Annotated in this window: 56 protein-coding genes and 4 tRNA genes (2 of these 60 only partly in view); 17 read left to right on the forward strand and 43 right to left on the reverse strand. The window is 40.9% G+C overall.

Annotated elements, in window-relative coordinates; translation table 11 throughout:
* The 11 genes in view from PGH07_RS04800 to PGH07_RS04850 are tightly spaced (at most 13 nt apart) and all read right to left on the reverse strand, a layout consistent with a single transcriptional unit that may run on beyond the window.
* Window positions 1–81: the beginning of an NADH-quinone oxidoreductase subunit J gene (locus tag PGH07_RS04800; protein ID WP_289412956.1), read on the reverse strand. It extends 519 nt beyond the left edge of the window; only the first 81 of its 600 coding nucleotides appear in the window; the start codon lies at window positions 79–81; the stop codon falls past the left edge of the window.
* 13 nt (window positions 82–94) lie between these two features.
* Entirely contained in the window at window positions 95–718 is a 624-nt protein-coding gene (nuoI, locus tag PGH07_RS04805) for an NADH-quinone oxidoreductase subunit NuoI (protein ID WP_289412957.1), read from the reverse strand.
* Between the two features lie 10 nt (window positions 719–728).
* Entirely contained in the window at window positions 729–1,766 is a 1,038-nt protein-coding gene (nuoH, locus tag PGH07_RS04810; protein WP_289412961.1) for an NADH-quinone oxidoreductase subunit NuoH, read from the reverse strand.
* A 3-nt stretch (window positions 1,767–1,769) separates the two neighbouring features.
* Window positions 1,770–4,250: an NADH-quinone oxidoreductase subunit G gene (locus PGH07_RS04815; RefSeq protein ID WP_289412963.1), complete on the reverse strand. Its 2,481-nt coding sequence runs from the start codon at window positions 4,248–4,250 to the stop codon at window positions 1,770–1,772.
* A gap of 1 nt (window position 4,251) precedes the next feature.
* On the reverse strand, window positions 4,252–6,525 hold the full coding sequence (locus PGH07_RS04820; RefSeq protein ID WP_289412966.1) for a 2Fe-2S iron-sulfur cluster-binding protein: 2,274 nt from the start codon (window positions 6,523–6,525) through the stop codon (window positions 4,252–4,254).
* A 1-nt stretch (window position 6,526) separates the two neighbouring features.
* A complete protein-coding gene (locus PGH07_RS04825; RefSeq protein ID WP_289412968.1) occupies window positions 6,527–8,536 on the reverse strand; it encodes an FAD-dependent oxidoreductase in 2,010 nt (669 codons plus the stop codon).
* 2 nt (window positions 8,537–8,538) lie between these two features.
* Window positions 8,539–8,928 (reverse strand): NADH-ubiquinone oxidoreductase subunit E family protein, encoded by a 390-nt coding sequence (locus PGH07_RS04830; RefSeq protein ID WP_289412969.1) that lies wholly within the window; start codon window positions 8,926–8,928, stop codon window positions 8,539–8,541.
* A 12-nt stretch (window positions 8,929–8,940) separates the two neighbouring features.
* On the reverse strand, window positions 8,941–10,173 hold the full coding sequence (gene nuoD / locus PGH07_RS04835) for an NADH dehydrogenase (quinone) subunit D (RefSeq protein ID WP_289412970.1): 1,233 nt from the start codon (window positions 10,171–10,173) through the stop codon (window positions 8,941–8,943).
* An 8-nt stretch (window positions 10,174–10,181) separates the two neighbouring features.
* Entirely contained in the window at window positions 10,182–10,964 is a 783-nt protein-coding gene (locus PGH07_RS04840) for an NADH-quinone oxidoreductase subunit C (RefSeq protein WP_289412973.1), read from the reverse strand.
* The gene (locus tag PGH07_RS04845; protein ID WP_289412974.1) at window positions 10,964–11,482 is read right to left on the reverse strand and encodes a NuoB/complex I 20 kDa subunit family protein; all 519 of its coding nucleotides are present in this window, start codon (window positions 11,480–11,482) and stop codon (window positions 10,964–10,966) included. Before PGH07_RS04845 ends, PGH07_RS04840 begins: the two co-directional genes overlap by 1 nt.
* Window positions 11,464–11,853, reverse strand: coding sequence for an NAD(P)H-quinone oxidoreductase subunit 3 (locus PGH07_RS04850; protein ID WP_229936973.1), 390 nt, complete (start codon window positions 11,851–11,853; stop codon window positions 11,464–11,466). The genes PGH07_RS04845 and PGH07_RS04850 overlap by 19 nt, the downstream gene beginning before the upstream one ends.
* A gap of 239 nt (window positions 11,854–12,092) precedes the next feature.
* Between PGH07_RS04850 and PGH07_RS04855 the strand changes: the two genes are divergently transcribed.
* Window positions 12,093–12,509 (forward strand): rhodanese-like domain-containing protein, encoded by a 417-nt coding sequence (locus tag PGH07_RS04855; protein ID WP_289412976.1) that lies wholly within the window; start codon window positions 12,093–12,095, stop codon window positions 12,507–12,509.
* A 13-nt stretch (window positions 12,510–12,522) separates the two neighbouring features.
* On the opposite strand, the gene PGH07_RS04860 is transcribed toward PGH07_RS04855, so the two are convergent.
* Window positions 12,523–14,256: an ATP-binding protein gene (locus PGH07_RS04860; protein WP_289412977.1), complete on the reverse strand. Its 1,734-nt coding sequence runs from the start codon at window positions 14,254–14,256 to the stop codon at window positions 12,523–12,525.
* Between the two features lie 178 nt (window positions 14,257–14,434).
* Between PGH07_RS04860 and PGH07_RS04865 the strand changes: the two genes are divergently transcribed.
* Together PGH07_RS04865 and PGH07_RS04870 are read left to right on the forward strand one after the other, a co-directional pair.
* Window positions 14,435–16,261 carry an HPr family phosphocarrier protein gene (locus PGH07_RS04865; RefSeq protein WP_289412978.1) on the forward strand — a complete coding sequence of 609 codons (1,827 nt, stop codon included), beginning with the start codon at window positions 14,435–14,437 and terminating at the stop codon, window positions 16,259–16,261.
* Complete coding sequence (locus PGH07_RS04870; RefSeq protein WP_289412980.1) at window positions 16,254–17,636, forward strand: PTS transporter subunit EIIC; 1,383 nt, start codon at window positions 16,254–16,256, stop codon at window positions 17,634–17,636. The genes PGH07_RS04865 and PGH07_RS04870 overlap by 8 nt, the downstream gene beginning before the upstream one ends.
* A 33-nt stretch (window positions 17,637–17,669) precedes the next feature.
* Here the strand turns inward: PGH07_RS04870 and PGH07_RS04875 are convergent, their stop codons facing one another.
* Complete coding sequence (locus PGH07_RS04875; protein WP_289412983.1) at window positions 17,670–18,026, reverse strand: cupin domain-containing protein; 357 nt, start codon at window positions 18,024–18,026, stop codon at window positions 17,670–17,672.
* Window positions 18,026–18,439 (reverse strand): bacteriohemerythrin, encoded by a 414-nt coding sequence (locus PGH07_RS04880; protein WP_289412987.1) that lies wholly within the window; start codon window positions 18,437–18,439, stop codon window positions 18,026–18,028. The genes PGH07_RS04875 and PGH07_RS04880 overlap by 1 nt, the downstream gene beginning before the upstream one ends.
* A gap of 78 nt (window positions 18,440–18,517) precedes the next feature.
* Here PGH07_RS04880 and PGH07_RS04885 point away from each other — a divergent pair, with 78 nt between their 5' ends.
* Window positions 18,518–19,153, forward strand: a complete 636-nt coding sequence (locus PGH07_RS04885) for a Crp/Fnr family transcriptional regulator (RefSeq protein WP_289412989.1) — start codon at window positions 18,518–18,520, stop codon at window positions 19,151–19,153.
* A gap of 43 nt (window positions 19,154–19,196) precedes the next feature.
* On the opposite strand, the gene PGH07_RS04890 is transcribed toward PGH07_RS04885, so the two are convergent.
* Window positions 19,197–20,162: an NAD(P)-binding domain-containing protein gene (locus PGH07_RS04890; protein WP_289412992.1), complete on the reverse strand. Its 966-nt coding sequence runs from the start codon at window positions 20,160–20,162 to the stop codon at window positions 19,197–19,199.
* 227 nt (window positions 20,163–20,389) lie between these two features.
* Here PGH07_RS04890 and PGH07_RS04895 point away from each other — a divergent pair, with 227 nt between their 5' ends.
* Window positions 20,390–21,370 carry a DUF2156 domain-containing protein gene (locus PGH07_RS04895; protein ID WP_289412994.1) on the forward strand — a complete coding sequence of 327 codons (981 nt, stop codon included), beginning with the start codon at window positions 20,390–20,392 and terminating at the stop codon, window positions 21,368–21,370.
* A complete protein-coding gene (locus PGH07_RS04900; RefSeq protein WP_289412996.1) occupies window positions 21,370–21,798 on the forward strand; it encodes a GNAT family N-acetyltransferase in 429 nt (142 codons plus the stop codon). The genes PGH07_RS04895 and PGH07_RS04900 overlap by 1 nt, the downstream gene beginning before the upstream one ends.
* Here PGH07_RS04900 and PGH07_RS04905 read toward each other — a convergent pair.
* The 9 genes from PGH07_RS04905 to PGH07_RS04945 all read right to left on the reverse strand — a co-directional run bounded on the left by PGH07_RS04905 (window position 21,795) and on the right by PGH07_RS04945 (window position 28,801).
* Window positions 21,795–22,406, reverse strand: coding sequence for a DsbA family protein (locus PGH07_RS04905; protein ID WP_289412998.1), 612 nt, complete (start codon window positions 22,404–22,406; stop codon window positions 21,795–21,797). The genes PGH07_RS04900 and PGH07_RS04905 overlap by 4 nt on opposite strands.
* Window positions 22,390–22,752 (reverse strand): methionine-R-sulfoxide reductase, encoded by a 363-nt coding sequence (locus PGH07_RS04910; RefSeq protein ID WP_289413001.1) that lies wholly within the window; start codon window positions 22,750–22,752, stop codon window positions 22,390–22,392. Before PGH07_RS04910 ends, PGH07_RS04905 begins: the two co-directional genes overlap by 17 nt.
* On the reverse strand, window positions 22,752–22,934 hold the full coding sequence (locus PGH07_RS04915; protein ID WP_289413003.1) for a hypothetical protein: 183 nt from the start codon (window positions 22,932–22,934) through the stop codon (window positions 22,752–22,754). Before PGH07_RS04915 ends, PGH07_RS04910 begins: the two co-directional genes overlap by 1 nt.
* The gene (locus PGH07_RS04920) at window positions 22,934–23,404 is read right to left on the reverse strand and encodes a PTS sugar transporter subunit IIA (protein WP_289413004.1); all 471 of its coding nucleotides are present in this window, start codon (window positions 23,402–23,404) and stop codon (window positions 22,934–22,936) included. Before PGH07_RS04920 ends, PGH07_RS04915 begins: the two co-directional genes overlap by 1 nt.
* 4 nt (window positions 23,405–23,408) lie before the next feature.
* Window positions 23,409–24,530 (reverse strand): N-acetylglucosamine-6-phosphate deacetylase, encoded by a 1,122-nt coding sequence (gene nagA, locus PGH07_RS04925; RefSeq protein WP_289413005.1) that lies wholly within the window; start codon window positions 24,528–24,530, stop codon window positions 23,409–23,411.
* A gap of 3 nt (window positions 24,531–24,533) precedes the next feature.
* A complete protein-coding gene (locus PGH07_RS04930; protein ID WP_289413007.1) occupies window positions 24,534–26,084 on the reverse strand; it encodes a fatty acid--CoA ligase in 1,551 nt (516 codons plus the stop codon).
* Window position 26,085: 1 nt separating this feature from the next.
* A complete protein-coding gene (locus PGH07_RS04935; protein WP_289413009.1) occupies window positions 26,086–27,339 on the reverse strand; it encodes an OmpP1/FadL family transporter in 1,254 nt (417 codons plus the stop codon).
* An 80-nt stretch (window positions 27,340–27,419) separates the two neighbouring features.
* Window positions 27,420–28,310: a deoxyribonuclease IV gene (nfo, locus tag PGH07_RS04940; RefSeq protein WP_289413012.1), complete on the reverse strand. Its 891-nt coding sequence runs from the start codon at window positions 28,308–28,310 to the stop codon at window positions 27,420–27,422.
* A gap of 2 nt (window positions 28,311–28,312) precedes the next feature.
* Entirely contained in the window at window positions 28,313–28,801 is a 489-nt protein-coding gene (locus PGH07_RS04945; RefSeq protein WP_289413014.1) for a hypothetical protein, read from the reverse strand.
* A gap of 88 nt (window positions 28,802–28,889) precedes the next feature.
* Between PGH07_RS04945 and PGH07_RS04950 the strand changes: the two genes are divergently transcribed.
* The 5 genes from PGH07_RS04950 to PGH07_RS04970 all read left to right on the forward strand — a co-directional run bounded on the left by PGH07_RS04950 (window position 28,890) and on the right by PGH07_RS04970 (window position 29,649).
* Window positions 28,890–28,964: transfer RNA gene (locus tag PGH07_RS04950), tRNA-Glu, on the forward strand.
* A gap of 32 nt (window positions 28,965–28,996) precedes the next feature.
* Window positions 28,997–29,071 (forward strand) — tRNA-Glu (locus tag PGH07_RS04955).
* A 32-nt stretch (window positions 29,072–29,103) separates the two neighbouring features.
* Window positions 29,104–29,178: transfer RNA gene (locus PGH07_RS04960), tRNA-Glu, on the forward strand.
* Between the two features lie 32 nt (window positions 29,179–29,210).
* A tRNA-Glu gene (locus PGH07_RS04965) sits at window positions 29,211–29,285 on the forward strand.
* Between the two features lie 82 nt (window positions 29,286–29,367).
* Window positions 29,368–29,649, forward strand: coding sequence for a hypothetical protein (locus PGH07_RS04970; protein ID WP_289413016.1), 282 nt, complete (start codon window positions 29,368–29,370; stop codon window positions 29,647–29,649).
* A 10-nt stretch (window positions 29,650–29,659) separates the two neighbouring features.
* Here PGH07_RS04970 and dnaG read toward each other — a convergent pair whose 3' ends face one another.
* Window positions 29,660–31,321, reverse strand: coding sequence for a DNA primase (gene dnaG, locus PGH07_RS04975; protein ID WP_289413017.1), 1,662 nt, complete (start codon window positions 31,319–31,321; stop codon window positions 29,660–29,662).
* Window positions 31,322–31,397: 76 nt separating this feature from the next.
* On the opposite strand from dnaG, the gene PGH07_RS04980 reads away from it, so the two are divergent.
* From PGH07_RS04980 to PGH07_RS05000, 5 genes are read left to right on the forward strand one after another with little or no spacing between them, the layout of a single operon-like run.
* Window positions 31,398–32,441 carry a tetratricopeptide repeat protein gene (locus tag PGH07_RS04980; RefSeq protein WP_289413019.1) on the forward strand — a complete coding sequence of 348 codons (1,044 nt, stop codon included), beginning with the start codon at window positions 31,398–31,400 and terminating at the stop codon, window positions 32,439–32,441.
* Complete coding sequence (gene rnhA / locus PGH07_RS04985; protein ID WP_289413020.1) at window positions 32,401–32,847, forward strand: ribonuclease HI; 447 nt, start codon at window positions 32,401–32,403, stop codon at window positions 32,845–32,847. Before PGH07_RS04980 ends, rnhA begins: the two co-directional genes overlap by 41 nt.
* A gap of 8 nt (window positions 32,848–32,855) precedes the next feature.
* Window positions 32,856–33,527 (forward strand): ribonuclease III, encoded by a 672-nt coding sequence (gene rnc / locus PGH07_RS04990; protein ID WP_289413022.1) that lies wholly within the window; start codon window positions 32,856–32,858, stop codon window positions 33,525–33,527.
* The gene (gene aroC, locus PGH07_RS04995) at window positions 33,524–34,600 is read left to right on the forward strand and encodes a chorismate synthase (protein ID WP_289413024.1); all 1,077 of its coding nucleotides are present in this window, start codon (window positions 33,524–33,526) and stop codon (window positions 34,598–34,600) included. The genes rnc and aroC overlap by 4 nt, the downstream gene beginning before the upstream one ends.
* Window positions 34,601–34,605: 5 nt before the next feature.
* Window positions 34,606–35,946, forward strand: a complete 1,341-nt coding sequence (locus PGH07_RS05000) for a YdgA family protein (protein WP_289413026.1) — start codon at window positions 34,606–34,608, stop codon at window positions 35,944–35,946.
* Here the strand turns inward: PGH07_RS05000 and rnhB are convergent, their stop codons facing one another.
* The 7 genes from rnhB to PGH07_RS05035 form a co-directional block, all read right to left on the reverse strand.
* Window positions 35,947–36,516 (reverse strand): ribonuclease HII, encoded by a 570-nt coding sequence (gene rnhB / locus PGH07_RS05005; protein ID WP_289413028.1) that lies wholly within the window; start codon window positions 36,514–36,516, stop codon window positions 35,947–35,949.
* A 36-nt stretch (window positions 36,517–36,552) separates the two neighbouring features.
* On the reverse strand, window positions 36,553–38,334 hold the full coding sequence (gene recQ / locus PGH07_RS05010; protein WP_289413030.1) for a DNA helicase RecQ: 1,782 nt from the start codon (window positions 38,332–38,334) through the stop codon (window positions 36,553–36,555).
* Window positions 38,335–38,404: 70 nt separating this feature from the next.
* On the reverse strand, window positions 38,405–40,117 hold the full coding sequence (gene olsF, locus PGH07_RS05015) for a bifunctional ornithine lipid synthase OlsF (protein ID WP_289413031.1): 1,713 nt from the start codon (window positions 40,115–40,117) through the stop codon (window positions 38,405–38,407).
* On the reverse strand, window positions 40,105–40,344 hold the full coding sequence (locus PGH07_RS05020; RefSeq protein ID WP_289413032.1) for a hypothetical protein: 240 nt from the start codon (window positions 40,342–40,344) through the stop codon (window positions 40,105–40,107). Before PGH07_RS05020 ends, olsF begins: the two co-directional genes overlap by 13 nt.
* Window positions 40,345–40,394: 50 nt before the next feature.
* Entirely contained in the window at window positions 40,395–41,552 is a 1,158-nt protein-coding gene (locus tag PGH07_RS05025; protein WP_289413033.1) for a glycosyltransferase, read from the reverse strand.
* Complete coding sequence (locus PGH07_RS05030; RefSeq protein ID WP_289413035.1) at window positions 41,539–42,285, reverse strand: UDP-2,3-diacylglucosamine diphosphatase; 747 nt, start codon at window positions 42,283–42,285, stop codon at window positions 41,539–41,541. Before PGH07_RS05030 ends, PGH07_RS05025 begins: the two co-directional genes overlap by 14 nt.
* Window positions 42,286–42,540: 255 nt before the next feature.
* Entirely contained in the window at window positions 42,541–44,289 is a 1,749-nt protein-coding gene (locus PGH07_RS05035) for a PhoX family protein (RefSeq protein ID WP_289413036.1), read from the reverse strand.
* 119 nt (window positions 44,290–44,408) lie between these two features.
* Here PGH07_RS05035 and PGH07_RS05040 point away from each other — a divergent pair, with 119 nt between their 5' ends.
* Entirely contained in the window at window positions 44,409–44,642 is a 234-nt protein-coding gene (locus PGH07_RS05040; protein WP_289413037.1) for a hypothetical protein, read from the forward strand.
* A 6-nt stretch (window positions 44,643–44,648) separates the two neighbouring features.
* Here the strand turns inward: PGH07_RS05040 and PGH07_RS05045 are convergent, their stop codons facing one another.
* The 11 genes from PGH07_RS05045 to PGH07_RS05095 form a co-directional block, all read right to left on the reverse strand.
* The gene (locus tag PGH07_RS05045; protein WP_289413038.1) at window positions 44,649–45,332 is read right to left on the reverse strand and encodes a response regulator transcription factor; all 684 of its coding nucleotides are present in this window, start codon (window positions 45,330–45,332) and stop codon (window positions 44,649–44,651) included.
* A 139-nt stretch (window positions 45,333–45,471) separates the two neighbouring features.
* Entirely contained in the window at window positions 45,472–46,155 is a 684-nt protein-coding gene (locus PGH07_RS05050) for a response regulator transcription factor (RefSeq protein WP_289413040.1), read from the reverse strand.
* 149 nt (window positions 46,156–46,304) lie between these two features.
* The gene (locus tag PGH07_RS05055) at window positions 46,305–47,843 is read right to left on the reverse strand and encodes an inorganic phosphate transporter (protein WP_289413041.1); all 1,539 of its coding nucleotides are present in this window, start codon (window positions 47,841–47,843) and stop codon (window positions 46,305–46,307) included.
* 137 nt (window positions 47,844–47,980) lie between these two features.
* Window positions 47,981–49,096, reverse strand: a complete 1,116-nt coding sequence (locus PGH07_RS05060) for a putative porin (RefSeq protein WP_289413042.1) — start codon at window positions 49,094–49,096, stop codon at window positions 47,981–47,983.
* Between the two features lie 453 nt (window positions 49,097–49,549).
* Window positions 49,550–52,804: a carboxypeptidase-like regulatory domain-containing protein gene (locus PGH07_RS05065; RefSeq protein ID WP_289413043.1), complete on the reverse strand. Its 3,255-nt coding sequence runs from the start codon at window positions 52,802–52,804 to the stop codon at window positions 49,550–49,552.
* Window positions 52,805–54,088, reverse strand: a complete 1,284-nt coding sequence (locus tag PGH07_RS05070) for a tetratricopeptide repeat protein (protein ID WP_289413044.1) — start codon at window positions 54,086–54,088, stop codon at window positions 52,805–52,807.
* A 9-nt stretch (window positions 54,089–54,097) separates the two neighbouring features.
* Window positions 54,098–54,736: an energy transducer TonB gene (locus PGH07_RS05075; protein ID WP_289413047.1), complete on the reverse strand. Its 639-nt coding sequence runs from the start codon at window positions 54,734–54,736 to the stop codon at window positions 54,098–54,100.
* Between the two features lie 6 nt (window positions 54,737–54,742).
* Window positions 54,743–55,147, reverse strand: coding sequence for an ExbD/TolR family protein (locus tag PGH07_RS05080; RefSeq protein ID WP_289413049.1), 405 nt, complete (start codon window positions 55,145–55,147; stop codon window positions 54,743–54,745).
* The gene (locus PGH07_RS05085; RefSeq protein ID WP_289413052.1) at window positions 55,144–55,758 is read right to left on the reverse strand and encodes a MotA/TolQ/ExbB proton channel family protein; all 615 of its coding nucleotides are present in this window, start codon (window positions 55,756–55,758) and stop codon (window positions 55,144–55,146) included. Before PGH07_RS05085 ends, PGH07_RS05080 begins: the two co-directional genes overlap by 4 nt.
* 1 nt (window position 55,759) lies before the next feature.
* Entirely contained in the window at window positions 55,760–57,091 is a 1,332-nt protein-coding gene (locus PGH07_RS05090) for a MotA/TolQ/ExbB proton channel family protein (RefSeq protein ID WP_289413054.1), read from the reverse strand.
* Window positions 57,091–57,671, reverse strand: the 3' portion of a protein-coding gene (locus PGH07_RS05095) for a DUF3450 family protein (RefSeq protein WP_289413057.1). 184 nt of this gene lie beyond the right edge of the window; the window shows 581 of its 765 coding nt (coding positions 185–765); its start codon lies off the right edge, out of view; it ends in the stop codon at window positions 57,091–57,093. Before PGH07_RS05095 ends, PGH07_RS05090 begins: the two co-directional genes overlap by 1 nt.

Here is a 57,671-nt window from a genome sequence, read left to right on the forward strand (position 1 = left end):
GAAGAGGATTACCGTCAAAAATGAAAAGAGGTAAAATGCAAACCCCTGAACTGTAAACAGTGATGCCAAAAAGTTTTCCATGACAACCTCCTCCTTAATACGCTAGTGGCGTTTTTTTGATGTTTTCATCAGCATTTGGAGATACAGCACCAAATCCGTCATACTCTTGTTGCAAGCTAAGTCTATCGATCGGTGTAAGCATATCCTCAAAGAGTGAGAAACTTGCTCTTTGCTCTGAAGCTGTCTCATATCTTGGACCATGAACGATCGCAAGTTCAGGACATACTTCTGCACAGTAACCACAGAAGATACAACGACCGAAGTTGATCGTATACTCACTCACCTCTTTACGCTGATTTTCATCATATCTTGTATCCATTGTGATACAGTTAGAGATACAGATCTTCTCACAAAGTCCACAACCGATACATCTGTAATGTCCACTCTCAAGCAACCTAAGCATCTCATGGATCGCTCTGTATCTTGGTGAGATAGGGAGCTTCTCAAATGGATATTTTACTGTATGCATCTGTCCCTTGAACAGTGCATTGATCATTTCTCTTACTGTTACCCAAAGTCCAACAAAAAGTTCACCTTTAACTGTTCTTTTTGCAACCTGAGCGAACTTTGTCATCGGAGTCTTTGGTGACTCCTGCAGGTCAAGTACCTTGTACGCTTGAGTACCTACATTTCTATTTTTAAATTGTTCTAAACCCATATCTACTCCCTTATACGATCACAATACCGGTGATTACAACGTTGATCACTGCAATCGGCATTAAGACTTTCCAACATAACCACATCAATTGATCCGGTCTGACGTGTGGCCACGCTGCTCTTACCCATAGCATCAAGAAGAAGAAGAATGCTACTTTCAAGAGGATCATGATCCAACCTGCAATGAATCCGAAGTCGTTATATCCACCAAGGAAAACAACTGCTGCAAGAATAGAGATTGTGATCATGTTCGCATATTCACCGATGAAGAACATACCCCATCTCATCCCTGAATACTCAGTTGCATATCCGGAAATAACCTCTGCTTCATGCTCAAGAAGGTCAAACGGTGTTCTGTTTGTTTCAGCAAATCCAGCGATCAAGAAAAGGATAAATGCTACCGGTTGCTGCCAGATAAGCCATGATGTGATACCACCAGATTGTGCTTCATTGAAATCAACCAATGAAAGAGAACCTACTATCATGATCGGAGCCAAAATAGACAATCCTGTGATCACCTCGTAAGAGAGGAACTGGATTGCTGTTCTTGCTGCACCGATGATACCCCATTTGTTCGCCTGAGCCATACCTGCAAGCAGTGGCCCGTAAAGACCTGCTGCCATCATACCAAGTACAAAAAGAATCCCGACATTCACATCAGATGCAATTGATGGAACAAATGTACCGCCAAGTACCGGAACAAACTCAGGAATCGTGAAGTCCGGGAATACTGGAACAGCTGCCAATGCGATAAATGCAGTTGCTGCAGTAATAACCGGTGCGATTTTAAAGATAAATGCATTTGCATGCTGCGGCACGATATCCTCTTTTGTAAAAAGCTTGATACCATCTGCTGCAATCTGAAGCAATCCATATGGACCTACGTGCATTGGTCCAAGACGGCGTTGCATAAATGCAAGAACCTTTCTTTCCAAATATGTACCGAAGCCTGCTAATGCAGAGATAATTGCAAGGATAAGGATCGCTTTTATCGCGACACCTACAGCCGTTACCTCCGGTAGTTGTTCTATAAGTGTTGTTGTTTCCATCTTTTACACCTTCTTAATTGTTACATTTTTGTATCTAGACCCGCCGAAGAGATCATATACACCTGCTGCAGCTCTAAAGTCTGAAACTTTGACAATATCACCTTCGATCTTCTCATCAGCGATCACATCCATTACAATGCTTCCATTGTCAAATACGATTTCTACTTTTTCACCTAGTTCTGCTGCTTTTGCAGTACTTGCGTAAACACCAAATGCTTCAAAGATCTCATGTGCCTTATCTGTGAAATCATTGAACTGTCTTGCCGGGTTACATCTATACGCAATCTCACCCTCTAATGCTGCAGATGCATCAAACTTCTCAACAGTCGGAAGTGCTACTTCATCAGAAATGATTTCAAGAAGATAACCGCGGTTTTCACTACCATCGTTAAAGTATCCGTTTGGCAGATCATCAAACGCAACAGCCTGATATCCACTAGCTGTCGGAAGCATTGGTGTCCAATCTATCGTCAATGCCGGTGCCCCTACAAGTACTTTCATAAGGTCATTCAACTCATATCCTTCATATGAAAGTGCTGCATTTGTAGGAACCACTCTTTTCGACATAGTCGTGAATGTACCTTCTTGCTGGTTCATTGCCGGCATATCAAGGTCACCGTTACCTAGTGCTGAAAGTCTAAAGTCACCGTTTTCATTGTACCCGATCGTATATCCTGCTGCCTCATCATCAAGATCACAGATTAATGCAACACCGAGTGCATTTGATTTAGGCGGAGTCATTACTACATCGATGCTTGTTGTTGCTTCGATCAGTGCAATCAACTTAGCAATATTTTCTGCTTTTTCATGGAAGTAAAGGTCTTCACCTACCATCATTGAGAATGACTCTTTTTTGCTCATCATCTTCTCAAATACAGCAGGGAATTTCTCAGAGTCTCCGCCAAGAAGATCAACGAGTCCATTCTTCTCAACAGTAATTTCCTTTTCTACTGTCTCTTTTACCTTTTTAGTGACTTCTTCCTCTTCACCAGTCTCTTCATTTTTGACCATCTCTTTTACAGTCTTATCAACTTTCTCTGTAATCGTTTGTGTCTCTGAAGTTTTAAATGAATCAATAAATGCTTTTACATCTTCTGGAAGCTTACTAGCATCAGCAAATAGGTCAAGTACAAGATAAAGTGCTGCTTCTTCCAATCCTGGCTTATGGTTAAAACACTCAATCGTTTTACCAAATGAAGGAATAAGTGTATCACCTACCGGGTGGAAATAAAGTCCAGCACCTTTATTCATCTTCTGTACATTATTGAACGCATACTTCATGCCCGGGCTGTCATTTCTAAGCGCAGAACCTACAGAGATCACAAAATCAGCACGCTTCATAATTTCATCAGTATCTGTTGACCAAAGTGATCTGCCGCTAGCTGCTTTGTAATAGTTCAGGAATTTCTGGAATGCTCTCACTTCAGGGTTATAAAGTTTAACACCCATTTTCTCTTTGAGTGTTTGAAGCATCATTGCTTCTTCATTTGTGATCACTGAGTTAAATCTGATAGTTTCAGCTTTCTTGAATGCTTCGATCGCCGCATTAAATGCCGCTTCATCTTTACTTACACCTCTGTTCTCAAAGTCGTACGCAAAACGAGCTGCACCGTCAAGTGATACATAGTTCCATTCATTTGTAACACGGAAGATCTTGTCCTCTCTGTCAGAAATAGAAGCCGGTCTCGTCTCATAGTAGATCGCAAAACCGTCACTTGAGTGTGCTGAAACTGCAGGGATACGTTTAAGGTCCCAAGCATTTGATTGGTAAACGAAATCTCTACTTACCAACGCTCCTACAGGACATACCGCGATACACTCACCACAATCAGAACAGTCTGTATGATCAGTTCCGTTACTTGGTGCGATCAAAGACTTTTGAAGTTTGTTCCACATCGCATAAGCGTCTTTTGGCATTGTGTCTTTGTATGATTTATCAAGATCTTCACCACCCCTTTTTGTTGTAGTGATCGCTGAATCACCAATCATATCTTTACAGACAGTCGTACAACGCTCACATACAATACAGAGGCCCGGATCGTAGTGAAGTACTGTACTCCAGTTTTGAGTCTCTCTTTTGGTGTCAGGGATCGCGTAGCTTTGAGAATCAACATTCAGTTCAAGTGTATAGTTCTGAAGTTCACACTCACCACTCTTGTCACATACACCACACTGAAGCGGGTGGTTGACATCATAGACTTCCATGATCGCTCTACGTTCTTCAAGGATATTTGGAGTATTTACTGTGATCTCCATCCCCTCTTTTACTTTCGCATTACAAGCATACACTTGTTTGCCGTCCGCTTCGACCAAACAGATACGGCATGCCAAAGTAGGCGAACATCTTGTCAAATAACAAATAGCCGGTATGAAGACTTCGTTGGCACGAGCAGCGTTAAGGATATACTCACCCTCAACAGCCTGATACTCAACACCGTCAATCTTGATACTAACCATGTTTTCTACTGTTTTTACTTCACTCATATTAGCTTCCTACTTCTTCATTTTTAGTGGCTGAAAAATCGACGCTTTTAAATCTATAAGAGGATATCAAAGCAGCACTTAATCCCATATCAAAGCTTGGGTTAAGTGCGATATTTCCGCTCATAGATGTATCGATCTTAAACACACGATTGAACGTTACACCATCAATCTCAAATGATACATTCTGACCATCATTCAATCCTGTTTCATTCGCAAATGCAATCGAACCTACAAGTTGTGCTTCACTAGCGATCGCCTCGCATTTTGCTGTAAATGGAGAGAACTGTTCAGCTGGGTTGCATTGATATACCACACTACCCATACTTGTCGTACTCTCTACAGTTTCGATCGTTTGATCTACCGGTACTTTTACCTCACTAAGTAAGTAGCCTCTATGCTCCTCACCCGTGATATCAAAGTAATCAGGAAGATCATCAAATGCTTCTTGCCTAAATCCTTGTGCTTCAGGAAGAGATGCAGTATACTCAATCGTATACTCAGCTTCCAGCCCCAACGCATTTGCAATATCGTTCAACACGTACCCGTCATATGACTTGGCAACATTCATTGGTACCACACGCTTATCATTACTGGTCAGTGTTCCTTCCTGCTGGTTCATTGCCGGCATATCAAGGTCACCTTCTCCCAATGCTGAAAGTGTGAAATCACCTTGTACGTTATATCCTACGCTCATACCCTCACATTCATCATCAAGGTCACAGATAAGTGATACACCCATCGCATTTCCTGCAGGCGGTACACATACGACATTGAAACCTGCATATCTCTCAAGCAATGCAATCAGTTTTGCGATATTTTCTGCCCTTGGATGTGCATAAAGATCACTTCCTACTACCAGTGAGAAACCTTGCTTCTTCACCAAAGATTTTTGAAGTTGAGCGATCTGATCACTACTCACACTGCTTTGCGCTGCAAGTGCTTCTGGATTCAACTCTTCGAGTACAGAAGTAAGCTTCTGTGGCATATCTGCAGTTTGTCCTAGCAATGTCAGAACAAGCTGTGCAGCTACTGCTTCTTCGCTACCAGGTATGTACTGCATAAACTGGGTTACGATATTTTTCATCTCCTCATCACGCATCGGATGAAGGTAAGCAACTCTTGATCTGTGCCATTTACTCGCCATATTGATGTGGTATTTCACATTTGGCGCATCATCATTGATACGTGTACCAAATACGATCACACCTCTAGACTCAGATATACGATCAAGCGTTCCGCCAAAGAGGTTTTTCCCTGTGATAGAACCATATGCACGCATAAACTTTTGATACGCTCTTGCCTCATGACAAATCAGTTTCGTTCCCTGCTTCTCTTTGATCTTTTGAAGGATCAATGCTTCTTCATTACTGATTTGAGGAGCAAAGAGAATACTATGAGCATTTGCTACCGCATCAACAGCATTTTCAAATGCCTCTTTATCTTTGCTTACACCTTCATTGGCATAGTCAAATCCATAGCGTCCTGCACCACAGAGTGTAGAGAATTCAGCATTATTACTTACACGGTAGATTTTGTCTTTTTTCACTTCATAGTCCATCTGACATCCGCCGCCACAGTGTGAACACGATGATGGGATCTTTGTAAGCTCCCATGCATTTGTACGATACTTAAAGTCTGTATCTACAAGTGCACCTACCGGACATACCGCAGCAGCTTCACCGAGACTTGCATAGTTCTTCTCTTTTTTGACATTAACAATAGTTGATGAGTAACCACCGAACTTCAGCTGTAATGCCTCATCACCTGTAATCTCAGTAGAAACTCTTACACACTTCTCACACATGATACAAAGTGCAGGATCATAAGATACATGTCCCCAGTTTTCTACCGGTCTATGCTGATCACGTGCAGTGAAGTTTTGGTTGCCTACATCAAATTCCAGTGTCTTGTTTTGCAGGTCACACTCACCGCTTTGGTCACATACACCACACTCTAGTGGGTGGTTAACGTTGTAAAGCTTCATAATGTTCTGGCGTTCCTGGTAAAGCTCAGAGGTTTGTGTTGTTACCACTGCACCGTCAGTTGCTTTTTCCTGACAAGAGAGGATCGCTCCATCTACACCTTCGACACTCACAAGACACATACGGCATGAAGCGATAGGTAGTGTCTTTGTAAGATAACACATTGTAGGAATATAGATACCGTTCTCTCTCGCGATCTCAAGTATCGTTTTACCAAATGTGCTCTTACACTTTTTTCCATTGATGGTGATTGAGATCTCTTTTCCAAGACCTAATGAATTATGTTTATTCATATTACACCGCCACCATTGAAATATAATAACAACGCATACAACGTTCAGCTTCGGCGATCGCCTCTTCACCTGTAAACCCGAGGTTTACCTCTTTATTGTTGTCAATACGCTCATCTACACTCAGCTTCTCACTGACTGCTCTTGGTAGTCCTGGCATCCATCCAGTGATCTTTTCCTTTTTGTCATAGACCTTCAGCTTATTAAGATGATCTTCCATGATCTCATCATCTGTCAACGTACACTTGCCATCATAAATATAACGGCTGATCACTGATGCTGCACGTCTAGCTTGACCAACTGCATTGACGATCGTCATAGGACCGTATTCACAGTCACCTGCGGCAAAAAGACCAGGACGAGATGTCATATAGTCTTTACCGTTCGTTAGAAGCGTATTCCATGACGTCAACTCTACACCCCACTCTTCAGGAAGTAGTTGAAGATCAGCTGCTTGTGAAACTGCCGGGATCAGATAATCACACTCGATATCAAAGTCACCATCTTCCATCTTCACAAGTTGAGCACGTCCGCCGTTTGGATCAGGGACCAGTTCAAATCTGTTACACTTGAGCTTTGTGATCTTTTCACCATCATCAAAGATTTCTTCGATTGCTGAGTAGAAAATGAACTCTACACCCTCTTCTACTGCTTCATGGTACTCTTCGTAGGTTGTATTACGGATGATAGTCGCTTCATCACGACGGTAAAGCATGATCACCTTCTTCGCGCCTTCACGAACAGAACATCTTACAACGTCCATAGAGGTAAATCCACCACCGACACAGACAACCGTCTTGTCTTTCAGTTCATTGCTCGCAGGACTTCCGATACCGTACTTGCTCCAAAGATTCACTTTGTCAAGCATTGCAATCGCACCCCAGTATCCACCCATTTTAGGGTTTTCGTTCTCTGCATAAACCTTTTTAGAAAGTCTTGTACCAAATGCAAGCAGTGTTGCATCATACTCTGCATCAATCTCTTTCAGTCTTTCAGCATCGACTCTGTGGTTATTGGTAATGCTTACTGTCGGCATCTCCAGTACGAAATCGATATCCTTGTTATACTTATCGATCGGCATACGGTACTCCGGTACCCCCACAGCTACCTCTCCACCATTTACAGGAAGTTCTTCAAAAATATCAACCTGAATACCCTCAAGTGCCAGATAGTATGCTGCTGTAAGCCCTGCAGGACCTGCACCGATGATCGCTACTTTTTTACCGTCATTTCTAGGTGCCTTTGGTTCTTTTGGATGCAACCAAGGTACTTCATGATCTGTCTCATAGTCTGCACCAATACGCTTAAGCTCCATGATAGAAATCGGTTCATCAAGATTTGCTCTTCTACATGCGTCTTCACACGGATGAGGACAAACACGTCCACAAGTATGTGCTAAAGGCATCGTCTGTCTTGTTGCCTGAAGAGACTCAGTGAAGATCATATCACGTACACCCTCGATATATGCCGGGATATCAACATGTGCCGGACACATATCCGTACATGGTGCCGTTACTTTAGCGATATATGATGTATCTCCACCATAATGTTTTGATGGAACTTGGGCATTGATACATCTATCAAACTGATCTTTATAATGTTCCATCAGATCAAGTATAGGCTTAGGTACGGTCTTACCGATCTCACACTTTGAAGTAACCATCATTGTTTGTGAAACTTCCTTAAGATGGGCTACGTCATCGTGCGTACCTTCGCCACGCGCGATTTTATCGAGTAGGTCATACAGGATCCTACCACCCCAACGACCCGGAGCACAACGCCCACATGCCTCTGAGTACTCTTGGTACTGTGCTGCATACTGGCTTGCCAGCTCAACTGCATCGATATCTTCAGTGAAAATGGCTACACCATCCCATCCGATAAATGCTTTTGAGCTTCTGTCTCCATGGTAAGTTTCAGGTAATTTGAAACCTGTTTCACTCCACTCGTCAAGGGGTTTACCACGGTTATCGATAAACTCGTCCCTCCAAGTTGAGAATACAACGTTTGACATAACTACTCAGCCTTCTCTTCTTTTGCAGCCTCAGCTTGTGCTGCTGCTTTTGCTGCTTTTTCAGCTTCTCTTTGTGCTTGAGCTTCAGCTTCAGCTTTTGCCGCAGCTTCCGCTTCAGCCTTCGCAGCTTCTGCTGCCTCTGCACGTGCTTTTCTTGTCTCTTCACTTACTTTTTTAACGACAATAGTCCAGTCTACTTCGTTGAACTTCAATGAGTTCATCAAGTCATGTCCCTGCTCTCTTACTACATCAGCAGACTTCTGGATCGAACTGAAATCACCTACTTCAAAAAGAAAGATACCTACTTCATCAACATTCAGTCCAGTATCCATAAGTTCAACCATTTTGTCATAAAAGTCATCTTTTAAGTGTCTTAAATCATATCTTCTCATTTACCGGCTCCCTTATCTGTCTACTTCACCGAATACGATGTTGGTAGAACCAATGATCGTAACGACGTCTGCGATATATGTTCCTACAAGAATCTCTTGAAGTAACCCAGTGTGGAAGAAGCTTGGTGCTCTACATTTCAATCTGTAAGCATACGGCTCACCTTCGGATTTGATATAGAACCCAAGCTCGCCTTTTGGAGACTCAGTTGGTACATACACTTCACCTTTTGGCGGTCTCATACCTTGAGTAACGAGTACAAAGTGCTGCATCAATGCATAGTTTTGCGTCATGATCTCTTCTTTTGTTGCAGAGATATACTGTGGTGCATGTGCCATGAGTCTAGGCTCAGTCTTTTTGTACATTGGGATAAGCTGTCTTAAAATACGTGTAGACTGCTTCATCTCTTCCATATAAAGACGGTAACGTCCGTATGAGTCACAAGTTTCTGCTACAGGAACATCAAAGTCAAGTTCACTGTATAGCTCGTAAGGTTCTTCTTTTCTGATATCATACTTCACACCTGAACCTCTAAGCATAGGACCTGTACATCCCCATGATAGTGCCTCTTCTGCAGAGATCACACCTACATCTTCAAGACGCATTCTCCAGATACGGTTCTCAGTAAGAAGTGCTTCATAAGTATTTTTTACTTCATAATCTACTTTGTCACACCATGCAGCAAGGTTTTCCAACCATCCTGCAGGAAGATCCAACGGTACACCACCGATACGTACAGCAGAGTGTGTCAATCTTGCACCACAATACTCTTCCATCAAGTCCATACCGTATTCACGCTCACGGAATGCATAGAGGAATACCGACATTGCACCGACATCGAGTGCGTGTGTTGCAAGGAAAAAGAGGTGAGAGATCACACGGTTCACTTCAAGAAGCATGGTTCTGATCACTTGAGCACGTCTAGGTGCCTCAATACCAAGAAGTTTTTCCACAGCAAGTGCATATGCATAGTTGTTTGATGTTGATGCGATATAGTCAAGTCTGTCTGTAGTTGGCAGGAACTCATTGTATGTCATGTTCTCTGCCATCTTTTCGATACCTCTGTGAAGGTAACCGATATCAGGGTATGCTTTTACTACTTGCTCACCGTCAAGTTCAAGTACAAGTCTCAACTGTCCGTGTGCAGAAGGGTGCTGCGGACCAAAGTTGATAACCATTGTGTTGTCATCACGCTCAAAATTGAGGTTTTCAAAAAACGGGGTTAATTTATTTGGTTGTTGGCTCATCGTCCCTCCTATCTTCTCTCATCTAATTTCTTAGATGACTTATTGTAGTCGACAAGGATCGTTTCACTGTATTCAATCGCTTGTTCATTTTCTCCCTCACTGATATCTGCACCGAACGGTACTTCATATCCTACACGTGAGAAACGCTTCGTATCGTATCTCTCAATTTTTGCCTGATCTCTGTTCTCAGGCCCGATGATATCTCTGTACTCTTTACCAAAGATCTTATCGACCTCATACCATGATGCAAACTCATCACCATGCAATGGATACGTTTTAAGAAGAGGGTGTCCTTCCCAATCATCCGGCATAAGAATACGCTTAAGATAAGGGTGGTTGTTCACTTTGATACCGAACATATCAAATAACTCACGTTCTGCAAAGTTTGCTGACTTAAATAGTGGTACGATACTCTCGATCGCTTCACCCTTTTTGATACGGCAAACTACTCTTACTCTTTTTGCTTCATCGTAGTTTAGCAATTGATAGAAAAGTTCAAACTCACCGTCTTGTGCAAGATAATCTACTGCAGACTGCTCAGAACACTGCTTATATCCACACTTATCTCTTAGTGTCTTGATCACTGCAACATTTTCTTTTGCATCAATGTGGATAACCAGCTGTCCTAATTCTACATATGACTCTTTTACCTGCTTACCAAGCGTATCTACAACCGCTTCAAAGTGAGAACCCTTCTCTACTTCTTCTCTTGGTACACGCGGTGCTACCCAGAATCTATCTGTATAGTACGATTTTGCTTGTACATTATCTTTTGGCGTATACTTTCTCATTACACTAACCTCAAGTTTTGTTTTTGATTTTTATTCATATTTGCTGATTCTCTTCTGATCTTCTTTTGAAGCATCATCAATGCATACTGCAATGTTTCAGGTCTTGGTGCACACCCAGGAAGATAGATATCTACCGGTACGATACGGTCTACTCCCTGTACAGTTGCATAGGTATTGAACATACCACCCGTGTTTGCACATGATCCCATAGAGATAACCCATTTCGGTTCTGTCATCTGATCATACAGTCTTCTAGCAAACTCAGCGTGTTTTTTAGAAAGTGTTCCTGCAAGGATCATAACGTCTGACTGTCTCGGAGACGCTCTAAAGATCGTACCCATACGGTCAAAGTCATAACGTGACGCACCTGACGCCATCATCTCGATCGCACAACATGCCAAACCATATGTTAGTGGCCAAAGCGAGTTTGAACGTCCCCAGTTTACTATATGATCTACCGTAGTCAATGCTATCGGTAAGCCGGCGCTTCCGGCATAATTTACTTGATGCTGTGCCATTCAAGTGCTCCTTTCTTCCATGCATAAATAAATCCGATTGCAAGCAATAGGATAAATAGAATCATCTCAGCAAATCCAAACCACCCAAGTAGTTTAAAATCAATCGCCCATGGGAACATAAAGATAATTTCTACATCAAACAGGATGAACAGAAGTGCTATCAGATAGAACTGTGCTGAGATCGTGTTTGGCTGTTTTGTTACCTCCGGTCCACATTCGTAGATCGTAAGCTTAAGCTTTTCAGTGTCTAATTTTGCAAGTTTTCTACTTACAAAACGTGCTGCGAAAAGAGTTGCCGGAAAAGCAACCGCAGTCAGTGCAAACAGAATAAATACACCAAAATACGGGTGTTCTGTAATTACGTGAGTCATTATTAATCCCTTACTTTAATCATCTCTTCCTATAAAATAGGGTAGAGAATTCTCAGAATATTCGATTTAATATACCTAAAAGTTAATTAAACTCATTTGTGGAGCAATTGTGTAGAACTGATATGAATTTTATGCTGTAACTAAGTGAAACAAAATTATCTCATAAGTAAAATATATAATCTAATGTATTTTTTGATGCAAAAAAATATGTAATACAATAATAAAAAACGGTTATTTCAATGAAAAACTATAAAAAAATACTCACCAATACACTCTACTGGATCGCATTAGTCGGCTTGTTTTTTTGGTTTGCCTATACAAAAGGATGGATACTTGCCGATTTCCGTTCGGTTGACGCCCAAACTGCCATCACCATGATTGAAAATGATGACAATATAACGCTATTGGATGTAAGGACTGTCCCTGAGTATAAAGAAGGACATCTTGTAGATGCGACTCTTATCCCTCTTCAACAGCTAAATACCCATATTGACAAGTTATCAAACAAAAAAGATACAAAGATCGTTGTCTACTGTCAAAGCGGGAATAGAAGTGTTGCTGCCTCCCGTATCTTAGAGAAACATGGATTTACTCCGATCAATGTCAAAGGCGGCATTATTGCACTGAAAAGTGCAGGGGCACAGATCATAAAGTAACAAAAAAAGTTCCTTAGACCTTGAACCCCATACTTTTGCTTCCATCAAAACTGCTGCCAAGTTCTTTTTCAATCTCTTCGAGGAAGTCCTGGTTACTAAAGATACTCTCCTCTCTTACAGCGACTTTATAAGCAGTATTTTTGATGATAAGATTGATCTGACCGCCTGTCAGATCAAAGCTGGCCAAACTTTGCACATCAAAATCTTCCGTGTAATCCGCATTTTCAGGAAGCATAAACTGCCAAAGTCTCATACGCTGTCTTTTACCCGGTTTTTTAAATTCGATCTTATAGTTGAAACGTCTTGAAAAAGCTTTATCAATATTTCCAAGTAGGTTTGTTGTCGCGATCAAAATACCTTCAAAGCGTTCGATCTGTTCAAGAAAGATATTTTGCATCTGGTTATGCATCTTATCCGCACTGCTGCCGCTCCCCTCAGTCCTGCTGCTTAAGAACTGGTCAGCTTCATTGAGTAATAAGATAGGCTCCACTTTCGCCTTATGACTCAACTCCTTGAACTCATCAAAAATACGTCTTACATTTTTTTCACTCTCTCCCACATACATTGAGAGGATCTTTGAACAATCAAATGAAAGAATCGGGCGTTTCAGTGTCTTTGCTAAACTCATAGCCGTCATTGTTTTACCTGTTCCTGCACTTCCGTAAAAGATAATACGTGCATCGATCCCTTTACGTTTATCTTTGATCCCCCACTCTTTTAGCTTTCTAAAGACTTCCTTATCTACCTGTTTTATCACATTGTCCAATGTCTCTCTGGTTTTTGGATGCAAGACAACATCATCAAGTGTCGTGGTCGGTTTCAGGTATTCAAAGAGTTCCTGCTCCTGTACCAGCGCATCAAGTTTTAGTTTTGTTACCTTCTTTTTCTTGCTTGGGTGGATGATACGCTGCATCACTTCTTCTTGCAGATAGAATGAACGGCTGACACCCCCGAACATATTGAGTATCTCTTCATAGTCGATGATATCTTCAGTGATAAGTTTAGCACCGTCTTCAAGCAATGAACGGTTTTTTATCTTCTCATATTCATCAAAACTGATCAGTTCAATAAGCGTGTTCATATCCCTAAACAACCCTTCTCCGCCACTGTACTCCTCCTTAAGAAGTGCCAGAAAGATACGCTGCTCTTTTTCATCCAGATCTTTCTCTTTGAAAAACTCCTCAACGACAATAGGCGTTTCAGTCAGCTTTACACGTTCTTCAATGCGTGTAGTAAGCAAATTCAGTTTGTTTTTAAGCCGTCCGATACTTAGTGAATTATCTGCAAATCCCTGTCTATAGGTAGCGATCTTATGCAACAATGTCACCATATCAAACTGATCTTGCAGATACTCCAAGTGATCCGTATAAGGTTTGATATCCGGTAGATAGATCTCCAGTGATCCCTCTTCCAATAATCTCAAAAGTGAAATACTCGGTGTCACAGAGGTATTTAACAATTCAAGCGTTGACGTATCATGCGCTTTTACCTGACCAAAGCTCATCTGGATGATCCATCCAAGGTCCAACAGGTTTTTTACCAATTTCAATTCCTTGAGATAAGCATACTCATCACTCGAGAAATTATCCTGCAACATCTCAATGACCGGTACTTCCTCTAACCCTTTGACATATCTTTGACAAATATACTGGATCAGTTGTGCCTCCCCGACAGTACACTTTAAATGTTCGAATATGGATGTTTTTTCTACGTCATCGGATTCTATAAACTCTATTAGATATTTCAATAAAATTCCTCATTATTTACTATAAGTTATATAGTAGAGTATAGCAAATATTTTCAATTTTTCGTTGAGTGTGACCATTCATTGAAAGATATGAAAGTCAAGAAAAGAACATCATATGCCAATAGACCACCTATTTATATTTTGGTATACTTTGAGAAATCAATTTTCAAAGTATCCAATGAAGCTGTTAAGAACATTTTTTTACAAACCACTTACAAGTACGCTTACCGTGACCTCAACCAATGGATTTCACCTAAGACCTGCAGCGAAGTTTGCAACTGAAGCAAAACAATTTACCTGTGACATTCATATCGAATTCTCGGATAAAAGGATCAATGCCAAAGCGGTCAATGCCATCCTCTCTTTAAATCTTGACACTGATGATACTTTTACACTTATTGCACATGGGAAAGACGCAAAAAAAGCGCTTAGCTTACTCAACCAAACCTTTGCAATACTTATGAACGCAGAGCACGCTCCAAAGCAAGTAGAAAAACTAAACGCTTCTTATCAAAGTCCTACACAACCTGGTGAGATCATCAGTGAGGGAATTGCTGTAGGAAAACTTCATCACTTCGTACTAAAAGAAGTACAACATGCTTCGCTGAGTTCTTTTAAACAAGCTGTCGAAAATAGCGTAGTTGAACTGGACAAACTTTATAACAATTCCAAAAAAAATGCTGATGCACACATCTATCTCGCACAAAAAGCCCTCCTTCTCTCTCTGGCTGAAGAGGTCGATACGCTTGAAGGTTTTAATTCGCGCATTGAAGCAGAAAAAGAAATACTCAGAGGCGGTCGTCATGCAACAAAGATCGCGGACCTCAATGACCTGCTTTACCGGATCAAGAAACAAATGGGATATGACTATCAGGTTTCACTGCCTAAAACACCATTCATTTTGACAGCAGATGACCTTCTCCCAAGTCAGATCAAAGTTCTAGAACACAGTACGGTTCTCGGCGTTGCTCTTGCTAACAGTTCTTTAGCCTCACACACTGCAATCCTTCTGCGTGCCGCAGGTATTCCTTCGCTTTTACTGGACAAACCCTTGAAGCATGAAGAGGACAAGGTGATCTTGGATGCCTACAGCGGCTTGATCGTCCTTAAGCCCTCACCGGAAGATCTTATCCAGGCCTTCAAACGTCAAAATGAGGATGATAAACTACACTCTGAAATACATCAAAACCGTTTCAATCCTGCCATCACCCAAAAAGGAGAAAAGATAAACATCTTTGCGAATGTCTCCGACCTTGACTCAGCAAAAGAAGCAAAAGAAGAGGGAGCCGAGGGTATCGGTCTATTACGTTCTGAGTTTCTTTTCAAGGAGCATAAACCCATTATCAGAGATCAGATCAGGGCATATCGTGCGATCTTTGATCTTTTTGAGGATGTCACGGTACGTACACTCGATGTAGGCGGAGACAAAGCACTGCCTTATATCGATATTCCTAAAGAGCAGAATCCTTTTTTAGGTATTCGCGGTATCAGACTGCTCAAAACCGATCCAAAGCTTCTGGAAGAACAGCTTGAAGCGATCTTGATTGCTGCAGATAACAGACCTGTCAAAGTCATGTTCCCTATGATCAGTACCCCTGAGGAGTTTAAAGAGGCCAAAGATTTTGCTTTGAATATCGCTCGTGAAAAAGATATCCCGATTGACAATGTGCGTTTTGGTATGATGATCGAAGTTCCTTCTGTACTCTTTGCACTGCAAGAGTTCAATACACTTGTGGACTTCTACTCAATAGGTACCAATGACCTTGCACAGTATCTTTTTGCCATTGAACGTACCCATCCAACACTCAAGATTGATCCTCACTCACCTATACTTTTTAATGTCATTGAACGTATAGTCAAGGAAGCTACCAAACCTGTCAGTATCTGTGGTGAGTTGGCTGGAGATACGAGAGTGATTCCTCAGCTTCTTAAAACAGGTGTACAGACACTCTCTGTCTCAAGTAAGCGTATCGGACAAATCAAAGATAAGGTAAGAAATGTTTAGTTTACTCCAAAAGATCGGTAAAGCCCTGATGACCCCTATTGCCGTACTGCCTGTAGCGGCACTGTTACTGCGTCTTGGCTTCGGTGACATATTTGACGGACAAATCGCGCACATTATGAAAAGTGCAGGTGAAGCGATCTTTTCACACCTTGACCTACTCTTTGGTATAGGTATCGCCTATGGGCTGGCAAAGAACAATGACGGGGCTGCCGCACTCTCAGGGGCCATCGGTGTACTTATCGCCAAAGCCGTATATGGCAGTATCGATGAGAGTGTCAATATGGGAGTCTTTGTAGGTATCATCATTGGGGTGCTGGCAGGAACACTCTATAACCGTTATCATGTGATCAGGCTCCCTGAATTTTTGGGCTTTTTTGGAGGCAAACGTTTTGTCCCGATCATTACGGCTATCGCTGCAATCGGTGTTGGTGTACTTGCAGGATATTTTTGGCACTATGCTCAAGGAGCGATCGACAGTTTCTCAAACCTCATTATCGGACTGAAAGAAACCGGAACCTTCATCTATGGTACACTCAACCGCGCACTTATACCTCTAGGACTGCACCATATCCTCAATTCGATCTTCTGGTTCCAGCTGGGTGAATATACCTACCTTAAAGACGGGGTAGAAACAGTAGCTAACGGTGATCTGCACCGCTTCTTCGCAGGAGACAAGAGTGCGGGAGTCTATATGTCCGGATTCTATGTGGTGATGATGTTTGGACTGCCTGCCATGGCACTGGCGATCTATCTCAATACGCCAAAGTCCTACCGTAAGAAAGCAGGAGCAATCCTGGCAGGTGTAGCTTTCACATCATTTCTTACAGGGATTACCGAACCTTTGGAATTCCTCTTTTTGTTCGTTGCTCCACTGCTTTTCTTACTGCATGCACTTCTTACCGGCTTGGCACTGGCAGCAGCACAGATACTTAATATCCATGCAGGCTTTGGCTTCTCGGCAGGATTTATCGACTATGTGATCAACTATAAACTGGCTACCAACCCGTTACTTCTCCTCCCTTTAGGCGCAGTATTTGCAGTGATCTACTTTGTCACCAGCTACTACACCATCAAGCTTTTGAAACTGCAGATCTTTGAAGAAGCACAGAATGACAGCAGTGTACAACATGATGATGAAGTACAAGCATTTATTCTTGCACTTGGCGGAGCAGATAATATCCTCGATACCGATGCCTGTATCACAAGGCTCCGTATGCGTGTAGGTGACAGCAGCATACTTAAAGATGAAGACTTTACCGCATTGGGTGCCAAAGGCGTGATACGCCCTGACAAACAGACCATACAGATCGTGCTTGGAAGCAAGTCTGAAAAAGTGGCAGAGAAGATCAAAGAGGTATTAGGTACTAATATCTAACACTATACTATACACTTGTGACCATATCATATTTTATTTCTGGGATGAACCTAGCGGTGCAATTATTTTGTTGATTCTTTCTACACTATCATGCCTTGCAAGAGTAAGACGGATAATACACTCTTCTATCGCTTCTAAAGAATGTGGAATCTTAGGATTTAGATAGACGATATCTCCGTCCTCCAATATCGTCTCGTGCCCCTGCGATTCTAAAAGAAGTTTTCCCTTAAGCAGCATGATTGTAATGGCTCCCGGAGCTGTATGCTCTTTCATCATATTTCCTTTTGACATACAGATCCGTATCTCTTTGCTAAAAGGAGTTTCTAGTAATGGGGTTACTTTAGGGTTATCTCCAAAGCTAGGATCATTCATAAAGGAGACTTTTTTCATTAGTGTCCTCCTTTATGCATGGTAATGAATTGCGCTGTAATTGTGTCCATTGTATTGATATGTAGCATAAGCCACTCTATCAATGTTCCTAAAAAGTATTCCCGTATCAATTCAGGATCTCTTGTGAGCTCCCATCGGTTGACTACCATTTTCATTTCATTGATAACACGTATATGCTCACCTTGATGCATCATCATTGCGGGGAAAAAGACCTCCTGCATCAGCCTTTCTTCGTTGGCAAAGTGCTCTTTGGTATGCTCTAGTAATGTATTGAGCAGTTCGTCAACTTTGGAGATATCCAAAACCTCATCTGATAATTCATTTTCAAGCCTGTTCAGCAGATCAACCTCTTCTTCATGAACCTCGTTCATCACTTGGTATGCCACTTGAGGCAAGCGCTCTTTATCTATCATCAAGCATTCCTTTTTTGTGAGTATATGGTATACTCCAAAGAAACATATTGATCTATGTTAAGATTAAAAGGGAAACATATGGAAATTAAGGATATTGATCTTTTTTCAACCTTTGATCAGAGCTCATTGGATTTTCTGTCTACTATTACCAAGAAACGTACATATCAAAAAGGCAATATACTTTTTTATGCGGGAGAAAAACCCCGATCGCTATTGATACTCATGCAAGGATCTGTCGAAGTGTATAAACATGATACAGAAGGCAATGAAATAGTATTGGGAACGTTTTATCCCCAGGAGCTTATCGCTGAAATGGCTCTTTTTGAATCCATCCCCTATCCTGCCACAGCAAGATGCCTAAGTAATGTTACACTATTTGAAATTGAGTTTGATACGTTTAACAAGTACCTGTATAAGCACTCTCACCTGATCCTTCCCATTATCCACTCATTGACACGTAAAATCAAACATCTTGAGGGAGTGTTACGTTACACGTTGATCGATGATGCATCCAAACGCCTGGCCCGTTTTCTGATTGACCATGAGCATCAATTGCTTCACTTAACCCAGCGGAATATCGCGCAGCGCATCAAACTGACACCGGAAAGTACTTCCAGGATCATTCGTACCTTTAAAGAAAAGAGGTGGGTGGAAATACGTCAAAAGAAACTGTATCTGCTTGATGTAGAGGCGTTAAAAACATTTTCTGAATAATCCCCTGTAACTGACCAGGAGAAGACACCCTCGAGTAAAAATATTACGCCAATCCTCCCTTCTCTCCTGTAATATCCTGAAGGATATGATAAGCATGGTTGATTGCCATTGCAATAGAACCGCCGCTCTTATAGACGATATCTCCTGCAATATAAAGGCCCTTGACACTGGTTTCAAACTTTTCGTTAATCACAGGCAGATCATGCTCATCAAGCACCATGTTGCTCTTCCTGAAAAAGTCTACCGGTGTCGTGCCGCCCAGTGCATAGATCACCCTGTCGTAAATCGTATAAAAACCGTTGTTATAGTTGACCTTGACCTTGCCTTTTTCATTTTCAATGGAGTCTATATCGATACCGTAACGTACGCGTAAGCGTTCCTCTTGATCATACCGCTCTACCATCTCCAAGTTGATATCATTGATTCTGTTAAAGCTTTCTCTCCTGTAAGAGAGCGTAACATTATTGTCACAACTGAGCTGACAGGCGTATTCCACGGCTGAATCCCCTCCACCTACTACGAGGATCTTTTCTCGTCCGCGACACTCATAAGGGTTGAAATTTACAACCTGTTTCAAGGAGGGAGGTATCTTATAGGATGGTTTGTTTGGTTTCCCCATCCTTCCGATAGAGACGATGACATTTTTTGCGGTAAAAGACCCTTGCGGCGTAGTCACCGTGAAAAGATCGTTTTCTTTGACAACCCTGTCAACCTCACAGTTGAAAACCGTATCGATATTTTCGTTATCCAACAATAACTCAAAGTACTCCAGTGTACTTTCCTTTGTACCGTCAAAGAATTCGATGTTACCTTCCATATCAACACTCTGTCCCTGCCAGTCCTTATCAACTCTTTTGGCATCTTTGTAATATTGGCGAATCGTTTGAGAGTGATTCTCACCCTTTTCGATAAAGAGTATCTTTTCAAGTCCGAATATTGATGCTTCAACTGCCGAAGCGATACCTCCGGGTCCTCCACCGACTATAATAATATCGTACAAATTTTTCACTATCTCTCCTCCTCTATAAGTAAGATAGAACAATCATTTATTATAGCACCCAAATATAAGAAAATTATTTTTTTAACACCTTTCATAATAATAGCTGCTGTCGATACTTCTTCCTACCGTCTACGCACATTTAATCCTTCAAAAAAATATATCAATTTCATAAAAAATAACCACCGCAAACACCAATGAAATGGTGTACAATTCGCTATTTATAAAGAAGGAAAAAAATGGTCGACTTTCGTATAGGGAACTACTTACTTAAACCCTTTACTATTCACACGAAAGAATTGATGGAACAGTATCTCCAGGAGGTTCACAGCAGCCTCAGTGACTACTCGTTTGCAGCAAACTTTATGTGGCTGGCAAACTCCAGCGGGTTTTACACAATTGTCAAAGATACTTTCTGCCTTTTTATCCTTAACGGCGGAGAACTTTCCATGCTTTTACCGCCATTAGGTAAAAAAGAACGTATCAATGATGCGATCATTGAGTGCTTTGAGGTCATGAACCTCAATAACTCTTCAAAATATCTCTCACGTATCGACTATGTCGATGAGTATTATATGACCAATTTTGTCGAAAATGTGGAAGGCCAGGATATCTTTGAGATATTGGAAAACTACCTCATCGAAAAGAAACTGGCAGACTATGTCTACAATATAGACGATCTTATCGAACTGCGTGGTAACGGTTACCATACCAAACGTACAGAGATCAACAAGTTCAAAAAGAACTATCCCGGATTCACTACAGAACTTCTGGATCCTGCGATCCATACAGAAGAGATCATCGAACTTTTCAACCGATGGGTCATTAACCGTATGAAGTATATGCCAAAAGTGGAACTTGACGCTTTTCTTGACGGTATTAATTATGAACGTTTTGCCATAAAAAGGATACTCAAATATTATCAAGAGATGGGACTGTTTGGAATGATACTGCGTATCGACGATAATGTAATGGGATTCACCGTAGGTGAAAGGACCAACGAAACCACTGCGACCATACTGATAGAAAAAACCGAGTTTGACATTCTGGGTTCGGCACAATTCATCTTTAGGGAATTTTGCAAATTGCTCAAAGAACACTATGGTTCACTTTATATCAATGCGGGTGATGATATGGGATTTGAAAACCTTAAAAAAGTCAAACTCTCTTACCGACCTGCAAAGCTATTGCCTAAATACAGTATCTATCAAAAAAACTGATGCAGATAGACTTTGCCCTACACAGTGATCTTCAGAAGCTGCTTGAGATAGAGAATAATACATTTGATAAAAACAGCTACCCGCTTTCTAGAAGAAACTTTCTTTACCATATCAAGAAGAAGCAAATTCTTGTTGTAAAAATTGACAGCAAGGTTGTCGGATACCTTCTTTTTTTCACCTATACAAAAAGTTGGCGCATCTACTCGATCGCTATTTCAACAGAATTTAGACAGAAAGGGTTAGGAAGTGCTCTGATCACCTACCTTAAAAGCTATGCGGCCAAGAAGGTAAAACATATTCTTTTAGAGGTAAAAACTACCAATTCGCAAGCCCTATATTTCTATCAATTACTTGGTTTTCAACCTCTTAAGTTACTCAAGGACTATTACCCTGACGGAGATGGGATCAAGATGATCCTTGAGATCTAAGTATCTATGATAATCTCATCAAACCTTTGAAAACCTTTTTTACACATCATATGCCCGTCACTATCTATTTTGACAACTGAAGGAAAGGCATTAGCCCCCATTGAACGGGCTTTTGAGAAGTCATGTCGCAAAAGAACTTCAGCACGTTCACTTTCAAAAAAGGTGGTAAAGTCCTTCTGTCTATCAGGCTCAATAAATGATACCAAAGAGTGTAGGTGTGTTATATCCAATCCATCAACATAAAAAGCTCTTTGTATCTTGCTAAGATACTCAAAGGATGCATCATCTCCCCATAGCTCCCTTACCGCCACTACCGCTTTACAGGCGGGATAGGTGTCATACTCAAAATAGTCAAGTTTAAAGAGGTTATCTGTAAAGTATTGACCGGTCGTGTCAGCAACCTGCTGCCATGTGGCTTTGAGTTTGTTTTTGGTCGGCTCATCCCACAGCATCGCACCTTTTGTACGTAACCCGCCTACTACCAAAGAAAAAGTATAGATACCTTCATACTCCCGGCGCAGGCGCTCAATGACAGGGTGAAATCCCCAGCACCATGAGCACATCGGATCGATGACGAAGATGTATTGGGTCTTATTTATCGGCTTCAAAATCTAGAGAGATTGAGTTAACACAGTGTCTTGTCATTTTATTGGTAAAGCCCTCGCCCTTAAAGACATGTCCAAGGTGACCGCCGCACTTTGCACAGACGATTTCTACACGTCTTCCGTCCGCATCCGGAACTTCAGCTACTGCACCCTCGATAGCATCATCAAAACTAGGCCATCCTGTTCCGCTGTCAAATTTTGCATCAGACTTGAAAAGCGGTGCACCGCATTGTCTACATGTGTATACACCATCTGCTTTATGGTCAAAGTACTTTCCTGTAAATGGTCTTTCTGTTCCTTTATGCAGTATCACATACTCTTCTTCAGGCGTTAGTTCATTGTATGCCATTAGATATCCTTTATTTTATTTTGTTGATCTTCAATATCTTTATTAAATTTCTTAGATGTAGAGACAGGTCCTTTTTTGCTATGCTCGTCCTTCTTTTTTTTAGGCATCTTCAACACAACGATAAAAACAACCACAACGATCGCATAGGCAAGATAGTAGTATAAGTTATCACCTTCAGGCATTAGTTCACCTCCATAATTACATCGCCGCTTTTGACGATCTTCAGTTTTTTCTCTATACTTTTTACATCACTCTCATCAGTGATCAGTATAGGAGTAATCGTATCCTTGGCATGTTCACCAAGATAAGCAAGATCAGTTTTAATGACCGGATCTCCTGCTTCTACTATATCCCCTTCCTCTACAAGCCGTTCAAATCCCTCGCCTTTCAAAGCTACCGTATCCAGACCGATATGTACCATCACCTCAAGATCTTTATCATTCTTGATACTGTAGGCATGATTGGTTCCAAAGATTTTAGTGACTTTACCCGAGATCGGTGCTCTAAAGATGTCAGAGACAGGTTTGATCGCTACACCATCTCCTGCTAAGCCTTGGGAAAACACCTCATCATTTACCTGATCAAGAGAAACTACCTGACCGTCTACAGGGGCAAAAACCTCTCTTTGTTTACGTTTAAATAATCCAAACATTACATTACCTCGTATACTTTAGCTCTCCGGCTACTACTGTTGCTATGATACTGAAATCTTCATCAAAAATGACTATATCAGCATCATACCCTTGACGTAATTCACCTTTGGTAACACCAAGTTTACTTGCAGGGATCTTGGTCACACTGTTGACAACTTCAACTAATGACATGGAGGTATGAGTCATCATCTTGCGAAGGCCATCATTAAGACGCAGTACCGATCCGGCCAATGTACCGTCCTCAAGCTCCGCTTTACCCTCTTTTACGATCACTTTACGCCCTCCAAGATCGTAAATACCATTTTTCATACACCCTGCTCTCATCGCATCGGTGATCAAGATCAACTTATCCTGCTTCATACGATAGGTCAACTCCAAAGTTGAAGGATGGGTATGTACCAGATCAGGGATGATATCACATGTTACATCATTCTCAAACACTGCCCCTATGATCCCCGGTTCTCTATGATGATATCCATTCATAGCATTAAAGAGATGCGTGGCATGTGAAACCCCCCATTCAAAGCTCTTTTTACATTGAACATAACTTGCATCTGAGTGCCCTACACTGAGAATGATATGAGGGTATTTATCACTAAGATGCCGGATAAATGCTTCAGCCCCTTCAACTTCAGGAGCCAATGTGATCATTTTGATGACTTCCATATGATCGACTATCAGATCAAAACCCGGCTTTTGAATATACTTTTCGTCCTGTGCACCATGCCTGGAGGCGTTAATGAAAGGGCCTTCCAAATGGATACCCAGTACACTGGCACCACTCACTTTATCCTTATACGCTTTGACATTTTGTAAAGCAGTGTCAATGGCTTTGGTTGACATTGTCATTGTCGTAGCCAAAAAAGAGGTAGTCCCTGTCTGAAGCAGTGTATTGGATATCATCTCAAGTGCTTCAGGCGTCGCATCCATAACATCTGCTCCCCCTGCACCGTGTATATGCAGGTCTATGAACCCTGCACTCACATACGCACCTTTGGCATTAATGACCTCTATATCTTCAGGCACATTATCAGTGATATCAATGACCTTTTTGTCAAAGAGCAGCACCTTATCTTCAATGATCTTGTCATCAATTATCAGATGGGCATTTGTGATTGCTTTCATTATTTACAGTTCATCTTTTTTCAATTTATCTTTAAGTACACGCTTAAGTACCTTACCTGTGGCATTTTTTGGAAGCTCTTTAATGATATAGATATGCTTTGGCACCTTAAAGTTTGCCAGATGTTCCCGTAAATATCCTTTGAGGGCAGTATCGTCTATCTTCTCTACACCTTCATCAAGCTCGATATAGGCTACAGGTATCTCACCGCTCTTTTCATCGGCAACACCTATCACCGCGGATGCACTGATACCCTCAAACCCATCGATCACATCTTCTATTTCTCTTGGATAGATATTAATCCCTTTGGAGATGATCAGGTCTTTTTTTCTGTCAACGATAAAAAGATACCCCTCATCATCTATATACCCCATATCTCCGGTAAGAAGCCAACCATTGATGATGGTTTCTTCTGTAATGTCCGGATGATTCAAATAGCCCTGCATAACATTATCGCCTTTGACGATAATATCTCCTATACTGCCCCTTGGAAGCTCCACAAGGTTCTCATCCACCACTTTCATCTCATACCCGGCCAGTGCCGTTCCAACAGAACCTGCTTTTTGTTTCTCCAGCGTATTCATACAGACTGCCGGACTTGCCTCACTGAGTCCATATCCTTCAAGCAGCTTTGCACGTTTAAATTTCTTGGCCATAGCATCGAGTGTTTTTGGCTGCAAAGGGGCTGCACCTGAAATAAAGGCACGCAGGTTGTTAAACCACATAAAGTACCAAGGCAGTTTTGCTTTAGAGAGTGCATTATAGACATCGGGGACACCAAAGAAAAGTGTTACACGCTTCAGCAGTGTCTGCTTAAAGATATTTGAAAATGGCTGCAGCGACTTGATGATCACAATACTGGCACCTGCATATAAAGGCAGAATGATCCCTATCGAAAAGGTAAAAGAGTGGAACATCGGCAGAAAAATAATTCCCCTGTCTTTTGTTTTCAGAGTGATATGCTGGATTCCGCTTATAGAGTTGGAAAAAATATTTTTATGCGAGAGCATTGCACCTTTGGGTCTTCCGGTAGTTCCGGAGGTATAAAAAATGACCGCTGTATCTTCCAGCCCGGATGTATTTGCTTTGATACTTTGATCAAATCTTATTGCTTCATCATAACTATAATTTTGCTCATCTAAGGGTTCGAATGCTTCACCTTCCCATACAATGAAATTACAGAGTTTTTCTGCATCGCTGGCTTTAACAACCTTTTCATGTATCTTTGAAGTAATAAGTACGGTGCTGGCACTGTCTTCAAGAATATAGGAGAGTTCTTCTTCTTTCAAAAACGTATTGATCGGCACAACGACTGCTCCAAGCTTGGAGGCGGCAAAAACAGTATAGACAAACTCCGGAGAATTTCTTAAAAAAAGTGCAACTTTATCACCTTTTTGTACGCCATGATATACTAGGAATGCTGCTATCGCATCAGCTCTTTGCAAAATATCTGCATAGGTGATCTTTTCATTATCGACAAAAAGTGCAGTTTTATTTTTATACTTTTGTCCCTGATGACCGATAAGCTCATAAAAACTATTGAAGCTGTATGTCATCTTAGTACTCGTAAGCGATACCTACTGTTGTTAGGAAGGCTCCACCTTCATGAAAGCTTCCTCCATTTGCAAGGATCGGGTTGTCACTGATACCGGCAGGCATAGAGATCGACTCTTTTGAATCATAAAGGAATGACGCACCCCAGGAAAGCTGTTCACTCTGCTTGACCCTGAATCCCATAGAAAAGATCTTTGCATCACTATCGGGAAGTTCAAATCCGAGTGTCTCAAGCGGCGCAGGAGATTTATCGATCGCAAATCCCATCATCGCTGTCAATTTCTCATTGAGCTCCATTGTAGCCCCTACTCTAAACGTATTGGTATCTTTCCAGTTTTTTGCTTTTGGCGCATCAAAGAAATAGGTTAGCTCCGGAGAAGGCAATGCCGCTGCATAATTAAAATCAAGATCTTCATACGCTGACCAATAGGTTCTTTCATAGTTAAACTCTAAAGTAAACTTCTCATCCCATGTTTTAGAGATGGCAACATTCAGTGCTGCCGGCAGAGGAACGGATACACACGAATCTCCATCATAGACCAGTGCACCGCTATAGTAAAGTTGTGCTGTTCCCTGTTCTCTTAGGTCTACTTTTGAACGGTAGGTCACAGCAACATTGATATCTGATGCAGGGCGGTAAGCTAATGCCAGGTTATATCCAAACTCTACGGTATCACCCTCCATTACCCTTTTTAGGTTATAACCTTCAAACCCCGGTATAGTACTGGCCTCGGCACCGTCACTCTTCACCACACCTTCACTGTAAATCGCCCTTACACCACCACCGATGGCAAACTGATCATTGACTTTATACGAAAATGATGGATTAAGTTCGATGATTTTCAGCGTGAACTCTTCGGCAAAAAGTTTTTGAATAGGGGTCTCCCATTGTTTAGTGAGCCCTCCCGGAGCAACAAGGCTCACACCCCATCTAAAATCACCCATCGCTTTAGAAACATAATGCCCTGAAGGTACAAGAATATTCTCATTATTGGATTCCCCTGAATAAGGATCGATCAGCATGTACTCGTTGGAAGGAAGACGCACAAGGGTCAATGCCCCCTCAACATAATGTTTATCCTCCATAAATGCCATATTTGCAGGGTTAAAATATGCTGTATCTGCACCCATGGTATGGGCAACATAAGCTGCACTCAAAGCAGTTGAGTTGATCGAGTTTTCAGGCAACTTATACCCGCCTGCCAAAACCAGTGAACTTGCTGCGGCACTTAACGCCAAACCTTTTACCATTTTCATTTTCTCCTCCTTATTATATGTCCACCCTTTATGAACTTGTGTAAATCCTTTGTACAAAAACTTACACAAGTGCATAGAGGCTACTTTACCAAACGGTAAAGTGCTTCTATCTCCTCTGCCCATATCGATTCATCGATAGTCTCCAATATCAACGGGATGTCATCCATACGGCTGTCATTCATGATAAATCCAAAGGTATCCCATCCTATCTCTCCCTGTCCTAAAGAGTGGTGTCTATCCACACGTGAACCAAGTGCCGGCTTTGAATCATTAATGTGCATCCCCATAAGATACTTTGAACCTACGATACGGTCAAACTCTCCCATCGTTTGATCATAGGCTTCACGTGTACGCAGGTCATATCCTGCCGTAAAAGTATGACATGTATCCAGACAGACACCCACACGCGTTTTATCTTCTATCTTATCAATGATATGTGCCATATGCTCAAATCTATAACCGAGATTACTCCCCTGACCTGCAGTATTTTCGATCACCAGTTTCACATTAGAATCTTTAGTAGCCTCTATCGCTATGTTTAAGGATTCTGCTATGACATCCAGACAGCCAAGCTCGGCTTCAAGTAATTTCTCTTCGTAATGCGGATCTTTTTTAGGAAGTTTCACCAAATGTGAACCGGGATGAAAGTTCAGTTTATCAAGTCCGAGTATCCTGCATCGTTCCAACTCATCGATAAAGGCATCTCTGGATTTTTCAAGTTGTTCTACTTCAGGATGCCCAAGGTTGATCAGATATGAGTCATGCGGCAAAACATATTTTGGCAAGATACCCGAAGCCTCCAGGTTCTTCTGAAATGCATCGATGGACTTAGTCTCTAAGGGCTTTGCTTTCCACTGTCTTTGATTCTTGGTAAACAGGGCAAAAGCTTTAGCCCCTATCTCCATTGCATTAAGCGGTGCATTCTCCACACCGCCGCTTGCACTTACGTGCGCACCTACAAATTTTTTCACTCTTATCCTTGTTGTTTTACTTTAATCAGAATTTCATTTATTGTATCACGGAATACAATCTGACGGTTTAAAACAGTGTACTCAATATCGTATTTACCGCTTTTGAAAAGTTTTTGTGTAAAGCCGTTACGACTCAAGGTGTATCCTTGTTTATCAAAGATCGCTTTACCGCCAAATACATTTCGTAATAACGAATCAGGGTAATGTCTACTCAAAACTTCGGCATTGAACTTGGCCTCTGACATACACTGAAGTGTGCTCATACACACCTGCCCATGAAAAAGGTTTAATGAAGTAAGTACCTGCCCGCTACTGTAGATCTCAACCTTAAGTTCCTCTTTGCCTTCATAGATAAAACCCATATCCGCATATTTGAATGTCGGCGTTTTAAAGACGATCAGTGCAGAATCCTGTTTGACATAGGAATGCCTTGCACATCCACTGATACTTACCATTAATAAAATTATCCCGAAAAAACCTATTTTTTTCATTTTTAGTCCTAATTTAGCTCTTAACCACTCAATTTTTAAGATATTTCTAAGCTTTAAATTTATATAATGCCGTCCACAAGTTGCTGATGGCCCCATCGTCTAGCGGTTAGGATCCCAGGTTTTCATCCTGGTTACCGGAGTTCGAGTCTCCGTGGGGTCACCATTTTAGCTTGTTTATACTTTTAATTGATTGTTGGCCCCATCGTCTAGCGGTTAGGATCCCAGGTTTTCATCCTGGTTACCGGAGTTCGAGTCTCCGTGGGGTCACCATTTTAGCTTGTTTATACTTTTAATTGATTGTTGGCCCCATCGTCTAGCGGTTAGGATCCCAGGTTTTCATCCTGGTTACCGGAGTTCGAGTCTCCGTGGGGTCACCATTTTAGCTTGTTTATACTTTTAATTGATTGTTGGCCCCATCGTCTAGCGGTTAGGATCCCAGGTTTTCATCCTGGTTACCGGAGTTCGAGTCTCCGTGGGGTCACCAACTACTCATTTTTTAATCGTTTACAAAAACTTTTTTTTACACTATAATTAACCAACAAAATCAAATTTTATAAGAGTTTTTTATGTTTCGTATTGTAATCATCCCACTTATATTTTCTACTTTCCTGATCTCATCACCTATGTTTACAGTAAGGCTTGGAGTTTTCGATATCAATAACGAAATACATATTTTAAATACGATTGACCGTTTCTCACCTGCACTCAAAAAAACCGTAAACACCTATAAAACAGATAGATTTATCTACGTCCACACTATCCCGACTGATAAGAAAAAGCATCTCACAAAACTGCTTCCTGCATACCGCAAGATTTTTCCTGATGCCTATATCGGTAAAATAAAATAGTAAATTACAGCTAGGCAAACAAATCTTTATCGTAGGCTACAAGCTCTCCACGCTTTAAACGTGGGATAATATCTGTTTTGATTTTTCGTATGAGAAAACTCTTTTTGGCAAATGGAATATGTTGGTCTGCAACAATACGTTTGAGTTCTTTATCATAGTGACGCATCAAAAAGTTGCATAAGAAACGTTCAAGCTCTTCTTCGCTCATCACCTGTATCGTTTCATCCACAAGAATCCTCATTAGTCTTGAATCTTCACGGGGTCCGTTAAGTACTGCATTAAAAAGAGGCTCATAACTTCCGAACATCTCCATATCTATCACATCCAGTACAGAATCAATAAGATCAGGTTTCTCAAGCATTGTTTTCAGGATACTCAACTGGCCAATATCATCTTTTTGTTGTGAAAAACTCTCTTTGGCTCTGGAAGGTTGTGTTTGTTTTCCAAAGAGTGCAGCTGAGATCCCAAGCTGTGTTGCTGCCAATGGGATATAGGCATCTTTGATGATCGGACTCAGTCCTTCCAAAAACTGTTTGACTTGGCCAAAAGCTGCTTCTTTTGCCCTCGGATCAGAAAGGTCATAAGACTCTATCGTTTTTTCTATCACAAACGGGATGAGGGGTTTGGATTCTCTAAGCAATTTTGCAACAGCATCACTCTGTCCCTTTGCGATCAAATCTGCAGGGTCTTGTCCATCCGGGAAGAGAACTACACCACCGTCAAAACCTGCACTGGAAAGCATGATCGAAGCTTTGAGTGCTGCTGCTATACCTGCATTGTCACCATCATAGGCCAGAATTACTTTTGGCTCACCTTTTCTAAGTAAAGGAAGGTGCTCTGTGGTCAATGCCGTTCCCAGTGTAGCTACTGCAGTACTAAATCCTGCCTGGTGGAACATGATCACATCCAGATACCCTTCACAGACAATAAGCTGCTTTTTACTATAGATACTTTCTTTTGCCACATCATATCCGTAAAGCAATCTTGACTTGTTAAAAAGTTTGGTTTGAGGAGAGTTGATATATTTTGCAGGGTGATTGGTAATGGTTCGGCCGCCAAATCCTACGATTGAACCTGAAGGTGAATAGATCGGAAAAGTAATACGTTCAACCAATCTGGCATAGTATTCTCCTCTCTCTCCCTGGGCGATAATCCCTGCTTCGGCAGCTTGAGGTTTAGGCAGCATGGTTCTATCCAAAAACTGCATTACCTGCATACCTGAAGGTACATAGCCGATCCCGAACTTCTCTATCGATGCAGCACTGATACCTCTATCTGCAAGATACTTTTGTGCTGTGTGATTTTGATCAAGGTTTTTTACATACCATGTTTGTACAGCCTCCAGCACACGTTTTGCATCACTGTAATCCGAACTTCCCTGGGTATAGCGTAAAGAGAAATTGAACATCGAAGCCAGTTTTTCTATCGCTTCAGGGTAACTCAGTTTCTCTAATTCCATCACAAACTTGATACTGTCTCCCCCCGCTCCACAGCCAAAACAGTGGTAGATCTGCTTGCTTGGGCTTACCACGAACGAAGGCGTTTTCTCTCCGTGAAAAGGGCAGTTGGCTTTATAGTTGGCACCGGCTTTTTTCAGTTCTATATAGTTACCGATGACATCTACAATATCGATACTGTTTTTTAGGGATTCAATGGAGGCATTATCAATCATAGTGGCATTATATCTAATTTGCTATAATCTAGAACAATTTTTTCTCGCTTCGATCGAGAGGAAAAGAGGGACTACTTTGGAAAATATCTTACCGGCATATAATGATCCGCTGTTCAGTATACTTTTGATCATTGTTATAGCCCTGATCATCTCTTTGGTCACTTATGCATGGGGGCTGTACAAACAGCAAAAAGAACAGGGAAACCTCTTAAAGTTTTTAGAGAAATTTGATACCTCAGAATGTCTTCTTGATACAACTACAATGCCATTTGATGAGCATATGCTCAAACCTCTGGCACTCCTTGCACAGGCATTTGACAATGCAGGAGAATACCATAAGGCGATCAATATCTATCTTTATCTGATCAAAAATATCCAAGAAGAGAATTCAAAACTCGAACTTATGGTCAAACTGGGGAAAACCTACTTTCAGGCAGGTTTTTTGGAGCGTGCAAAAACAATTTATGAAGAGGTACTTCGCAAGAAACCGCGTCATGTAAAAGCGCTCTATATGCTCGAAGTGGTCTTTGAAAAGATGCAAAACTATTCTAAAGCTACGCAGATACTAGAGCCTCTGGAACTTTTAGGAGAAGAGACACATGCACTGAGTAATTTTCTTACACTTTCACGACTTATAGCAGACAAAACCCTCCCAAAAGAGCAAAAAGTTGAACAGCTTTTGGAGCTTCTGCAAAGTGAACCGAAACTCTATAGACAGATCATCAGTGTTCTGTTCCAGCTGGATACCAAGGCAGCATGGCAGTCTATAGATACAACACGTATCAAAGAGCTTATCGACATCCTCTGGTTCTTACCCCAGTCACAACTGAGTTTAGATATAATTGCACAAAATGAACAACTAAAAACACTCTACTATGCCAAAGGGTATACACTGGAGCCGGCAACCAAAAGCGGAATATTTGCGCTAGATATGCTGGCAACGGCAAAACAAAATGGCTTTAAAGAGGGAGACCTGCATTTCACATACCTGTGTACCAAATGTAAACAGAGTTTTCCTATTGCATTTAAACGTTGTCCGAACTGTATGGCATTACACACAGTAGAAGTTGAGGAACATATTGCAAAATCAAACCCGAAAACAGATTACTCTTTATTCTGATGGCTCAAGCCTTGGAAATCCAGGTCCCGGCGGTTATGCAGGAATACTGGAGTATAAAGGCAAACGCAAAGAGTACGTGGGCGGAGAAGAACACACTACTAATAACAGAATGGAGCTGCGCGCTGTCATTGAAGGGCTAAAGCTCTTGAAAGAACCCTGTAAAGTGGAAGTGATCTCTGACAGCTCTTATGTGGTCAAAGCGATCAATGAATGGTTAGAGGGGTGGCGAGCAAAGGGATTTAAGAAGGTTAAGAATGTCGATTTGTGGGAAGCCTACCTCGAGGCTGCCGGACCGCATAAGATACATGGAACCTGGATACGGGGTCATGACGGACACCCAGAAAATGAACGTTGTGATGACCTTGCACGTGCAGAGGCTGAACGTATACAACAATCACTAAAATAGGAGATTTTATGAGCCATTACAGTAAACTGGAAAATAGGCTGAACTATACATTTGAAAATAAGCAATTGATTATTGAGGCTTTGACACACAAAAGTTATAAAAAGCCTTACAATAATGAGCGGCTGGAATTTTTGGGAGATGCAGTACTTGACCTGATCGTCGGTGAATATCTCTTTACAAAATTTGAGAAATCGGATGAAGGAATACTCTCAAAGATAAGAGCCTCATTAGTAAATGAGCGGGGCTTTACAATGATCGCCAGAGCAATCAATCTGGGTGAGTATATCTATATCTCGGCAGCAGAAGAGAACAATAACGGAAGAGATAAACCTTCACTGCTTTCCAATGCTTTTGAAGCAGTGATCGGCGCTATCTATTTAGAAGCAGGCCTTGAGAAAGCCAGACAGATATCTATAGCACTTATTGAGGAGTGCCATCCAAAGATCGATCTTGATTCTCTTTCAAAAGATTTTAAAACTGCACTTCAGGAGCTTACTCAGGCTACACACGGGATCACACCGACCTATGAGCTGCTTGACTCTTCCGGTCCTGATCATAAAAAAGAGTTTGTGATAGCCGTTACGCTGGATGGTAAAACGATCGCGAAGGCAAAAGGAAGAAGCAAAAAAGATGCTCAGCAAAAAGCCGCACAGATCGCATTAAAGGAACTGAAAAAATGAATACCTTTGGGAAAAAACTGACACTGACCACCTTTGGTGAGTCACACGGAAAAGCCATTGGCTGTATCCTTGATGGTGTACCTGCAGGACTTACGATCGATGAGGGGTTTATACAGTCTGAACTGGATAGAAGAAAACCGGGTAAGAGCAAACTGGAAACCGGACGTAAAGAGGATGATAAAGTAGAGATTCTTTCAGGTGTATTTGATGGTGTGAGTACCGGTACCCCTATCGCGATGATCATCTACAATACCAACCAAAAATCAAAAGACTATGATAATGTCAAAGACCTCTTCCGTCCAGGCCACGCAGACTTTACCTATTTTCATAAGTACGGTTTACGCGATTACCGTGGCGGAGGAAGAAGCTCGGCACGTGAAACTGCAGCCAGAGTAGCCGGAGGAGCAATCGCCAAACTGATGCTACGTGAACTTGGAATAGAGATCCAAAGCGGGCTATGTGAAGTTGACGGTATCAAAGGAGAAGTGCTGGATTTTGAATTTGCCAATAGATCAAAACTGTATGCGCTAGACCCTAATAAAGAGGCCGAGCAGGAAGCTGCGATCCTCAAAGCCAAAGAAGCACACGATTCTGTAGGAGGGGTAGTACTTACTACTGCAACAGGTGTACCGATTGGACTGGGTGAGCCGCTTTACTATAAACTTGATGCCATATTGGCTGAAGCGATGATGGGGATCAATGCAGCAAAAGCCGTGGAGATCGGTGATGGTGTAGCCTCTTCTCATCTCAAAGGAAGCGAAAACAATGATGAGATCACTCTTGGCGGCTTTAAAAGCAACCACTCAGGAGGAATGCTGGGAGGTATCAGTAATGGAGATACGATCATCGTTAAAACCCATTTCAAACCTACACCGTCTATCTTCCAGGAGCAAGACACGATCACAACACATAACGAAGAGGTCAAATGTAACCTCAAAGGACGTCATGATCCTTGTGTAGCGATCAGGGGAGCAGTCGTGTGTGAAGCAATGATGGCACTCACCTTAGCCGATATGGCTCTGCTCAATATGGGTAAAAAGATGGATCACCTTAAAGAGATCTACAAAGGATAGATAACATGAGTCTAAAACAGGTCGGGCTTGGTGTGATCAGCATAGCGATCGCTGCAGTGCTCTACTATGTTTCCGTAGGCTCTTCAAAATTGACACAAGAACTTAAAGCTGAAGTCGACAAAGAACTTCACACTCTACGATCTCAAGGTTTTGGGATCGAAGAGAGAAAAGTTTCAAAAAATAAAGAGCACTTTGAAATCGTTTTTAACGATACTGCAAAGATAGCTAACTATCTTAATACACAAGGTGCTTCCCTTACGGATGAAGAGAGTGCCTCTTTTAAAGGTATGAAAATCGGGGTGGACCTCACTTACCTCAAAGACAACTACTCTTCAATCTCTTTTGATCTCTATCCCACAGCACTGCCAATTACTCTCACCCAAGGCAAATTAAGTACTGAGGACAAAGAAACACTTGCCAGGATCAACACTCTTTTTGATAAAAAAGCCTTTTTGATGCATATTGATATCAACATCATGCTTAACGCTTTCAAGGGGTATATCAAAGATATCGATGAGACCTTCAGTGAGCCGGGGGGAAAAGTGATAATGCAGATGAAAGCAATGCATTTTAACGGCGAAATGGACACTGAAAAAGTCATCTCAGTAGACCAAACACTTGAAAGCTTCCTGATCAACGCTGAAGATGAACTATTGATACAACTCCTTGGGCTTAAGAGCCATTATCAACTTACCGGACCATCACGCTATGATATCACCGGACGCTATAGTATGGAAAAAATCTCTTTTGAAGATGCTTCAAATGAGAGTATAACGATCAATAATTTGGAAGTAAATACAACAACAATATTGCAAAACGATCTTGCCAAAAGTGAAGTAAGTTCAACCATAGAGACCATCACGGTTACAGAAGAGAAAAAAACAAGTAAGATCACTGACTTGGTACTTGATATGAAAGTTTCCAATCTTGATATCAAGTCTTTTGAAGCACTCCAGCAGGTAGACCCAGCAGAGCAACAGCAGATCGATAAGCTCGTACAAGAGATCATCTCTAAAGGACTTTCAATAGAGATCCTAAAACTCTCCGTAAATAAACTCTATACGCAACACAAAGAGATGGATGGATTTTCGCTCAAGGCAAAGGTCGATATCGATAAAAACCTTAAGCTGGCTGACTTGCAGGCAAACCCTATGTTAGGCCTGACAGCGGTACAAGCAGATCTAAACCTCACATTCTCAGAGACCTTGCACACTTTTATCGCACAGCAGCCTGAAGCACTCATTACCATGATGATGTTCCAGCCAAAAGAAAAAAACGGCAATAAAACCTATCAGATCAAACTTGAAAACGGTATGTTGAGCATAAACGGTGTCTTGATGCAGTGATCAAAACAGCGTAGGTTCATCCAATGTTTTGATCCGAAAAGTTTTGCGATGTACTTCACATCTATCATACTTTTCCAACGCCTCGATATGTGCTTTGGTACCATACCCTTTATGCTGTTCAAATCCATACTCAGGATATTTTTTGGCAAGCTCCAGCATCTCCCTATCCCTTGTAACTTTAGCTAGGATACTTGCTGCACTCACCTCTTCGACTTTATCATCTGCTTTCACCATTGTAGTGATATTATCCACACCAAAGGTACTGTTCCCGTCAAAAAGGTAATGACATTCACAAAGATGTGCTTGGATCGCCTGCAATCCTTGTTGTAAACACTTCGAGATGCCCAGTTCATCAACTTCACTCGCTGAAAATGTGACGATATGATAACGGCTGTTCTGGATGATCTCACCAAAGAGTGCTTCCCGTTTTTTCTCAGTAAGCTTTTTGGAGTCCATTAAGCCCTCCACACTTCCTGTTAACACCACACCAGCCATCACTAATGATCCCGCAATCGGTCCTCGACCTGCTTCATCTATCCCGCAAAGAGGTTTTATTGTTCTATCTTCCATAAGCAGTATTATACCTTTGATGAAATGAAAGAGACCCTACTGTTCCTTTAAAAGCGCAAGAAACTCTTCTCCGTAACGATCATACTTTACTTCGCCAATACCGTGTACTTGAAGCATCTCTTCTTTAGTGAGAGGTTTTTTGGCACTTAAATCCTTGAGCGTCTTATCAGAAAAGACGATATAAGGAGGAATAGCGTTTTCTTCAGCGATCTGGGCACGAAGATCCCGTAACTTATCAAAAAGTGCTACATCGTAATCATCAAAGAAAGTTACCTTACGTTTCGGCTCTGCTTTCTGTATACTCAGACGCTCTTTCTTGATCTCGATGGTATGGCCCCCCTTTAGTACTTCTACGCCAAACTGTGTCAACCTGTATACCTTAAACTCTCCAAGCTCTACCGCTCCAAGTTCCAATAACTTGTCACCCACTGTCAACCATTGGTTGCGGGTAAACTCTTCACCGATACCATAAACGGTGATTTTATCGTGACCGTTTTGCAAAACTCTTTGTTCCTTACTACCGCGCAAAACATCGATAAGATAATGCAACCCATAGTTCTGTCCAGTTCGATAAATTGCAGAGAGCATCTTACGTGAAGCTTCTGTGATATCGGTTCTCTGGATCTCGGTTGTCGTACAATTGTCACATTTGTCGCTGCATAATTCTATCCTATCATCAAAATATGCGGCAATGCTTTGGTGCCTGCAACTCTCTGAGTTCGAAAACCTGATCATAGCATCGAGTTTATCAAAGGCATGTTGCTTATAAGGGGTCTCGGGTAATGCTTCGATAAATGCTTTTTGCTGGATGATATCCTGTGCCGAGAAAAGCAAAAGTGTCTCAGAGTCCAATCCATCCCTTCCGGCACGCCCTATCTCCTGATAGTAATTCTCCAGTGTCTTTGGAAGACTGAGATGTATGACAAAACGAATATTGCTTTTATCAATTCCCATACCAAATGCTATCGTAGCAACCACGATCTGAATCCTATCTTCTACAAATGCTTTATAGGTGCGGTTCTTCTCTTCTGTACTGAGCCCTGCATGATACGCATGTGCCTCTATCCCTTTGGTTTGGAGGAAGTGAGCAACTGACTCGGTCTGTTTTCTTGAAAGAGTATAGATGATACCTGAGTCGTTCTGATAGCTTTTTAAAAACTCCAAAAGTTGTTCCCGTCCATCTTTGATACGATGCTGTGCCTGGATGGTAAGGTTACTACGAAAAAGTGAACCTCTTACTCTTTTAGGTGTATCAAGTCGTAGATTCGTGGCGATATCTTCTTCAACCACTTTTGTTGCAGTAGCGGTAAAAGCTGCAATAGGTGTATGAGGGAAACGCTCTTTGAGTAGTGACAGTCCGCGATAATGTTCACGAAATTCATGACCCCATTCACTCACACAGTGTGCCTCATCTATCACAAAGAAATTGATAGGCAGTTGCTGTAAAAAACCTAGAAAATATGGGTTTAGCAGACGTTCGGGTGCGACATAAAGCAGTTTGATCTTACCTGCTCTGAGCTGTGATTCTATATGCCCGGACTCTTCAGGTGTCTGCATTGAACTGAGCATTGCAGCACTAATATCATTGGCTTTTAGAGCCGTCACCTGGTCATGCATTAATGCCAGTAGAGGAGAGACCACCACAGTCACACCTTCCATCAAAAGTGTAGGCAGCTGATAACAGAGTGATTTTCCACCGCCTGTAGGGAGGATCATTAACACATCCTGTTTTGCAAGGATCGCATCTACCACTTCTTCTTGCAGAGGTCTAAAACCGTTGTGCCCAAAATAGTCTTTTAAGATCTGTAATTTACTCATGGTAGAAGTGTAGCGTTATCAACACAAAAAGAGCTAAAAAGATGTCAATATGACATCTTTCTTGAGATGTTTATCCGATATATCTCTTTTTCTTGCTCTCTTTCATTTTATGAAGATCAACGACTATAAAGCCGTCTATACAGTTATTGAAATCTTTGTCATATCCAAAGTCGAGAAATTTTACACCATCCTCATCACATACTTCGGCATATTGTTTATAAAGTGTCGGGATCATATATCCCATATACCCCAACTCTTCTTTGAGCACTCTCTGATCACCCTTGTAATCATCTCCTTTAAAGATAGAATCGCAGTATGCTTTCATCTCAGAAGAGAGATAATATGGGTTTTTATGCGTAACCATAACCTCATTACCGGCAAAATAGTGTGAATAGAAGTAGATCATCAATGCTTTAGCCTTTTCATTAAAGCTGTCACTCATACTCACTGCACCAAAGAGGTAACGGATATCAGGACGGCTCTTGACAAATGCACCAATCCCCTGCCATAGATAATCCAATGCTCTTGAGTTCCAGTATTTAGGCTGAACAAAACTACGCCCAAGTTCTATCCCGCTTGCAAGCTGCGGTTCAAAACCTTCATGGTATTTAAAGAGTGAAGATGAGTATAGTCCGTCAATATCAAAATCCTCTACAATTTCGCCAGTGACGCCCAAACGGTATGCACCTGCTATCTCTAAGTGCTCATTATCCCAGATGATCAGATGTTTATAATAAAAATCAAATCCATCGATATCCCTTTTTTTACCGCTACCTTCACCGACAAACCGGAAACTGATCTCTCTTAACCTTCCTATCTCTTTGATCACACAGTTTTCCTGGGTTGACTCATAAAGGATAATACTCTTCCCATCCAAAGTCTCTCCAAGGAGTGTCCCGTTTTTGAGCTCTTTTTTGATCTCACTTGGCGTTTCTGCCATAGATATAGGGTTTTCAGTTTTAAAAAGCTCTCTTCTGCTCTTTGCTATCTTGTAAAAATGTTTGCGTAAAAGCTTGACCTTTTCATTGGTAGGTAGAGGGATATTGTAAGACTCATAAGGAATTGATCTACCGATAGTAAAGTCGATCTGCTTCCCTCTTCCCTTGAACATCTCATGCGGCAGTGTTGCTGTAGCCAGTGAGCGGTTGATCATCGAAAGCATATAGAAGCTCTTTGAATTTTTCGCTTTAATGTAGATAGGCAGGATTGGAGCTTTCATCTTCGTTGCGATCTTTAAAAAGCCGTTTTTCCATTTTGTATCTTTCACACCATTTGGTCTTGCTCTACTCACCTCACCTGATGGGAAAATGATCACTGCTTTTTCTTCTTCCAAAGCCTGATAGATTCCTGTTACAACCTGTCTGTCCATCTTCCCGTTGATATTGTCCACAGGGATTAGAATATCCTTCAGATTGTCAAACTGTCCTAAAAATGAGTTGGCTACGATCTTGATATCTTTACGTACATCCTTGAGAAGGTGGATCAATGCCAAAGCATCCAGTGCACCCAAAGGGTGATTAGCGATGATCACGGTACGACCGTAAGAAGGGATACGTGTCATTTCATCTTTTTTAAGTCCGATCGTCACATCAAAATAATCAATGATAGCTTCTATGAAACTCAACGCATCCTTGTTTCTATTACTTACCAAAAACTCATTGATCTGGTTTTCGTGAAAAAGTTTCTTCATTCCACAAAAAAGCAGTTTCTTTGCTGTATGAGGAAACTGCTCTATCTTAGGAAAATGATGTACCATATAGCTCTCAACACTTAGTTGTTGCATACTGACCCCCTATAGTTACCATCGATCTGCAAAAGCAGATGTTTGTGTACGTCTTTTACTTTTTTATATTTTTCAAATAATGACTCTACCGTTTCCCACTCTTTATAGATCAGAGCACGGGCAACCTCATCATCAAGGAAAAGAGACTTACCGATCTTTTTAATGAGCTTGTCAATCTTGTCCTGGGAAATCATACTTAGATTTGTATCATATTTCATATGTGTCATCTTGACTCCTATTTATGATGAAATAATAGAAGTTCTTGATTACACAAGCATTACAAAACGGTTACATTATGATTACAGTTCATATGTACTTCCCAGAATGCATCAAAGCTTTTTGCAATGTCCATTTCAGCGATTATTTTATGCCCGTTTTCACCATGTTTTTCTCGGAGAGATCTATTTTCCATCAATACTTTTATCTTTTCCAGCCACAATATCCGGTCATTCACATTGATAGCATAACCCGCTTGCTGTTTATCGCCTATCAACGTTTTGGGACCCCCTTCATCACTGACTAAAACAGGTAATCCTGAAGACATTGCTTCCATTACTACCTGTCCCAATGTATCCGTTGTTGAAGGAAACAAAAAAAGATCACTGCTGGCATAGATCTTTGAAAGCTCTTCGCCTCTTTTGATACCCAGTGACTTGATATGGTACCTTTCAAATAAAGACTCATCCAGATCACCTCCCACAGCGATCAGATAGATATTTTTGTTTTTACTTTGCAGATAGTACGCTTTCCACAACTCCAAAAGTAACGGGAAGTTCTTCTCTTTGGTAAATCTGCCTACATAGAGTGCTTTGACCGAAGTCTCAGGAATGCCGTACATCTGCCAAATACCCATCTCTTTATAACTGGTATTAAACTTCCGGGTATCTATCCCTGCTTTGAGTGTATGAATGTTTTCAGGATCAAATTTGACATCTTCCTGCACGATCTTTTTATAGGCTTCGCTTCGAACAAAAAGTGCTTTGAAATCACGATAAAAATACTCCATCACTTTATTTCCGATATGTTTTACGATTTTATACGGCATGTTTTTATAAGCAAATGCAGGAAAGTCAGTATGATAAGTTCCCAGCATAGGTATGGATTTTTTCTGGGCAATCCTACGCCCCATTAACCCCACAAAACCTGGAGTTGAGATATGCACGACATCAGGGTCGATCTCCTCAGTGATGGATTTTAGTCTTTTATAGGATGGAAGAACAAGATCCAGTTCGGGATAAAATGGCATCTTGGTTCGAAATAAAGGTTTTATGATCTGCACATTAGAAAGATCAGGACATATTTTTGCCGTTGATGTCACTACATAAAATGCTAGCTCTTTTTGATGGGCAAGCTTTGAGATATCCTGTATAAAACGCGAAACTCCGTTAACATCACACAGTGTATCTGTGAATAGCAGAATCCTAATGTTTTTCATCATCATGCCAATGGATAACTTTCCACTCTCCATCTAGTGTTTCTACAAGAGCGGTACACGACTCCACCCAATCCCCGGAATTTTTATACTCTATCCCGTCTATTATTTTCATTTCGGCCTTATGGATATGTCCGCAGATAATGCCATCGTAGCCTTTATGTTTTGCATGCTGTGCAAGGATCTGTTCAAAGTCGGTGATAAAACTAACGGATTTTTTTACATTGTCTTTGACATATTTCGAAAGTGACCAGTATCGCTTTACCCCCAGCTTTTGTCTAAAAAAGTGCAAAAAGTGATTGAGGTTGAGCAGCATTTCATAGCCATAGTCTCCCAAGACGGCTAACCATTTTTTGGTCAAAGTGATCGAATCAAATATATCCCCATGGGTAATAAAATATTTTTTGCCCTCAATACTCACATATTCAAACTCGTCGTCAACTTCCAAATTATCCCCAAGCATCAAAGGTAAAAAAGGACGCAAGAACTCATCATGGTTTCCTGTGACCAGATATACATTGGTACCTTTTCTAGCCTTTCTGAGTACTTTTTGAACTACATCAGAATGTGCCTGTTTCCAACGGAACTTGCGTCTTAATGCCCAACCGTCAATAATATCCCCCACCATATAGAGGTTTTCAGATTCGTTGGACTTCATAAAGTCCAAAAATGCATCAGCTTGGGAGAACTTGGTACCTAAATGTATGTCTGAAACAAAAATTGATCGATACTTCATGCAGTGATGTTAACCCAAGAATATCACGATTTGGTAACATTTTTTGAACTTTGACAGAAGGCTTGAAAACAGAAGACCTATATGGAAACTTTTAGAGGTTTATTCTAGAGTGATCGAAGGGGGAAACTATTCACTGTCAGGTTGAGGCTGAAACATGATAATGAACAAGTGAAACTTTATATAAACACTAGGTCTTCTGGAGCGTATGATAGTTTTACTTCATAACAAAGTGATTACAAAACAATTACGGGAATGTTATTGCTTTAACCCTCTGAATGCACCTAGTACCCCAACACTTGATTCTCCCCTGTTTTTACTTTTTGGATGCGGATGTTGTGTGACAAGCACCAAGTATCCATAACCATTGATGTCGTTATACCAAAAAGGTGAAGTAGCTTCTGCTCCTTTGGGCAATATGATGATGGGCTGAAGTATTTTGGTTTCGGTATTAAAGGCCCAGACCATATTGTTTTCATGATAGGAACTATCCTCACCGATCACAAGGATAGATGAGTTGGGTAAAAAAGTAAGATTATCAGGATTGGCAATGCTTTCAAGCGCACAGCTGTAAGAAAATCCGTCTTTTATCGGTTTACCTACCAACTCTGCTTTCATAGACAATACCCTAAAGCTATCATCCACGGCTAGTGCATAAACACCTCCGCAACCGTTATAAGGCAGCCTGATATGATTATACCCGCCTTGATCATATTGATTGTCTTTATTTCCCTTTTTTGCATGATCCTCCATCCCTCGTGCTATCTCACTGATAGAAAAATAGAGTGTATGACCTAATGCATCAAAAGTGATCCCTTCTCCTTTACGAAACTCGGTTGTTGCACCCATTATGGCCGCATAACGTCTGGTCTCTAGAAATGCTGCAGCTTTTTGCATACGTTGTTTTACCTTGAGACATTCAAATCCTGCTTCGGTATTGATCGGAGTATATCCCGCTTTACATATACCATCTGTCATCCCCTCTTCAAATATATCTTTAAAGCTCAACCCATCATTGGTTGAAACATTATGATCAGGATCCAGCATCGCTCTTATCTCACTGTCTTTTGCCGTACCCAGTTTGATCCATGAAAGTGTTGCACTTCCACCGTTTTGACTGTTTAGCTGTGTCCATTTGGCCGCATAAAGAGTTCCTTCACTCAGATCTTCTGCTTTTGTTGCCACATACATAAAGAACCCGACATTGGTACCGTCATCTGACATATAGACAGTTTTTTTATCAGGCATCACATATGCCAGTTCATGGGAGAATCTTCCCATGGAGTAATGCTTGGTATACTTCACTTCTCCTTGATCATTAACAGTGAGTTCCGGGATCCATCCATAGTAATATGGATTTGCCTTTGAGAGATCACCTCCCCAGTAGTCTCCGATATAGTCATAATAGAGATCAAGCGAACCGTCTTGCTGTCTTAACTTTGCATCTGCAGGATACTCTTCGCTGCCAAGATGACTCTCCCAGGGTGTCTTCATCCCCGCACAGTGTACATATCCCCCAAACTCCTCTTTTTGTGAAATATATCTCAGCGTACTGGGTTTGGGACTAAGTTCTCCCTGCGTGTTCTGCTGCAATTCATTGATGTAGTATGCTCCCACTTGACACTCAAATTGAGAAACCATATAGAGCTTGCCATTTTTTTGGAGCAGAGATACATGATCCAACCCGGACCCTGATCCCATCGGATTAGAGGTACCGTTGCAGATATATGGACTGCCATCATGCAGTGTCAACGGAATATCCCGACTATCCTTCAATAGACCATACACCTCACCATTATCCATATGACCAGTTGACATCAAGGTTGTAAATCCTATCTTTTGTTTATCCTTGTTAATGACAACTTCCTCTGATGCATGAAGGGCATACTTCTCTTTTTCTACACTTGGGAAGGTTACAGGTTCAAAACGAATATCCAATATTTCTTCAGCATACACACCATTGATACCCAGAAAATAAATCACTAAAAAAGTATAAATGCACTTCACAATACCACTCCAAAATCTTTTATATTTGCCGTTAAAACTGCAACATAAATGTTATAAAAATGTAATTGTAATGATACCAAATCACATTAAGATTCTTATACAACTATAAGGAGTTTACCATGGAAAGCGTATTTATGATCAACAAGTTTGAGGATGGATGGGACCTAGAAGAACTAGCAAGTAATATCGATGCGCAAGAAGAGTACTGTATCGAAGCTCTTGAAATTCCTGATGATAAGATCTATGGTACAGAGATGATCGGAAACGGTCTGCTTGAAGTGGTTTTGACAGATATCCAAAAAAGCGAACTCTCTGAAGACTGGTATATCAACCTCACAAGAGTCAGTGCCTAAGAGTAACTAAACCAATTTATACCCTACGCCCCATACAGGGACGAAGTATTCTTTTTCTCCTGTAGGGTCTATCTTCTTTTTAAGACGATTGATAGCGACGTTGACTGCATTGTCATTCACCTCATCCCCTTCACTGCCCCATACCTCTTCACGTAAGAAATTCCTCGTTAAAGGCTTATCGATATTTTTGACAAACGTAAGTAACAGGTTAAACTCACGTATTGTCAATGCAACAGGTTCATCATGAATGAAAGCAACCTTCTTGGCTACATCAAGCAAAATATCTTTGTATTTTATTTTGTCTTGTTTTGTCAATGCGCCGGAACGTTTCAAAAGTGCTTTTACCCGCAATAAGAGTTCTTTTGTACTGAAAGGTTTGGTCATGTAGTCATCACCGCCGCTTTCATATCCCTCTTCAAGCTGACTCTCCTGATCTTTGGCAGTCAGAAAAATCACAGGAATATCATAACCCAAACTTCTGATATGTGCGACAAATTCACTTCCTTCCACACCTGGAAGGTTCCTGTCGACAATCATCAAAGACGGGTTCTCCTCTTCTAAAAACTGCTCAACATTTTCAGTTGAGAGAAATCCCACCGTTTCATACCCTTCCTTTTGGAGATGGTACTCTATAAGGTCGAGGATATCCTCTTCATCATCTATGATAATAATCTCTATATTTTTTTCCATAGAGTCATTATATAGCAGACTCTCTAAAATGTGGATTGACGATTTTTTTAAATAAGATACGCAAGAAAATATAAGAAAAAAGGTGGAGGGTAAATATATATGAAATAGTTTGATACACAAATGTACCGGGGAGACAATATCACCCGAGTTTATACCCCACTCCCCAGACAGGAATAAAATACTCTTTGTTCCCATTCGGGTCTATTTTCTTTTTTAAACGGTTGATGGCGACATTGATCGTTTTATCATGAAAGTTCTCATTGTCATCTCCCCATACCTGATCACGGAGAAAATCCCTCTCAAGTGTCTGATGTGCATTTTTCACAAAAGTGTAAAGAAGTTTATACTCTAGATTGGTCAAGTCAACCCTTTGATTATCAATCAACAGTTCTCTTGTCTTATTGTCAAGTATAAGATCTCTATAGCGCAACTTATCACTCTGTTTCACACCGCTTCGTCTTAGAAGTGCTTCAACTCTAAGTAAAAGCTCTTTAGTCTTAAAAGGCTTGGTGATATAGTCATCGCCTCCTCTTCTAAAGCCCTCCTCAAGGTCTTCATCCTTGTCTTTGGCAGTGAGAAAGATTACAGGGATATCATAGCCAATCTCTCGCATATGTGCAACAAATTCGCTACCTTCTACCCCAGGCAAATTTCTATCGACAATTAATAGAGAAGGTGACTCTTCTTCCATAAACTGCTCTACATTTTCCGTAGAGAGAAATCCTGTAACATCATATCCTTCTTTGTCAAGGTGATATTCCAAAAGTTCTAAAATATCTTCTTCATCTTCGATAATGACAATTTCTGCATTCTTTTTTTCCATGCTGGAATCATAATAAGTAGTGATTACATTTTGGTTACAAAAAACTTATATTTAATTACATTTTGATTACAAAATAAGTAAGAGGATTTTGAAGGGGAAGATCGTAAGACAAGGCACTCTCCATTGCAGAAAGTGCCTTTTAAAAGGGGTTAGATTGCCAACCCTTTCAGTACATAAAAGATGATCGCTGATACTGCTGCTGCTGCAGGTACAGTGATAAGCCATGCTGCGATGATCTTCTTGACAAGACCGCGTTTAACATAGTTTTCTCTAAGCTCACGCTTGATCGCTTTAACATTTTTCTTCTGCGCTTTTTCTGCTTCCATGAGTTCAACTTTTTTCTTGTAGTCATCACCCGCATAAGCTGCAAGCTCCGCTTTAAGCTCATGATGTTTTTCTGTTTCCTCTTGAAGCATTTTCTGTTTTGCACCTGTACCCTTACTGTCAAGCCACTCTCTTAGGAATCCGACACCAAATACCGCACCAACAGCAATGTGTGTTGAAGATACAGGAAGACCAAGCTGAGAAGCGATAACGACTGTGATCGCTGCTGCCATCATGATAGAGAAAGCTCTCATCTGATCAAGTTCAGTGATCTCTGAACCAACTGTACGGATAAGTCTTGGACCATAAAGTGCAAGACCGATCGAGATACCGATACCTCCTGTCACCATTACCCACAGAGGGATAGATGCTTTTGTCGATACTTTTAGACTGGTCAATGCATCATTCACAGCGGCAAGCGGTCCTACAGCATTGGCAACGTCGTTCGCACCATGTGCAAAACTGAGTAGTGCCGCTGCAAAGATTAGCGGGATCGTAAAAAGAACATTGATCGCTTCTCTAGAGTTATCCAGGCCAACAACTTTTTGCGCTACTCTAGGCTTAACGATAAAGAATGTGATCACCCCACCGATCAAACCAAAGATCAATGCCACTGTAAATGTTGGTTTATCAGTTTGTGGCAAGAAGCTAAATATCTCTACGATCGAACCCCAGATATGTTTAAACCCTTTTAGTGTCAAATAAGTGATAAATGCTGCTGACATGATAGCTACTAGTGCAGGTACCACTTTTTTCGCAGCTGACAGTCTATCAGCTTTATAGATAACCTGTGATTTAATGATGTAAAGGAATGTTGCGGCAATCACACCTCCAAGTACCGGAGAGATAACCCACGAAGCAGCGATTGTACCCATTGTTGTCCAAGAAACGATCGCAAGTCCGCCTGCTGCAATACCTGCTCCCATTACACCACCAACGATAGAGTGTGTTGTTGATACCGGTGCTTTAAGCCATGTAGCCAGGTTAAGCCAAAGCGCTGCAGCCAAAAGTGCTGCACTCATCGCATAGACAAACATCATTGGATCATTACCGAAAGCATCTGGAGAGATGATATCCTTTTTGATCGTACCGACAACATCACCACCTGCTATCAACGCACCTGCTGCTTCAAAAATCGAAGCAATAACGATTGCACTTCCGATAGTGATCGCTTTAGCACCAACTGCAGGACCAACGTTATTGGCAACATCGTTTGCACCGATGTTCATCGCCATATATGCACCAAACACTGCTGCGAGTACTAAAAATGTGCCATGAGTAGCCTGTCCCATTATGCTGTTAGCATAAAATGCTACTGCTACAGCAAACACTGCACCGAGCATTATCCTGATTGTATTGTTCATTTGTATCCCTTGATCGATAAAATTTTGGAAGTATAGAAAAAAAGTATAACAATTTTGTTACAAAAATGTTATAAAAAATTTTTCAAATCTGCATCTCAAACTCTATATAAAAAGATTAAGATGCAACATAAAAGGCTCTAGAATTTGATAATTGCATCCAACTGTACACGCTCGTAGTCTGCCTCTACTCCTGTTGCACTTTTACTTGCATAGAGTGTATTGAAGAAAAAAGTACCAGCGATGTCTACATGTTTTGAAAATACGTATTTTGTTCTAATAGCATGACCTTTAGCAGCTGAACCACCACCAAAATTATCTGAGTCACTGTGTGCCGCAAAAACGGCATCTGCTTCTATGTCCGTATAAGAGTATTTTACTTGCCATTCACCAATATTTTTAGCTTTTCCCAGCTGAACGCCTATGTCATATCCGAAGTTATTGTCATCTGCGGCCGTGTTATATGCTACGGATGCTGCGATTTCAAATGGTTTACCAAGTACATCTTTAAACTTTAGCTCACCAAACCCTTCTAAAATATGATAATCATTAGCATAAAAACCACTAACAAGTGTGTTTCCAAGTGCACCAGCTGCATAAGGGGTTGAATTACCTTTTATTCCATCATAGTAGTAGAAACCAGCACCAATATTGAGAGTTGAGCTTTCGAGCTTTGTTGAGAGTACATATTGCGCTAAGAAGAGATTGATATCCCCTGTGCTAGTCGCTTCATTCTCTCTTCTATGTAGCTGGTTTACACCCAAGGTTACCATATTTGTATTGTCTGTATAGTTATAGTTCACACCCTCTAAAAGCACATCATTATCCCAGACAAGTTGTGACTTAATAGGTCTATACATCATGTATGCCTGCTTACCTGCTTTAATAGTAGAGTTATCAAACTTATAAGCAATATCTAAAATTTTGAGTTCAAGTACATCAAAAAAATAATCTGACCAAGGCTCGTCATCTCTAAAGGTAACATTTCCCGAAGTTGGATTATCTTTGCCGCTAATGACAGCTGTTTCAAGCAAAAGATTATCTGCAAGGTCTATGTCTGTAAATAATCTTAAACGATATCTCGTTCTATATGTATTACTTTTGTCATCTCTTTCAATACTCTCGTATCTTAATCTCATATCACCTTTGAAATGAATTCTATCAAGAAAACTACTTTCACTACTAGAAACTTCTTCTGTTTCACTTGCTGTTAATATCGTTGCTAATGCTACCAATGATAAAACAATTTTTTTCATATCCATCATCCTTCTACTTAATTGGCGAAAGTATAAAAAAAAAGTATTACAAAAATGTTACCAAAATGTTACCAATTTATGCTCTGAATATTTTAGTATATCTGAAAGCCGGGTTTATTGTTAGTTTTATATAAAAAATTACTTCAAGTTTATACCTTTCAGTATCTCGAAATAAAAATATATAAAAAGCGAAAAAGGCAGTAGACATGAGCATTACAACCCAGGATAAAGCAATCGTCTTTAACAAAAATAAGCTGCTCCCCATGCTTGTACGAAAGAAGATAGCAGTACCATAGCAGGCGATATTGAATGGCGTAAAGATGATAAATAGTGTTGCAAAAGAGAAGGAAAATATGATTGAAGTTTGACCCTCCCGGTAAAATGGAAGGGATTTATGATTGTTACCAATCAATAATTATAGGTACAAAGCACAAAAAGTACATCGTTCAAACATTAATATTTGAACGATACAGAAGCTTTAAAGTCTCTACCTTTTTTAAATGTCTTATATGCATGGTCCTGATCTTGCTGATACCATACAGTCTCTTCATTCAACAAGTTTCCAAGCTTCAGTTTCAGGCTAAGACCATTAGTGAAATTTTCTATCCATATAAAGTCAAGCAGTGAAGCAGGATCTTCCATATAATCAGGATATGCCAAGATACCTGATTCAAAATCTTTCAGACCGACTTTTCTGATCCTTGCTCCCATCTTGTTATATGCCAACGTAAAACTTCTTTGATTCTGTTCATAAGAAAGTGCTACGTTAAGCACCGTTTTGGAAAGCCCCTGCAGCTGTCTGCCATCCGTACTCAACTTTTCTTTCTGATCGTCACTCAGGGTCACTTTAGAATCAGCATAGGTAAAGTTACCGGATAGATAGAAATCGCTCAGGAATCTATGCAAAAAGTCCAGTCTTTTTCTTCCGTCAATCTCGATACCTTTGATCGTAGCACTTTTTGAGTTCTGGAAAGAGTATATCGGGAGTGATGATGAACTTTCCTGTGTATCTTCGATAGGATCATCCAGTTTTTTATAGAACAGACCAAGCTTTATACTCTCAGTATCAGAGAAATAGTGGCTGTATTTAAGATCATAACTGTTGATGATCGTATTCTTCAAATCCGGGTTACCTTTTACATCTGCGATCTCATAAGGATGTGAGTAAATCCCGCTTGACGCTTCTCTCAAGTCTGGAAGAATATAGGTTTTTGAATATGCTGCATCCAAAGTATTCTCTTCATTAAACGAATATTTTAAAGAAGCACTCGGAAAAAGTTCATTATTCAGCTCAAGGGTACGGTCATACTTTTGATAAGTATTGTTTTTACTCGGATCATAGTCTTCACCCGGGTGTTCTCTTCTGCTATACAAATAGTATGAAGTGGTAGTTTGCTCTACATTCACCTGACGTACACCGACCAACACATCCAGAGCACTAGTCGGCTTTAAGAAGGTACTAAGATACAGACTTGATTCATCCACATTAGCATCAAAATAGTTCTTTGCCTGTGTATAGTTTTCCAGCGTGAAACGTCTGTCATCAAACCATATATCAGGACGTACGTACTCATCATAGATCGTATCAATGTCATCTGTAAACTCTGTTTCATCTCCATTGATCTTGATACCAAGCGAGTTCATCTTTGATTTTCTTTTTTTGTTACTGCTTGAATAACCGATATCAATGTAGTCCTCTTCACTGAAAAGATCGACAAAGAATTTGTTCTTTAGATAGTATGCCTGTACTTTATCATCAGAAACCAACCTTTTTGCAAACTGGTTTGATGTCTTCTGAAGGTACGCAGGTGCACCGCTATCCAGACCATCATCATCTACATAGATATATCTATAGTTGTTCGGCTGGTTCAATTCAGCTTGTGCACTTTCCAATCCAAAACTAAATGCATTCTTTTTGTTAAAAAGTTCATAAGCAAAGTCACCGTTGATCTGATCGGCCTGAAGAGTTCTCTCTTCCCACTCCAGGTCATAATAACTGAAGATCTCATTTTGATTTGACCCAAACTCTCCTATACTTAGTTTGGTTCCTTTGAGACCTGTATGTGTATATAACTTGGTATATTTGAGATTCAATACATCTGCAAATGTATAACCTACATTGAATATACCTGCCTGAGAGTATTCAGAGCTTGATCTGAGTGCAACCCCGCTGTTACTAGGCAAATCATTTAAAGTACTATAGATACGGTCCTCTGGTGCAGCATCCGGATTATCTGGTATCGTCTGGTTTATTGCATATTTATAAAGCTGCTCTTCACGATACTGGTGATCCTGAGAATAGTCATAGTTTGCAAATACGGTAATTTTATTTTCATCATCGATATCATAATGCTGTGATACTTCTGCCCCGATACTACCGCCAAACGGTAATGGATCGTTTGTAAGGTTGTATTTTCTGTCGCCTACATACTCCTGCATAAATCTTGAGAGATCTTCTCTAAGAAAGTATCTGGTTGTGAATGAAATAGGACTTTCTCCGACAACTACATCAGTAAGATCCAACAAATCCTGGCTGATCTCTCTATAACCGTTATCAAATCCCGTCCAGTCAGTGCTGCTTCCCTGATAACCGATCACATTATCTCCGGTATAGCTGTTTGCTTTCAGCCCCATAGAGACTTTAATATAGTCATCACTGATATTGTCTTTCGTTCTGATATCCACATATCCACCCCCGAAACTTGCAGGGATATCTGCAGTACCGCTCTTTTGTACTTTCAACGAACTGATAACACCTGATGGGAAGATATCCAAAGGAACAACTCTTTTGGTAGGGTCCGGTGAAGGAAGCGGCATTGAGTTCATCTCAATGTTTGAATATCTGTCACCCAAACCGCGTACATAGATACTTTTCCCGTCTACAAGCGTAACACCTGTAACTCTTTTTAGTGCACTTGCCGCATCACTGTCACCTTTTTTTGACATCTCTTCAGACCCCAAAATATTGGTCACGGCACTGCTCTTTTTCTCTTCTTGCATCACATCCGCAAGACTTCCTTCGATTTTCGGTGCAAGTACGACAAACTCTTCAAGCTCCATACTTGCCGGTGTCAACTTGATGCTTTTGGAAGTCACACCGTCCTTTTTCACTACAATACCGCCAATCGTTTGTGCACTATATGCTGAGTGAACTACCGAAATACTCAAACTCTTACCTGAAGGCACCGTAGCAGCAAAACGACCATTTTCATCACTTCTCACATCTACAGATGTACCACGTACAAAAATTCTAGCCCCTGCAATAGGCGTATTTCCTTCCGAAGAGAGTATCGTACCTACAAGTTTTCCTTCTCCTGTCGCTATCTCATCTTTTCTTTTTTCGGAAGCAGCTACAGCCACCGGTATATCGATATCGATACTATCCGCACCTGTTTTTGAGAGTGTTGCGATCACTTCGGTATTTCTATTTTTTTTGATTTCAATAGGTTTTTTGAAGTATCCAAGGTTTTGGCCGCTCTCACTTTTTCCAACGATCTCAAGCTGATGTCTTCCGGTAGTAAGAGGTACCATCACAGTACCGTCTTTATCCGTTTGGAAAAAGAGTTTACCGTCTATTTTTACTTCGTTACCAACCAGTGGCTTTCCGTCGCTAAATAGCAATACTGAAAGTGTACCTCTTTCTCCTTCACTAGCGATAGCAGCTAAAGGTACGATCACCAACAGTAATATATGCAATAATTTTTTCATTTATAGGCACTCCAGGCTGTTACTTCTACATTTTTCTATATTTTTACGGATCACCGTTGCTTTAGAGAAAAGTTCATCATCTTCAATCTTCTTCAGATGTGCTTCGGCTTCATCATAATCCTTGACCATATAGTACGAGTATGCCAAGGCATAACGCATATTGTCATTTTGTAAAAGGCCATATCTATCCATTGCATCTTTCAAACCGATGATCTTCTCAAATTCACCTTTACTGATATAGATCGCAACTTTCTGCTTGGTCTTCTCCTCTTTATCTTGCATCATGGAGTTCAGATAAAGTGCATGAGCCAACGCACCGTTTCTTCTATACATCTCTGCAGCTTCTTTTAGATATTTAGCATCATAAAAAGATCCTTCTTCAAACAGATCGGCCGTAACATGAGGCATCTCTTTTTGATTATAGTAGTGTCCTAGAAGGATATCTACTTTTGCTGATGACGGGAACTTTAACTTCGCTTCTTCAAGAATCTCTATAGCTTGCTCGCCCTCACCTGCACTTTGAAGCATCTGTGCCAAAGAGATATACTCCTGTGCATTTGCCGGCACTTTTTTCATATATGCTTTTGCTGCATCAATAGATGCCTGATAAAGCTTCAACTCTGCAAAATAATAAAACTTCTGCTTCAACAGTGTTGCGTCCTCAGGGAAAAGTTTGCTCCCTCGGCTTAGTGCATCGATAGCCGATCCCTTCTGATCAGCCTTCCAGTAACACTCTGCTCTTAAGGTAAAGAGTGACGCACTCGCACGTCCCTTTTCTCCTGCATCATCCAAGGCATGTACTGCATTAAGATATTCTCCGGCCTTGTAATAAGCTTGAGAAAGATAGATATAGATCTCTTCTATCTGATCTTTTCTCAACTTTTCAGGATCAAACACAGGAGTTTTAACCACAGGTTTTTCCTGCTTATCATTCTTGGAAAATATCTTAAAGAGATATTCTCTTTGGGGCTTATCTTCTACCGGTGGTTGATATACCTTTTTACGGGTTGCCAAAATCGCTTCTTTGAATGCATTGATCGATGATTGATAGTTCTCTTCCTTTAGAAAGATAAGACCTCTCATATTGTGATATTTATCCCACTCAATATCCATATGGGACTCTTTGGCTTTTTGAAGTTCATCAAGTGCCTTATCATATTTGCCATCATAATACATGATAGTCGCAATCTCCATATGGTTGATCGTCTGGTCTTCAGTCTCTTTTGCCTGAAGTGTCAGAACAGAGAAAAAAACGACTGATAGTGTCAATAATTTTTTCAACATCTTTTTACCTTAATTTAAATCGAAGCGAACTTTCTGCTTCGCCCACACTTTTACAGGGTTACCTTTATACTTTGCCGGTGCAAAACGCCAGCTTCTCACACCTCTCAGTGCTGCCTGATCAAACACTCCTGCCGGACTTGAAGCGATCACTTTTGCAAGTTCTACACTTCCGTCTTTACCAATGAGCAGGTTCACGATTACATATCCTTTGATACGTTTTTTTGCAGCTTCCGGCGGATAATCAAGTGGACTACGAGAAATCACTCTTGGCTTACTGTCCACTGTCCCTTCGCTCATTGCCGCATCTGCTGCTACATCTCCTAAGAGATTTCTTCCGTCACCGATGATATCCCCTGTTGCAAACTCAGGAATATTCATAGCCAAACCGCCTAACATCGCACCAAGATCAGGAAGCGGCGCTTTTGGTTGTGCTTTTGGCTTCGGTTTTGGTTTTGGTTTTGGTTTCTCCATTTTAGGCGGAAGTTTTTCCATTTTCACATAACGCATAGGATCTTTGACTTTTTTCTCTTTCTTTTCAACCTTCGCATTAAAAGAGACTACAAGTACCACCATAAGCAATGCACCAATAGCCATAGCCCATAGTGCAGATGATTTGGCACGATCTTTGTTAAATTTCACTTTTGCCATTGTAGATTATCCCATCTCTTTTGATGTTGAGACAGCTACATCTTTTGCCCCTGACATACGGCATTCATCTACAACATCGATCAATGTCTCTACCGGGATCGTATCGTCAGAAATAACCAATACAGACTTCTCTGTTGAAGTTCTTAATAGATCTCTTAACTTACTCTGGATTGCCCATAGCTGTACAGGTTGATTATCAATATACACCTGTCCTGTATTATCGATATAGACACGTACTACTTTTGAGTCTGCCTTACTCGCACTTGCAGCTGAAGGACGGTTAATATCCAATTTCATATCTTTAACAAATGTAGTGGTTACCATAAAAAAGATCAATAGGATAAAAACCATATCGATCAATGGAGATACATCTACATTATCTACTTCTTGTTTTTTTGGTCTAATTCTCATTCAGCATCCTTCGTGGATATAATATCTGTGATCTGTTCAAATTCCAGTTCGTAACGTTCTGCCTGTCTGTCAAGTACACGCCCTATGATCAATCCCGGTACCGCAACTACAAGCCCGAGTTCAGTGGTAAAGAGTGCTTTTGAGATACCTCCGGAGATACTCGCTCCCTGGGAGAACATCGAACTGTTTTGGAGTGCATCAAAAGTCTCGATCATACCTACAACCGTTCCAAGAAGACCAACCAGTGGTGCAAGAACTACTATCGTCTTGATCATAATCCTGTAGGTGTTTACATCACTATAGTATGGAAGCAGCACACCGTTGATGTGTTTTCTTACATTTGCACCGATAGCTTTAGCCTCTTGGGCAGCTTCTAGGGCATCCACAACAGCATAGTCAAGCATACCGCGCATCACTTGATCTTCACCTCTTGTTTCATGCTTGTTAATCAGTCTGCGGACATTTCCTTTTGTCCCTCTTTTGAGGATAAAATATCGATACCCTAAACCATACCAGAGAAAGAAATTGAGTACAAAAAGTACCCACATTACCATCCCTCCGGCATTCATAAGCTCGACAAATCTGCCGACAAACTCAAATGGCGAAAGCATCTTAGCCTCTGTACTTCTCGTAAAGGTTTACGATATGTAGTGCATTTTGCTCCATTGAGTCCTTGATACCCTGCGCCCAGCCAGAAAGCAGGTTTCCGATCAATAGAAGCGGGATTGCTACAATAAGACCTTGCATTGTCGTAACAAGTGCTGCAGAAATACCGCCTGAGAGAAGCTTCGGATCACCTGTACCAAATTCTGTGATCACATCAAAAGTCTCGATCATACCAGTTACAGTACCCAGTAGTCCCATTAACGGTGCTACAGCTGCGATTACCAATACGAAGCCACCGAATCTGTCAATCTGCGTACTTTCATTAAGGATATTTTCCATAATGACGTCTTCTACGTGTTCTCTGTCTTTATCGATATTTCTAAGTGCAGATTTGATTACTCTGGCAGTTGATCCCTCAAATCCTTTGATCGCATCAAGTGCTTCATGTTTTTTACCGCTCTCTACTTTTTCTACCACGATCTGAGTAATGTCATTTACATTTGTACTTGCTTTCATCAAGTTGATCACTCTTAGTCCTAAAAGAACCAAACCGAAGAGACCAAGTGCGAAGATGATATACCCAATGATTCCTCCATCTTCCATAGTCTCCACAAATGTTTTCTCTTTTACATAGTCTACCTCTTTATCCAGGTTCTCGTAAACAAAGATATTCACCGTATCATTTGGCTTTTTAGCATACATCGCTTTGGCATCATCTGATGAACCTACAGCATTCCACAATTTGTATGCCCCATTCCCTGCAGGAGCAAGTGCACCTGCTGCATCTTTAGAGATACCGTAAGCTGCAACATTACCCACTTTTACGATATCGCCTTCTACTTTTTTCCCATCCGGAAGGTAAAACTCACCTTTCTCGTTTCTTATAGAAGAAAGCTCACCGTAAAGTTTAGTAGAGACAGAAAGTGCCTGCTGTATCTTCTGAACATCTGTAGTCTTGTTATCATCACCCATCTTCACACCATACGGCTCAAGCGTCAAACGTGCCTGGTTTACGACATTTCCTACAAGACCACCGTTATCCTCTTTATCAGCAAGTGCTTTAGAGAGCTTTTCCAGCTTTTCACTGCTTGTTTTTGCATTTTTAGAAACTTCAAGGAGCGTAGACTGAAGTGCTTCTACTTTCTCTTTAGAAAGTTGAAGGTCTTTTTCCTGCTGCACCTTGTCTGTTTCAAGTCTCTTTGCTAGTTCTGTTTTTTGTGCTTTAAGAAATGCATACTCTTTTTGATATGCTCTATCAAGCTCACTTGCATTTGTCACTGTCAGTAGTGCGAAAAGTGTAAAAATAGGTAAAAATAATTTCATTATCATCGCTTTCATTAGTTAACTCCTCTTGTCAATAACGCATTAGGAAGAGTAAAGTATCCTGTACGGATCTGCTTTTGTAGAGCATCAAATAGTTCAACGATCTGGTCACGTTCTGTAGAGTCAGTCGTTACAACGTAATCATAGTTATCTCCGTTTTGTTTGACATAACCTACTCTATCATCAGGTGTAGCAAAGAACATCATTACTGATCCCACTTTTGCGATCTTTGCCATTGTTGCTTTACCGTCCAAAGTGATCTCTTGCTTGAACTGTCCGATCTCTTTGGTTAAACGCAATGCATCATCATAGCTTGCCCAAGTAAGTGCCAATGCTTTTTCTTGTGTGATATTTTTATTTTCAAGGTCACTTTTGATTTGATGAAGTGCAGCTACACGCTCATCAATTTTGAACGGGATACCTGCTTTTATCTCTTTTTCCAATGATGTGAGTGCATCTTCAATGATCGGTTTAAGATCAACGGTTGTACTTCCTGCAGCCTCAAGCTTCTGCTCTATTTTCTCAATATTTTGCTGAGTCAGTTTAAGTGCCGTCTCTTGTCTGTTGATCTGTGCTTCATTATCAGAGATTTGAA

The sequence above is a fragment of the Sulfurovum zhangzhouensis genome (assembly GCF_030347965.1).
Lineage (GTDB): Bacteria > Campylobacterota > Campylobacteria > Campylobacterales > Sulfurovaceae > Sulfurovum > Sulfurovum zhangzhouensis.

Bases quoted from the DNA above. Each gene is read 5' to 3' on its own strand.
- rnc (WP_289413022.1), top strand. From the start codon at position 32,856: ATGAGCCATTACAGTAAACTGGAAAATAGGCTGAACTATACATTTGAA.
- aroC (WP_289413024.1), top strand. From the start codon at position 33,524: ATGAATACCTTTGGGAAAAAACTGACACTGACCACCTTTGGTGAGTCA.
- PGH07_RS04900 (WP_289412996.1), top strand. From the start codon at position 21,370: ATGCAGATAGACTTTGCCCTACACAGTGATCTTCAGAAGCTGCTTGAG.
- PGH07_RS04895 (WP_289412994.1), top strand. From the start codon at position 20,390: ATGGTCGACTTTCGTATAGGGAACTACTTACTTAAACCCTTTACTATT.
- PGH07_RS05000 (WP_289413026.1), top strand. From the start codon at position 34,606: ATGAGTCTAAAACAGGTCGGGCTTGGTGTGATCAGCATAGCGATCGCT.
- PGH07_RS04930 (WP_289413007.1), bottom strand. From the start codon at position 26,084: ATGACATACAGCTTCAATAGTTTTTATGAGCTTATCGGTCATCAGGGA.
- PGH07_RS05025 (WP_289413033.1), bottom strand. From the start codon at position 41,552: ATGAAAAACATTAGGATTCTGCTATTCACAGATACACTGTGTGATGTT.
- PGH07_RS04935 (WP_289413009.1), bottom strand. From the start codon at position 27,339: ATGAAAATGGTAAAAGGTTTGGCGTTAAGTGCCGCAGCAAGTTCACTG.
- PGH07_RS04870 (WP_289412980.1), top strand. From the start codon at position 16,254: ATGTTTAGTTTACTCCAAAAGATCGGTAAAGCCCTGATGACCCCTATT.
- PGH07_RS05050 (WP_289413040.1), bottom strand. From the start codon at position 46,155: ATGGAAAAAAAGAATGCAGAAATTGTCATTATCGAAGATGAAGAAGAT.
- PGH07_RS04850 (WP_229936973.1), bottom strand. From the start codon at position 11,853: ATGACTCACGTAATTACAGAACACCCGTATTTTGGTGTATTTATTCTG.
- olsF (WP_289413031.1), bottom strand. From the start codon at position 40,117: ATGCAACAACTAAGTGTTGAGAGCTATATGGTACATCATTTTCCTAAG.
- PGH07_RS04840 (WP_289412973.1), bottom strand. From the start codon at position 10,964: ATGAGAAAGTATACGCCAAAAGATAATGTACAAGCAAAATCGTACTAT.
- nagA (WP_289413005.1), bottom strand. From the start codon at position 24,530: ATGAAAGCAATCACAAATGCCCATCTGATAATTGATGACAAGATCATT.
- PGH07_RS04880 (WP_289412987.1), bottom strand. From the start codon at position 18,439: ATGATAGATAAAGAGCGCTTGCCTCAAGTGGCATACCAAGTGATGAAC.
- PGH07_RS05065 (WP_289413043.1), bottom strand. From the start codon at position 52,804: ATGAAAAAATTATTGCATATATTACTGTTGGTGATCGTACCTTTAGCT.
- PGH07_RS05020 (WP_289413032.1), bottom strand. From the start codon at position 40,344: ATGACACATATGAAATATGATACAAATCTAAGTATGATTTCCCAGGAC.
- PGH07_RS04855 (WP_289412976.1), top strand. From the start codon at position 12,093: ATGAAAAACTATAAAAAAATACTCACCAATACACTCTACTGGATCGCA.
- PGH07_RS04845 (WP_289412974.1), bottom strand. From the start codon at position 11,482: ATGGCACAGCATCAAGTAAATTATGCCGGAAGCGCCGGCTTACCGATA.
- nuoH (WP_289412961.1), bottom strand. From the start codon at position 1,766: ATGGAAACAACAACACTTATAGAACAACTACCGGAGGTAACGGCTGTA.
- PGH07_RS04915 (WP_289413003.1), bottom strand. From the start codon at position 22,934: ATGCCTGAAGGTGATAACTTATACTACTATCTTGCCTATGCGATCGTT.
- PGH07_RS04910 (WP_289413001.1), bottom strand. From the start codon at position 22,752: ATGGCATACAATGAACTAACGCCTGAAGAAGAGTATGTGATACTGCAT.
- rnhB (WP_289413028.1), bottom strand. From the start codon at position 36,516: ATGGAAGATAGAACAATAAAACCTCTTTGCGGGATAGATGAAGCAGGT.
- PGH07_RS04830 (WP_289412969.1), bottom strand. From the start codon at position 8,928: ATGAGAAGATATGATTTAAGACACTTAAAAGATGACTTTTATGACAAA.
- PGH07_RS04970 (WP_289413016.1), top strand. From the start codon at position 29,368: ATGTTTCGTATTGTAATCATCCCACTTATATTTTCTACTTTCCTGATC.
- PGH07_RS05075 (WP_289413047.1), bottom strand. From the start codon at position 54,736: ATGGCAAAAGTGAAATTTAACAAAGATCGTGCCAAATCATCTGCACTA.
- PGH07_RS04875 (WP_289412983.1), bottom strand. From the start codon at position 18,026: ATGAAAAAAGTCTCCTTTATGAATGATCCTAGCTTTGGAGATAACCCT.
- PGH07_RS05070 (WP_289413044.1), bottom strand. From the start codon at position 54,088: ATGTTGAAAAAATTATTGACACTATCAGTCGTTTTTTTCTCTGTTCTG.
- PGH07_RS05045 (WP_289413038.1), bottom strand. From the start codon at position 45,332: ATGGAAAAAAATATAGAGATTATTATCATAGATGATGAAGAGGATATC.
- PGH07_RS05055 (WP_289413041.1), bottom strand. From the start codon at position 47,843: ATGAACAATACAATCAGGATAATGCTCGGTGCAGTGTTTGCTGTAGCA.
- PGH07_RS04825 (WP_289412968.1), bottom strand. From the start codon at position 8,536: ATGTCAAACGTTGTATTCTCAACTTGGAGGGACGAGTTTATCGATAAC.
- PGH07_RS05085 (WP_289413052.1), bottom strand. From the start codon at position 55,758: ATGCTTTCGCCATTTGAGTTTGTCGGCAGATTTGTCGAGCTTATGAAT.
- PGH07_RS04815 (WP_289412963.1), bottom strand. From the start codon at position 4,250: ATGAGTGAAGTAAAAACAGTAGAAAACATGGTTAGTATCAAGATTGAC.
- recQ (WP_289413030.1), bottom strand. From the start codon at position 38,334: ATGAGTAAATTACAGATCTTAAAAGACTATTTTGGGCACAACGGTTTT.
- PGH07_RS04885 (WP_289412989.1), top strand. From the start codon at position 18,518: ATGGAAATTAAGGATATTGATCTTTTTTCAACCTTTGATCAGAGCTCA.
- PGH07_RS04920 (WP_289413004.1), bottom strand. From the start codon at position 23,404: ATGTTTGGATTATTTAAACGTAAACAAAGAGAGGTTTTTGCCCCTGTA.
- PGH07_RS04865 (WP_289412978.1), top strand. From the start codon at position 14,435: ATGAAGCTGTTAAGAACATTTTTTTACAAACCACTTACAAGTACGCTT.
- PGH07_RS05030 (WP_289413035.1), bottom strand. From the start codon at position 42,285: ATGAAGTATCGATCAATTTTTGTTTCAGACATACATTTAGGTACCAAG.
- PGH07_RS04945 (WP_289413014.1), bottom strand. From the start codon at position 28,801: ATGAAAAAAATAGGTTTTTTCGGGATAATTTTATTAATGGTAAGTATC.
- PGH07_RS04820 (WP_289412966.1), bottom strand. From the start codon at position 6,525: ATGAATAAACATAATTCATTAGGTCTTGGAAAAGAGATCTCAATCACC.
- PGH07_RS05040 (WP_289413037.1), top strand. From the start codon at position 44,409: ATGGAAAGCGTATTTATGATCAACAAGTTTGAGGATGGATGGGACCTA.
- nuoD (WP_289412970.1), bottom strand. From the start codon at position 10,173: ATGAGCCAACAACCAAATAAATTAACCCCGTTTTTTGAAAACCTCAAT.
- nuoI (WP_289412957.1), bottom strand. From the start codon at position 718: ATGGGTTTAGAACAATTTAAAAATAGAAATGTAGGTACTCAAGCGTAC.
- PGH07_RS05080 (WP_289413049.1), bottom strand. From the start codon at position 55,147: ATGAGAATTAGACCAAAAAAACAAGAAGTAGATAATGTAGATGTATCT.
- PGH07_RS05090 (WP_289413054.1), bottom strand. From the start codon at position 57,091: ATGAAAGCGATGATAATGAAATTATTTTTACCTATTTTTACACTTTTC.
- PGH07_RS05060 (WP_289413042.1), bottom strand. From the start codon at position 49,096: ATGAAAAAAATTGTTTTATCATTGGTAGCATTAGCAACGATATTAACA.
- dnaG (WP_289413017.1), bottom strand. From the start codon at position 31,321: ATGATTGATAATGCCTCCATTGAATCCCTAAAAAACAGTATCGATATT.